Origin of the sequence: Peribacillus sp. NPDC097224 (assembly GCF_044761985.1) — a bacterium.
Taxonomy (GTDB): domain Bacteria; phylum Bacillota; class Bacilli; order Bacillales; family DSM-1321; genus Peribacillus.
The window spans coordinates 1-57,671 of record NZ_JBIWDK010000014.1 but is presented as its reverse complement, the minus strand read 5'-3'; the positions used below and the strand labels follow the sequence as shown (position 1 = coordinate 57,671).

Below are 57,671 nucleotides of genomic sequence, written 5' to 3'. Positions count from 1 at the left end.
TTTGGTTGTCGATGCCCTCGTTATATTACGTTGGACAAAATCTCGCAGTTTTTCTATTTCCCCTTGCTGTTTCTCGAATTGCTTCATTTCCCGTTCATAGTCTTCCGCTCTTCTTTCTAAGTAGGAGCTGTAATTTCCATAGTACTTTTTCATGTTATTCCGTGAAATTTCATAGACCTGATTGACAACTTTATCGAGAAAATAGCGATCATGGGATACAATAAGTACTGCACCCTGATAGCTTTGCAAATATTGTTCAAGCCAAGAGAGTGTCTCGATATCCAGATGGTTTGTAGGCTCATCCAGTATTAAAATATCAGGTTTCTTTAAAAGTAATTTCCCCAAGGCAAGGCGTGTCTTTTGACCACCGCTCAATGTGGAAATTAAAGTGGAATGATCAAAATCTCCAAATTGGAGACCATGTAAGACAGAGCGGATATCCGCTTCATATTGATACCCGCCCTGTTCTTTGAATGTAACCTGGAGGGCATCATATTCACTTAACACCTTTTGGTAACGTATTTCATCTTCAAATGTTGCGGGGTCGGCCATGGTAGCCTCGAGTCGCCGTAGTTCTTTTTCTTGTCCAATCAGTTTTTCGAATACAGTCAGCATTTCGTCCCAAATGGATAGTTCGGATTCCAATCCAGTATCCTGGGCCATATAACCGATTGTAATGTCTTTTGGCTTGATGATTTCGCCACCATCATGAGAAATTTGACCGGCTATAATTTTTAGCAAGGTCGACTTTCCTGCTCCATTTCGACCGACTAGGGCAATCCGGTCTTTATTTTGAACTTCAAGCTTCATATTTGATAAGATTAGCTCAGCACCATAATATTTCGATAGTTGATTGATTTGTAATAGAATCATGGATTTCACCTCAATTGATTATTGTTAGTGTAACGTATTATAGTATTTAACGGCAACAGCTTTGGTTTTAAAGGTGAAAAACAAGCTGTTACATAATGTAGGATAATAGTGTATGATTTAGGAGGGGTAATTTTATGAGCGATTTAACGCATTTTAATGAACAAGGCAGAGCCAAAATGGTTGATGTGAGCACGAAGCCAGAGACAATCCGGACGGCAACAGCTCAATCCAGCATCTTATTGAACGAAGAAATATATGAAAAAATCACGAATCAACAAATGAAAAAAGGTGATGTATTGGCGGTAGCACAGGTTGCAGGCATCATGGCCAGCAAAAATACATCCAATATCATTCCGATGTGTCACCCCATTTCCCTACAAGGGGTCAATATAGCTTTTGATTGGGAAAAAGAAGAAAAAGGGTACCGGCTTAAAATTGAAACACAGGTTAAGACAAAGGGTAGTACAGGTGTTGAAATGGAAGCGTTAACAGCAGCATCTGCAACCGCATTAACGGTTTACGACATGTGTAAGGCACTGGATAAAGGAATGATTATCGGGCCTACATTTTTAGTGGAGAAAACAGGTGGCGTGTCCAGCAGTGATTACAAAAGGCAGCTAAATCAAATGTAATCGTTTTAAAAGCATGTATAAAGGCGGGGAAGAACAATGAACCATGACCCAAAGATACCGCAAGCAACGGCTAAAAGGTTGCCCTTGTATTATCGATTTTTAAAAAACTTACATTCCTCAGGTAAACAAAGAGTTTCCTCTGCTGAGCTGAGTGAAGCTGTAAAGGTAGATTCAGCAACGATCCGCCGCGATTTTTCCTACTTTGGAGCACTTGGAAAGAAGGGCTACGGCTATAATGTCAATTATTTATTGTCTTTCTTCAGAAAAACATTGGATCAAGATGAACTGACAAAAGTAGCCTTAATTGGAGTGGGGAATTTAGGGACTGCCTTTTTAAATTACAATTTCATGAAAAACAATAATACAAAAATTGAAATGGCATTTGAAGTTTCTGAAGACAAGGTCGGAAAGACCATCGCTGATGTGCCGATCTATCATATGAACGAAATAGACACACTTTTGCAGGAAAACAATATTACGGTAGCGATTTTGACGGTCCCTGCCCAAGAGGCCCAGACGATAACCGATCGTTTGGTTCAGGCTGATATAAAAGGGATACTGAATTTTACTCCAGCCAGGCTGACTGTACCCCCATCCATAAGGGTTCATCATATTGATCTGGCGGTTGAGCTTCAATCGCTGATCTACTTTTTAAAGCACTATCCTGTAGTAGAAGAAGCTGTTCTAGAAGAATAAAAACACGCTGCGATTATGCAGCGTGTTTTTTATTTTTTGTTATTCTTTTGTATGGACTTAATTTTAAAGTGGATGAGAATCATACGGATCCCAGATCCCAAGTCAAGAGTCGCAATCAATACAAGGATATAGGCGAAAAATCCCCATCCGGAAGAATTGACTGTCTGGACGGCAATCGTTGTAAAGAGAATGCCCAAGCCTGCGTATACGATTCCGATGAATAAAGGTGACTGACGTTTCATAATAAACCTCCGATAAAGGCTTGTGCAGTATCTGACATTTTCTCGATATCTTCTCTATATACCACCTGAATAATGACAACAAGGGTATTCATAGCGACATGTGCGGCTATGGATACGAGAATACGGCCCGTTTTGGCATATAGGAAGGCAAAAGTGAAGCCCATTGCTGCATATAAAAGAAGATGTTCGAGTTCACCGTGTGCCAAGCCGAAAATAACCGAGCTGAGTAAAGCCGAAATGAAGAAATTAAAGCGTTTATAAAGCGATCCGAAAATAATTTTCCTGAAAATGATTTCTTCCAAAATAGGACCGATCACAGAGGTAACGAATATGACCATCGGAACTTTATAAATGAGTGAAACCAGATTTTGAGTATTTTCAGATTCAGTCTCCACCCCAAGCATTTGTTCGATGTTCCCAGCTATATTTTGAGCGAAAAAGGCTAGGAAGACACCCGCTATTGCCCATAGGAAGGACACGGGAACCGAAGTCTGTGTAAGCTCAGTATTTTCCTTCATATCTTTTCGCAACAAGAATAGAATCACTATTAGTGCTGCAAGAAAACTGAAGACGATCCAGTAAGCGGCCGATTTAACTTCGAGCTCATCACTTGGTATGCCCATTGCAGAACCAATCACCGTGAAAATCGGCATTCCGACAATACCCGATAATTGCATGGCAATGTAAGTAATGATGACGAACCAATATTCTTTTTTCAAAAATGAAAACTCCTTTAATTAAGTCCGCCATTTTTTTAGAGTCCTGACATGGGGACAATCTATAAACGTATATAAAAAGGGTATCAAAAAACAGCCCATAACACCACTTATAGGTATATAAAAAGAGAACATTTCCAAAAAACATTTTAGGAATCATTATCCTAGAGTAGTATACCCGAAATTTATCAGAAATTAATAAAAAAAATTCAACAAGATACTTGCAAAAAGGGCTCGATTTATTTAATATTATAAATGTGTTAGCACTCGGTGTTGATGAGTGCTAATAAATCAGGCAATTGATTTAAGAGAAAATGAGGAGGTTGTTTCACTTGTTAAAACCATTAGGTGATCGCGTTATTATTGAATTAGTTCAATCTGAAGAAAAAACGGCAAGCGGTATTGTTCTTCCTGATACTGCAAAAGAAAAGCCACAAGAAGGTAAAGTCGTAGCGGTTGGTACAGGCCGTGTCCTTGAAAATGGCGAACGTGTTGCTTTAGAGGTTGCCCAAGGCGATCTAATTATCTTCTCAAAATATGCTGGTACTGAAGTTAAATACGAAAATAATGAATACTTAATCTTACGTGAAAGCGATATCTTAGCTATCATTGGCTAATTATACATCATACTTAACTGAACGAAAATTTTTCTTAAAATGATTAGGGAGGTACTTATACATGGCTAAAGAAATTAAATTTAGTGAAGAAGCTCGCCGTTCAATGCTTCGTGGCGTTGACGCTCTTGCAGATGCAGTAAAAGTAACGCTTGGACCAAAAGGACGTAACGTGGTTCTGGAGAAAAAATTCGGTTCACCGCTTATTACCAATGACGGTGTAACAATCGCTAAAGAAATCGAATTAGAAGATGCTTTCGAAAACATGGGTGCGAAATTGGTTGCTGAAGTAGCAAGCAAAACAAATGACGTAGCTGGTGACGGAACGACTACTGCAACGGTTCTTGCGCAAGCAATGATCCGTGAAGGTCTTAAGAACGTAACAGCTGGTGCTAACCCAATGGGTATCCGTAAAGGGATGGAAAAAGCGGTTAATACTGCGATTGCAGAATTAAAAGCCATTTCTCAACCTGTTGAAAACAAAGAATCGATTGCACAAGTTGCTGCTATCTCTTCAGCTGATGAAGAAGTAGGACAATTGATTGCAGAAGCTATGGAACGTGTAGGTAACGACGGCGTTATCACAATCGAAGAATCAAAAGGCTTCACAACTGAATTGGACGTAGTAGAAGGTATGCAATTCGATCGCGGATATGCATCTCCATACATGGTAACTGATTCAGATAAAATGGAAGCGATTCTTGAAAATCCATATATCTTAATCACTGATAAAAAAATCACGAACCTTCAAGAAATCCTTCCTGTACTTGAGCAAGTTGTACAACAAGGAAAACCACTATTATTGATTTCTGAAGACGTGGAAGGCGAAGCACTTGCAACTCTTGTTGTGAACAAACTTCGTGGAACATTCAATGCAGTGGCAGTTAAAGCTCCTGGATTCGGTGACCGTCGTAAAGCTATGCTTGAAGACATCGCAGCTCTAACAGGCGGCGAATTGATCACGGAAGAAATCGGCCTTGACCTTAAATCTGCAACAATCGATTCTTTAGGACGTGCTTCTAAAGTCGTTGTTACAAAAGAGAACACAACAATCGTTGAAGGTGCTGGAGACACAGCTCAAATTCAAGCTCGTGTAAACCAAATCCGTGTTCAATTAGAAGAAACAACTTCTGAATTCGACCGCGAAAAACTACAAGAACGCCTTGCTAAATTAGCTGGTGGAGTAGCAGTAATCAAAGTCGGAGCAGCTACTGAAACAGAACTTAAAGAACGTAAACTTCGTATTGAAGATGCATTGAACTCTACTCGTGCTGCTGTTGAAGAAGGAATCGTAGCCGGTGGTGGTACAGCTCTTCTAAACGTATACAATAAAGTGGCAGAAATCGAAGCAGAAGGCGACGTAGCAACAGGCGTGAAAATCGTTCTTCGTGCAATCGAAGAGCCGATTCGCCAAATCGCTCACAATGCTGGACTTGAAGGATCTGTAATCGTAGAACGCCTTAAAGGCGAAGCAATCGGTACTGGCTTCAATGCCGCTACTGGAGAATGGGTGAACATGATCGAAGCGGGTATCGTCGATCCTACTAAAGTAACTCGTTCAGCTCTACAAAACGCTGGATCCGTGGCTGCTATGTTCTTAACAACAGAAGCAGTTGTTGCTGATAAACCAGAACCTGCTGGCGCTGGCGGCGGAATGGGAATGCCTGACATGGGCGGAATGGGCGGCATGATGTAATAACTCCGCTTGAAATTCAGTGAAAATAGTAATGTTTTCCTGAATAAGATCTGAAAAAGAGGTTTTCCATGAGTTCTTTGAACTTTTTGGGAAGCCTCTTTTTTCACATGAAGATAAACATGTCTTCATTCTTGTGCCAGAATCGTTTCATTATTTGTGAAAGACTTACCCCTGCCTCAGCTAAGAGAGGGCATCAAGCCGTATATGCGAAAACAATATTGAAACAACGTATTTCGTCTTTATCTTTATTTTTCCTCTTTTGTATTTCCTCTGTCACGACAAAAGCAAGATCATCATTTCCGAATAAGGATTATACCCCCATAATGGTTTCATCCGATACTTCACCGGCTTCATCTTTTGTTACGGTTAATTCGATGGCTCAATGCCAGGTTCGAGATCATGATTGATGCACCACTGCGAAAAGACGAGGATCATCATCTTTTCTTGACCTTGGCAGTTTTCGATGATTTTTTCTTCCAATTATTTCTGATTCATATAAATACTCCTTTGAAGGATTTAACAAGATTAGTATACACCCATCCCTTTTTTTCAAATTTATCCCATACGACTATTCCATTTTCTATGTTATAGTTCAATATTGAACTATAAAAATCAGATGAACGATTTTATAATTATTTCCTAAAACTAAACGAAACAAAATAAAATTTAAATGAGGTTAAATATATGAGTGTATTAACGGTTACAGACCTAAACCATGGTTTTGGCGATCGTACGATTTTTGATAATGTTTCCTTCCGCTTGTTAAAAGGTGAACATATAGCTTTAATTGGGGCAAATGGCGAAGGTAAATCGACGTTTATGAATATCATTACAGGGAAACTTCAGCCTGACGATGGAAAAATAGAGTGGTCAAAGCACCAACGAGTCGGTTATCTTGATCAACATACGGTTTTACAAAAGGGAATATCAATCCGTGACGTATTAAAAACGGCTTTTCAATATCTCTTTGACGTTGAAACGAATATTAATACCATTTATGAAAAGATTTCAGATGTTACACCTGAAGAAATGGAAAAGTTGTTAGAGGAAGTTGGGACATTACAGGACATATTAACAAATAATGATTTCTATATTATTGATTCTAAGGTAGACGAAGTGGCACGTGGCCTTGGACTTGATGGTATAGGATTAGAAAAAGATGTTAATGATTTAAGCGGTGGGCAACGAACGAAGGTTTTATTAGCTAAGCTTTTACTTGAGAAACCAGATATTCTTCTTTTAGATGAGCCTACAAACTATTTAGACGAACAACACATTGAGTGGTTAAGACGTTACCTGCAAGAATACGATAACGCTTTTTTATTAATTTCTCATGATATTCCATTTCTTAATAGCGTTGCAAATGTGATCTACCATTTAGAAAATCAGAAATTAAATCGCTACGTGGGTGATTACAACCATTTCCTTATTGCCTATGAAGCTAAAAAAATACAAGTTGAAGCTGCCTTTAAGAGACAACAATCAGAAATTGCTAGTTTAAAAGATTTTGTAGCTCGTAATAAGGCAAGGGCATCTACCAGCAGCCTTGCCATGTCGAGACAGAAAAAACTCGATAAAATGGATGTTATTGAAATAGCACAGGAACGACCAAAACCTGATTTCAACTTTAAAGAAGCAAGGACCTCAGGTAAATTAATTGTTGAGACGAAAGAATTTGTCATTGGATACGATGAGCCACTTTCAAAGCCGTTAAATCTTTATATAGAGCGTGGACAAAAAGTAGCTTTAGTTGGAGCAAATGGGATTGGTAAGACTACACTCCTTCGTAGCATGCTCGGAGAAATAAGATCTCTTTCTGGTTCACTTGAACGCGGTGAACATCAGTATATTGGATATTTTGAACAAGAAGTGAAAACGAAAAATCAAAACACGTGCATCGAAGAAATATCGAATACGTTTCCTCAGTTAAGCCAAGGACAGGTACGCGCTGCTCTTGCGAGATGTGGGTTAACTAGAAAACATATTGAAAGTAAAATATCCGTATTAAGTGGTGGAGAGCAATCGAAAGTCCGGTTATGCAAACTCCTTAACCAAGAAAGCAATATCCTTGTTTTTGATGAGCCAACCAACCATTTGGATAAAGATGCAAAAGCTGAGCTAAAACGAGCTTTGAAATCGTATAAGGGAAGCGTAGTCCTTATCTCTCATGAACCTGATTTTTACCAAGACGTAGTAACAGATATTTGGGACGTAGAATCATGGACAACGAAAACCATCTAAACTTGAACGATCCGAGTAGGAGTCGCCATTTTAAAAAGGAAGGCCTCCCATCAGTTTACTGAACTGATGGGAGGCCTTCCTTTTTTTATTTATTATTTTTGGTAAAAGAAAGGGATTAACTTTATTATGTCAAATACTACCATTTGCATGTGAGTTAACAAGATAAACTAGAAATAACAGTAGAGGAGATGAAGCTAGTCCGTTAATTTAATGTAGAACCTGTCATGGAACTGTCTATCATGCAGAGCAAAATAGGGGACCACAAAGAGGCAAAGGACATGTCATGTCATGTATCGACTATTTGGCTACTTGGGGTAATGGAGAATAAAAAAAGAGAAATTTAAATTATGAAAGGAATGATTTTTTGAAGAGAAAAGCTAGAAAGCTTCTGACGTATTTTTTAACGCTGGCTTTTACCATAATTTTTTTTATCGATACCGCAATGCAGGTAAACCATGCTTCAGCGGCTGAGGTTAAGGATGCTTCAAAGGCAGAGGTCGTGTCACTGAAAGATGTCTACAAAGACTATTTCCTTATTGGGAATACTGTAAGTCCGGGCGACTTAACCGATTCAGCGAAGTATGATTTTATGAAATTCCACTATAATGCGCTGACGCCTGAAAATGCTACGAAACCGGACTCCATTTGGCCCAATGCAACTAGCGAACCTTCATTCACAACAGCCGACAAATTGTTAACCCAAGTTAATGCTGACGGTTTCTATACGATTGGACACGCGTTGGCGTGGCATAATCAGTCGGCTGGCTGGCCGCCTGCTGGTCTGAATTATACCGAGGCCCGGGCGAGCTTACAAAAGTATATATCGACAATCGCCGGGCACTATAGTCAGGGCTCTTATAAGCTCGACACCTGGGACGTTGTTAACGAAGCAATGAGGGATAATCCAGAAAACCCGACCGACTGGCGGAAGGCGCTTCGCTCTGACATTAATCCAATAGAACGTCCATCAAGATGGTTTGATGCTTACGCTAACGGCGGAAATGGTTGGGATTATATCTATGATTCCTTCTTGTTCGCGCGTGAGGCTGATCCGGACGCCATTCTCTACTACAATGATTTTAACGACGAAGAAATCCCCAACAAAGCAATCGCTATTGCCTCAATGGCCAAGGAACTCAACCAAAAATATGCGAATGAACACCCTGAGGCAAATGGCAGGAAACTGATTGAGGGCATCGGGATACAAGGGCATTACAACCTCAGACTCAATGTGGATAATTTAGAGGAAGTATTAAAGATATATAGTGAAACCGGGTTGGAGATTAGTATAACTGAACTCGACGTACAATTTAACGGTACTTCATCCGAGGTTCCGCCTACCAAAGAGCAATTGAAGGAGCAAGCGGTATTGTACGCCAAGCTGTTCATGTTATATAAGAAGTATTCCGATAATATAGAACGTGTTACATTCTGGGGTGTGGCCGATAATAACAGCTGGCGCAGCACGGGTTACCCGTTGCCATTCGACTCCAAGCGTGCCCCTAAAGAAGCGTATTGGGCCATAATAAATCCGGAGGCCTATCTAGGACTTGATGAGTTGCCGCCAAAGCTCACCTCATTTAAATTCGGGGATGATGTTTTCAATGTCGAGGGTAAAACCAAATTGGATGTTAACGTACCAAAGAGCGTATCAAACATTGACTTCTCCGCTTCCAATGTCGCACATCAATACGACAACGATGAAGTTGACGTCAAAGTTAAGCTCGACCCTGCAAGTGGAGCGGTGAGCAACGGGAAGCCAGCCGTGGCGACGGTAGAGATAGCCAGGAAGGAAAACCCGAATAGATCAACGAAGTATATAATACACTTCGGGCATATGACCGCTGAATGGGAGAAGGACCAAAACTATACGGATACGGGCTTCCGCTCCTCCGTCAATATCCGCTTTAGTGATGGTAAAAGTAAACTCAAATTATTTCAGGCGTTCTATAATAAGGACAACGGTAAGCAAGCCATGCTCAACAGTAAGGAATTTAAGCCCTTACCAAAACATACAGGTGGCACGCTCACTATTCAAACAGATAAAAGTATAGACGCTGATGATTTGAAAACAATGACCTTGAAGAAATCTCTTTGGGATCAAAACTGGGTTCCCATTATTCCAGCGCGTGTTACAGACTTCAATGTTCCGGAAAATTTTTGGAGATTGGCCAAAACGATTGAATCCGGTAAGACATATATCGTTGTCTCATCCAACTCAAGCTTGGCCCTGACCAATAGGAATGTACCATCTATCCCGGCCACTGGCGGTGTGACCACCCCCAAACGAGGTATTGCGGGTACTCCTGTCACGATAGAGGACGACATTATTAAAGAGCCGAAGCAGATTCAGGATAATATGAGATTTATCTTTAAAGAGAGTGCCAGCCCCGACCCGGGACCATACACAAAAGCGAAGGGATACAAGGGATACACAATGTTGAGTCTAGTTCACGGCGGACTTGTCGCCCCCACTATTTTGTGGCGGGATTTGAGCAATGACGATACGGCTCCTTTACGGACAGACACAACTATTGGTGATCGTGCACTAGATCGGGCGGTATGGTTTAATACCAGCATAGATCCCGATACAGGTGAGACGACACTATTTTCCCATACGGGTTCCAACCATTACACCTATGCACTGCATGGTAATGAAAACGGTTTCATTGGCCAAGGAGGAACGGAGCCATTGGAAAATTATGCAGACAATAGTCGTGTGAAGCTGTATGAGTACGTGTCCAACTATTTATACGAAGACTCAACCAATCTGGGCGTGGAAATTAGCCTAGCACCGGTGGAGCGTATCGTGAGAGATCGTGACACCAAAATCCCCGTCACAGCGGATGTCCCTGACGGTTCCAAAGCAGTATTGGTAAAGGACGGTGTTTCAGTAGCTACCGCGAAATTCGCAAAAGGCAAAGCGACAATCAGCGTTAAAGGCAGCGATGTTGACCCCGGCGCGAATTATGCAGTCGTTATCTATGATGGCACCAAAATACTTGGTGCGGCAATGCTGCCGGTAGTCACTGTCGACAAGGCGACGCCGTTGGCTACGGTAGGGAAACTGAATGGTAAGCAGAACAGGCTGACAATCAGCGTTAAAGAGTCATATTCCGATGGTTCGACGGAGAACTTCACTGAGGAGATACTAATCAAGAACAATGCCACAGACGTATATCAAGTGGGACCTTATAAGGTTTACGTGGAGACTAAAGGCAACGACAAGATTCGAAAATGTTATATTGTGAAGGATTAATCAGCAATCAGGGAAAATTGTATTTCTTGATAAAGCAATGGGTAATGAGAAATGATGCTTACCCAAATAGCTTTTTAAGTGGAAGGTCTCCTATCAGTTTAATGAACTGATAGGAGGTTTCTTTGTATATGAACGTAAATATTCATCATTTTATTTATAATGGAATGTCCTAAACTTTTTGGAGTCTCGCTATCTCCCTTAATATCATTTGCGCGCCCTTTTGCGTGTTAATAAAAGAGAAAGATCTCTCTGATTGACGATGGCCTTTTTTGTTATGGGGGCTAGAATCTGCTAACCTGTACTTTAATAGTGAGGCCCATCTATAAGGAATGCGTATAAAGAATAAAATAGTCGGAGGAGAATAAATGCGTTCAGAAAAAGAAATGATGGAATTGATATTACGAGTTGCTGAGAGAGATGAGAGAGTAAGAGCTGTTGCCATGAATGGTTCTCGGACAAATTCTAATGTACCGAAAGATACTTTAAGAGATTATGATATGGTCTATCTTGTATCTGACGTACAATCGTTTCTTTTTAATCCTGATTGGGTAAATGTGTTTGGGAAAAGAATTATCATGCAAACACCAGAGGATATGGTGATGTTTCCACCTGAATTGGATGGGAGATTCACCTACTTAATGTTATTCGAGGATGGTAATCGACTTGATTTAATGCTGGTTCCGATTGAGGAAAAAGAGAAATATTGTTTAGAAGAAGGATTAACCGTTATTTTATTAGATAAAGATGGGAATATGCCTAAGCTCTCTGAACCAACGGATAAAGAGTACTGGGTAAAAAAGCCTTCGGCTGAATTTTTTGCAGATTGTTGTAATGAATTTTGGTGGGTTTCCACTTATGTAGCAAAAGGGTTATGGAGACAAGAGATACTCTACGCTTATGACCACTTAAACGGTGTAAGAGAAATGTTACTAACCATGCTTGAGTGGAAAGTTGGTATAGAAACAAATTTTTCTTTGAGTGTAGGGGAAAATAGTAAGTATTTGAAGCGTTATCTTAATAATGAGATGTGGAAAAGATTGATGAAAACCTATCCTACCGGAGATTATGAACAGGTGTGGCATGCATTGTTTGAAACCATTGCCTTGTTTGAGCAAGTAGCGATTGAAGTAGCTAGTAATCTTGAATATCAATATCCTTATAAAGATGCGAATAAGGTAAAACAATACCTTACTAAAAACTAAACTAAGGTATCTACTAACAGGTGGGATATTTTCGTCATATATGCACGATTGAAAAGCAAACAGGTAAGGAAAATGCTCGAACTAAATAAGCGCAACATGAATAGATAAGAATCCATTTTGATCAACCTTTGCTCAAAATGGATTCTTTTTTATTTATCGTAAAAAGTTAGTCTCTGTGAAAAAGGACATAGGTGCCGTTAAAACAGGTAGGTCTTTCTAGGTGTTTATCATAGTTTAAAAGGAAAAATGAGGGATTAATAGAATATACTAACTAATAAATAATATTCAGAATAGGGGAATGGAAGTGAAAAAGAAGTTTATAAAGGTTCTAAGTTCAACAATAGTAGCTGCAGCATTACTTGGCCCGAATGTCGGCTTCGCTGAACGAGGACCAAATCCGACCGGTGGAACGAATCTTTCTATCGAAGCATTCCTTAATTATGATGAGCTTGTAAAAAAGTTAAATAAGCTTGAGCAAGTGAGTAAGGGGAAAGTGAAAGTGGAAGTGGCTGGACAAACAAATCAAGGTCGTTCCATTCACAAAGTGACGGTAGGGCATGGTAAAAAAGTTGTTCTTATCCAAAGTGAAATTCATGGAAATGAAAAAACAGGAACGGTTGCGTTATTAAACATTCTTGAAAACCTAGGTAAAAGTAATTCACCTGATGTGAAAAAAATGCTTGATGAACTAACAATCGTTGCTATACCAATGATGAACGTAGATGGATCAGAGCTTGATCGTCGTGGAAATGAGATGACATGGTCAGAGGTGGTAGGGAAATTCCCACAACTCTCGAATGCTAAACCAACTTGGAATTATTACACGACTCCAAGATCCGGAGACGACTATGCTAGCAAACCGGGATTTGATGTGAATCGTGACTTTAATCCAAACTTAAACTATGTGCCACAGCCTCAAGACTTCCCAGGGGCATCTGAAAAGCCAGGCTGGTTCATTACACCTGAATCACAAACGGTACGTGACATATATAAAGGGTTAAAATCGAAATTCGGTAAAGTGGATGTTTTTATCGATCTTCATCACCAAGGGTTCCCGTATATCGAAGGAACGGATGACCGCGTGACGATGTCTATATCAGGAAAATTCGTCAACGATCCTAGCACACCTGCAGGGGCTAAGTATAAAGAGTATGCAGATAACTTTAAATATGATTTCTCCCGTCAGTTAACTCTTACTGCCTATAATGCATTACAAACAAAAGGAAATTCTGTGTTTACGAATATTTCACTGTACGATCAAACCGTTGATCTGCCAGGTACTGCTTTAGGAGCGTTTGCGTTAAATGGAAGTGGTACGGTTCTATTTGAAGTGAGTGGACAAACACAAAACTTTGGGCAAAAACAGAAAGGTCAGTTAGTGAAAACGGTTGAAACAGGCCTTATGGGAATAATCTCTGGTGTGACAGATGGATCGGTTCATACTCTTAATCCAACAGACTATGAAAAAATCCCTAAAAGTTCGTCTAAACCGGGAATCTAATTATATGGAAGACGGCCCTATCGTTCAGGAACAAGTAGTTCCGTCATAAGCAATCCGTTTAAGAAGTGAGAGGCAGAAATGTTGTTATAACGACATTTCTGCCTCTTTATTTTTTCTTCGGTCCAGTTTAGACACCATATTTACTCTAGAGCCAGCGTTTAACCGACCCCGACTGAATGGAAGAAGCCATTCTACCTTGAATAAAATAAGCCTCCATTTTGCAAAATAAAAATATGCATACATATAGGAGGGGACAATCATGAGGGTATGTACTCGAACAGCCACTATAGGTTTTCTTACACTGATACTCTGCATGTTTAGCATTCAGGCACATGCAGAGGTAGGTTTAGAGGAAAAAGCGTATTACGATAATTATCAACGGATCCTGCAAGTCATGAAAAAAGGAATGGAGCAAGCACCTAAGACAGGTGACCCTAGTCTTGATTTTCTATATGAAATGATTCCCCATCACGAAGCAGCGATATCGATGGCTGAAAATGTCTTGAAATATGGCCATGATGAACAGGTCAAGCTGATAGCTGCAAACATCATACGAGATCAGCTTGCCGGTATAGGGAAAATGGAAGCTCTTAGAAATAAAATAAAAACGAATCCGCAAGTAAACCAGAAGGCAGAAGCCGCCTACTTAAAAGCTTATCAAACGATTTATAAAACGATGATTGCCTCAATGGAAGAGGCCAAACCAACGGGGAATATCGATCAAGACTTCCTGGAAGAAATGATTCCGCATCATGAAGGTGCCATCAAAATGTCCCAGAGTATCTTGAAGTATACACAAAATGCCGAACTGAAAACCATTCTCCAAAACATCATCACGACTCAACAAAAACAACTTTTAGAAATGAAAGATCTAGTAAAGACGATTCACTAAAAGTACAAGAAGCTGACCTTTTATGGTCAGCTTCTCTTTTATGCTTCATCACCGGTCCATAGGGAAAATGGAAGGGGATAAGATGAAATTGGAAAACATTTTTATATGTTTTTAAAACTTAAAGAACTAATAGATAAGGAGATTCAATATATTTAATCAAAATTGTTAAGAATTCTGCGGCGCTTGCACCGTCTAGAATTTGATGGTCAAAGGTTATACTGAATGGAATTTTCTTAACCGATTTGACTGTGCCATTTTCTGTTAGGGTCAGTTCATCCTGAAAAGCTCCTACCCCTAGAATGCCTGTTTCTGGCGAATTCAAAATTGGTGTAAAGTATTCGATTCCACTGGCTCCTAAGTTGGTAATGGTGAATGTAGAGCCGGAAAGCAAGTCTCCGCCCGCTTCTCCATTTTTGGCTTTTTCCGATAATTCCTTTATTTCTTTCGCTAGGCTGCCGATTGTTTTTTGATGGGCATCCTTAATAACAGGGACTAACAAGCCATCTTTTAGCGAAGTGGCGATTCCTAGGTGAACCTCATCGAACTCTGTCAATTGACCATCATGATAGAGAGAGTTCATTTTCTTCAACTCTTGTAAAGCAAGTACAGTTGCTCTTGCAATTAACACGGTTAAAGTGAGTTTGACATCTAATTCACTTGACTCAATTTCTTTCCTCAACACTTTCTGGAAATCGATCAAGTGATCTGCATTGGCTTTACGATGTAAAGTCAATTGTGCCGTCTGTGCCAAACTTCTCCGCATATTCCGAGCAATTGCTTTTCGCATTGGAGGAAGTCCTTCCCCTACATTTTCCGCAATTGCCGGTGTAGGTGAAGGTGGGGCAGGGGGAGTATCGTCCACTCGGCTTGCTAATGCATGCTGAATATCCCGTTTGGTAATTCTACCATTGCCACCGGTACCTTTAATTAAATCAATATCCAAATTCTCAGCGTTGGCCATCTTTTTAGCTAGTGGAGTAATGAAAGTCCGGTCGCCTTTACTTGTCTTTTCTTCGTTTTTCACTAATACGGCTGTATTACCACTAGCCTCCGAACTTTCAGGGGTAGCAGGGGAATCCGATTGAACGGCCTGTAAATCATCCGTTACAATCGTTTCTCCCTCGTCTCCGATCACGGCGATCGTGGCACCGACTTCCAGTTCATCTTCCACTTCACCATTCTTAGTTAACAAAACGCCCGTTATCGGGGCTTCAACGTCTTGGTTTAATTTTTCCGAACTGATCATTAAAATGGGTTCGCCTTTATTAACTGAGTCTCCCACTTCTTTATACCATTCCACAATTGTGCCTTCTGTCATGGTCATTCCTAATTTAGGCATTACGATCGCTTCACTCATAGTAGGTTCACCTCCTAGTTCGTTACGTATTTTTTCAAATCAGCTATTAATTCTTCGGCAACTGTTAACACTTTTTTTGCATCTGGAATGTAGGCTTTCTCTAGGTTAGAAGCAAATGGAACTGGTGTATTTGGTGCACAAACGGTTTTGATTGGGCCATCAAGATAATCGAAAGCTTTATCTGCAACTACCGAGGCAATATCCGTAGCCGTGTTGTTATGTGGATTGGATTCATCAATGACAATGAGCCGTCCCGTTTTTTTGACAGACTTCAAAACGGTCTCCTGATCCCATGGTGCCACCGTTCTTAAATCAATTACTTCAACTGAGATTCTGTCTTTATTTAATGTTTCTGCAACTTCAAGAGCTACCTGAACCATTTTGCCGATGGCTACAATGGTAAGGTCCGTTCCTTCTCTAGTCACATTCGCTTTACCAATTTCAATCGTGTAGTATTCTTCAGGCACATCGCCTTTCATGCCATATAGCAATTTATCTTCTGAGAAAATGACTAAATTATCTTCTTCAATTGCTGCTAACATCAAACCCTTGGCATCATAGGGATTGGAAGGAACGACCACTTTAACGCCTGGAATAGAACCGAACATTCCATATAATGTTTGGGAGTGTTGAGCCGCAGCACCTGCTCCCGCACCGTGTACGGTCCGGACAGTAAGCGGGATTTTTGCCTTTCCGCCAAACATATACCGCATCTTGGCCCCCTGGTTTAAAATGGGATCCAAAGCAAACCCGATAAAGTCGTTAAACATCAATTCAGAAATAGGGCGCAAACCTGTAGCGGCAGCACCGACCGCTGCACTAAAATAACCATGTTCCGCAATAGGCGTGTCAATGATACGTCCACGGCCGAACTCTGAAACCAGTCCTTTAGATAAACCGAAAACACCGCCAAATGCATCATCATGACGACCATCATCTTGAACTAAGTGGTCTACTTTAGCACCCCCGGCAACGTCAGTACCGATTAATATAACCGTTTCATCTTTTCGCATCGCTTGTGCCATCGCTTCTGTAATAGCGGACATAAAAGTAATTTGTCTATTCGTCATTATAATTCCTCCTATTCTTATGCAAATATATCCGTATATAGAGTGGATTCATCCGGTAATGGACTCGCTTCCGCAAAAGCAGCTGCCTCTTTGATTGTTTTTTCTGCCGCTGCTTCAATGGAATCCGCTTCTTCTGCAGTCATCCAACCATTTTTAATCGCTTTTTCACGGAATTCAGGAATGGGATCACGGTCTTTATTGGGATCTTCATCCGTCTTGTATTTTTGTTCGTCCCCTTCAAAGTGACCATATTGCCGGTATGTGTCGCATTCAATTAATGTAGGACCTTTACCGGATTTGGCCCGTTCAATCGCTTCTTTTGTTGCGTTGTATACGGCTTCGACATCCATGCCATCCACACGTACACCTGGCATATTATAAGCTGGAGCCCTTTCGACCACTGTTTTAGAGGCACTTGCATATCTAAAAGGCGTGCCTTCGCCGAATTGGTTATTTTCACACACAAAGATAACAGGTAGATCTAAGATGGAAGCAAGATTTAGCCCTTCGTGGAACGTACCCTCATTTGAAGCACCATCGCCGAAGAAGCAAACAGCTACATTGTCCCGACCTAACGTCTTAATGCTAAGAGCTGCACCGGCAGCTAGTCCAAACCCACCACCAACAATCCCGTTGGCACCTAGCATTCCTTTATCAACGTCGGCAACATGCATGGAGCCGCCTTTTCCTCCACCCAGGCCATCTTTTTTTCCCATGATTTCAGCCATCATGCCATTGATATCGCAACCTTTTGCAATGGCATGTCCATGTCCACGGTGAGTACTTGTAATATAATCCTCGTCATCCAATAAACTCATCACTCCAGTTGCAACGGCTTCTTCACCCGCGTATAAATGGACAAATCCTGGTATTAAACCTTTTCCAAAGGTGCGGTGTACATCATCTTCAAAAAATCTAATTTCATTCATCTTTTGATAAATCCAAAGTGCTTCATTCTTTTCCATTCGTAATTCCTCCTTGTTTGGTGTTTACATATGAATCGCTTGTTTGAATAATGCATTTGCGCTTTCTCCAATTGCTTCAGCCACTGCAGGATGTGCATGTATAAGGCTTGCAAGCTCATTCATCGTTCCTTCTGAGTGTTTCACAGCCAAAATTTCCCCGATTAACTCGGTTGCGTGGGCACCGACAATAACCGCCCCCAAAATTTCCTGATATGTACGATCGGAGATGATTTTAATAAAACCTTCTGTTTCTCCCATGGCAATGGCTTTTCCATTTCCAGAAAGGGGAGAGGTGGTGACGCTTACATCAAAATTGGCATTCTTGGCTTGCTCTTCACTTAGCCCAAATGAAGCAATTTCGGGATGAGTATATACGCATCTAGGGATTTCAGTCTGATCTATGGGTTGGGGAGCTTCGCCATTCATTGCATGTACTGCAACTAGACCTTCTGCACTCGCCGCATGAGCCAACTGATAGCCTCCGATTAAATCTCCTACTGCATAAACATGTTTCTTACTAGTTTTATAGTATTCATTGACTGCCACAAACTTGTTGGTATCATCCATTTTTATTTTTAGGTCTTGTACCAACTCAATATTAGGGGTTCTACCGGTTGCGACTAGCAGGGTATCATAGGAGATTTCTTGGTCTGCTAATATAACCTGATCTTTTTTCACTTCCCGGATATCGGCCTTAACGATGGTTTGGATGTTTTTCCTTTTCAATTCCTTTTTGATGATTTTTCGTGCGTCCACATCTTCGGTTAATAGAATGTCAGGAGCAACTTCGACAATTGTCACTTTCGTTCCCAATGGCGCCATGGCAAAAGCCAGTTCTACCGAAATGACTCCACCACCAATGATCACCATGGCTTTCGGCAATTCCTTCAGGTCAAAAAATGAATCGGTAGTAAGGTAATCCACTTGATCCAGCCCTTTGATTGGAGGGATGAAGGGCTTGCTTCCGGTTGCCAATAAAATATCTTGGCCTTTTATTTTGTCATCACCGATTGAAACGATTAAGTTCTCCGTTATGGATGCTTCTCCTTGAAATAAAGTGATTTTATTTGTCTTTAACAAATGTTCCACACCACTCGTCAATGATTGCACTACTTGATCTTTACGCTTCATCAGTTTTGAGAAATTAATGGATAATTCACCCGTTTCAATTCCCCAGCTATTTGCCTTTTTTATTTCTTCAATCATTTCTCCATGCTTTAATAGTGTCTTGGAAGGGATACAGCCAACATTAAGACAGGCCCCGCCAATTTTCTTTTTCTCGACGATGGCGACTTTTTTTCCTAACTGTGCAGCCCGAATGGCAGAAACATATCCTCCAGGACCTGCGCCAATTATAATCACGTCAAATTCCTTCATCTTTACATCACCTGACTTTCATCTTGAAGTGGAATTTTTCCTACACTAATACATTATGCAAGTGGCGTGCCAACATAGAGCAGGGGGGTGGAATTTCGTTCATCTCCATGAATATCAATGGTTATCACCCATTATTTTGATCATCATCTCCTATATAGAACTGTTCCAATGAAACAAGTAAGTGTATCAATGTCTCACAGAAAAAGCCCAAACTGTATCACTCTATCAGTGAGTGGATAAGTTTGGGCTTTTGTCGTTGCATGTTATTTAATTATCCAAGCCAATCTTCTGGTTTCAGTTGATACTGCTTGATTTTTCGATAGATGGTAGAGCGGGAAATGCAAAGGGTCTTTGCAACGTTGGTAATGTTTCCGTTTTCTCTGATCATGGCTTCAATAAGCGCCTCTTTCTCGTTTTCCCCTATATTTTCAACCAATTCAGGAGGAAGGTCGAAGGGGAATACTATATTTCCTTCCGTATTGAATAGGGCTTGCTGGATAACATTTTTTAATTCTCTTATGTTTCCTGGCCATGTGTATTGTGTCAGGCAGTCCATGGTATCGGGGTGTACCCGAATGTCTTGTTTTCCGAATTGACCACCCATGATCTCCATGAATTGGGTGACTAACTCAGGAACATCGTGGATTCTTTCCCGCAAAGAAGGAATTCTCATTTGGATTACGCAAAGTCGATAATATAAATCCTCGCGGAACTCTCCCTTTTTGACCGCTTCCGCTAAATTTTTATGAGTAGCAGCGATGACACGAACATCGAGAGGTATTGGTTTATCTCCGCCAATTCTTGTGACGACTCTCTCTTCGAGTATTCGAAGTAAATGAACTTGTAAATCAAGCGGCATATCTCCAATTTCATCAAGAAAGATTGTCCCTTTTTGGGCCAGCTCGAACTTCCCGGGATTGCCTTTCGCCTTAGCTCCGGTAAAGGCCCCTGATTCATAACCGAATAGTTCACTTTCAAATAATCCATGAGGGATGGCGCCACAGTTAATCGCTACGAAAGGCTGATCTCGGCGGTTGCTTGCCTGATGGATTGCCTGCGCAAAAACTTCTTTTCCCGTCCCGGTTTCTCCTGTTAAGAAAAGTGTGGCATCGATTAACGATGCCTTTCGCGCCTTTTTCACGACATCTACAAAATCGTTGGAGGAACCGACCATATCATCAAAGCTATAGCGTGTAGATTTAGTATGTAAGGAACGGCCTGATGAAGGCGTATGTCCGATGGAAGATGGATAGGCTGAATTCTCTCTTAGAAATATGACTGCACCTAGCCGTTCGTCTTGGAAAGTAACGGGATAGATGGAGCAAATGAATTTTTGCTTGTTTTCATCATGACTTACTTTTTCTTCTCTTATTCTCAGTCCGTAGAGTAAGACAGAATCAACAAGTCTATCTAATTCAGGGAGATGCATGATTGATTGAACATCTTTTAGGATGGAATGCGATTTGGCCACTCTATTTTTTTCTATAATGCTTTTTCCGGTATTCACTACAAATACGGCATCCTCCACACCTTCTAGTGCTGTATTCAAAAATAAATTATTACGCAGAATATACTCATGATATTGCCGATCAATAGATTTCGATATATTGTTCACTTCTGAAATGACGAGCCCAATCGTGTGTTGATGCACTTGATTAGAGCAACCTGCAATATTGATGATTCCTATTAGCTCGTTTGTAAAAGGATCCAAAATGGGGGAGGCGACACAATACCAATCATGATTTTTTTCACAGAAGTGTTCAGAAAACAAAACTCGAGAAGGTTGTTTCGTCTTCAACACCATTCCTACCGCGTTTGTTCCTGCAGATGTTTCACTCCAGGTGCCCCCCGTGAAAATACTAATCCGCTCAGCATTTTCCAAGACACCCTTTTCACCGGAGGAATGCAGAATAGTACCATGTTTATCCGTAATGGAAAGCATCGTTTTAGAGTCATGTAGGATATCTGACAAACTGTTTATTTTCGGGGTAGCGAATGAAAGCAATTGCTCGTTTTTATCGAGCCGAGTCTTCAAAGTGTTTGGGCTAATGATCTCATTAATTTTATTCTGGAATGGGCTGATGCCTAGTTTCTTGGAATTTTCCCATGAATCGAAAATCTCAGCCCGGATGCTTTTATCAGGATACTGTCCTTTTTCTTGGTAAAGGTTCCAAGCGCTTTTCGTGGAAAGGTTGTATTCTTGGGATTCAACAATAGCTCTTCTAAGTGTCTGATTCATTGAATGTCCTCCATCATATAGTTACTTAGGTGTATCTCGTTAATTTAAAACAACTTGTTCCAGCCATTTAAATTAACGATAGCTAGAAGATATTATCAAAAAGGACCAAACTAAAGCGGGTTTAGATCTATAGAAGATGAAGAATTGGTATTGAATGAAGTAGACAAGCGTTTAGCTTCTTTTGGTCCATCGTAAACTTGGTGAAGTGTTCAATAACGAAGAAGTTAAGCAATTACATATAGATAAAACAGGAAGGAATGAATAAAGATCATGTTGCTGGATAGTCATTAGACTATCCAGTTCATCTATCCGAACATTCTTTAACGGATTTTCATCTCATTTAGCTTGGACTAATATTTTTATTTGGTTTCTTTCTTTTAATAGACCTTCGAAGCCATCTTCGATTACATTATCAAGCGTGATACGCTTAGTTACTAGTTTGTCGGCAGGGAAGTATCCTTGTGCCATTAAGCTTATGACAGCTGGAAATACATCACGATAGCCAATGATACCCGTTACTGTACGTTCTTTCAGAACGATATTTTGCGGATGAATGGGGGCCTCTTTTTCAAAAATACTTACAATCATCGTCTCACCATTGAATGTAGTGGAGTTGATGGCTTGTGTTAAGACTGGTGGGATTCCTGTGACTTCATAAGAAACATCCACTCCACCATTTGAAAGGTTTTGAATTTGTTCTACAACATCTCCGTTATTTGGGTCAATTACGATGGCTCCAAGTTCTTCTGCTTTCTGTCTACGTTGTTCCGATAACTCGACCGCATAGATTTCCGCCGCTCCGGCTGCTTTAAGGGCTTCAATAACCAATAAACCGATTGGGCCAGTTCCAAAGACGGCAGCTTTATCGCCAACTTGTAGTTTGCTTTGTTTTACAGCATGAAGAGCCACAGCTGAGGGCTCGACAAGTGCTCCTTGCTCATATGAAACAGTTTCAGGAAGTTTATGTAACATATGTTCTGGAACAGAAGTGTATTCGGAAAATCCGCCTCCGCCTCCAGCAAGTCCGTAGAACCCCATTTTGTTGCAAAGGTTGTATTTCCCTTGTTTGCATGCATCACATTCACCGCATGAATAGATGGGTTCCACAACAACGCGATCCCCGGCCTTTACTTTAGTGACGCCTTCACCAATTTCAATGACTTTTCCAGAGAACTCATGCCCCATAACAATCGGAGCTTTATCCCCGCTTAAAGGATGTGGTTCTTCCGCTGGGATGAATATGGGTCCTGCCGTATACTCATGCAAGTCACTCCCACAAATTCCACACCACTCGACTTTAAGTTTAACTTCGCCTTTTTTTGCATGTGGCTCTTCGATATTGTCTAATCTTAAATCTTTAGTATTATGCCATCTGAGCGCTTTCATATTGACACTTCCTTTTGTAGTATGGATTTTATTACCACTGAATCTCAAAATCAGTATACTATTATCGTAATTTTCTTTCAATTCTCAGTAGAGTCTAGTAAACGAGAAGTTTTGGATGATAGGGTAGTAGTCTTAAGCACTTCGAAAGTGATCTTACGAGAGTTATTGAACGGGTTCAATCAAATTGCTGGATAGGGGTATGTTGAGAAAAAATATGGGAGAGGCGTTTTCGAATTAGATACATGGAGAGGGGAGAGGCTTTTGAGGCCTTTCCCTTTTTCACTGAGACATTGCGGTCCTTATTTATTCCGTAACCGATAACGTAACGGAGCCGATTCCTTCGAATTGACCAGTATACATCCCGATTTCTAGTGTTTTTGGTAGGATGAATGTGCCAGATGATACGAACATGCCTGGTTCGAGTGTTAAATTATGTTGCCCGAGTTTTTCAAGTAGCCACATGATGGCCTTGAGCGGATGCCCCATTACAACCGAAGATGTACCTTCATCAATGGTTTGTCCATTGAAGAGCAACTTGCCATTGATATTGTCTATATCAGTGTAGGTGTAGTCTTTTGCTTCCCCGATGGTTACTTTTCCGCCAACTGCCCCATCTGCGCAAACCTGTTCTTTTGGCATTTTAGGAAACCAATCCTCAAAGCGGGAATCAGGAACTTCTAATCCTGGAGCAATTTGTGTTTTGTTGATTATTTCTTCTTCAGTAGAAGCGGCAGTCAAGGGCTCTTTGACAATAAAGACTAACTCCAGTTCGATCAGCGGACTTAGCATTTGCTTACTTAAAGAAATCTTATTGGTTATTTGTTTATCGGTTAACTGTCCATACAACGGTTCCTTGGCGTTAAACAAGGCTTGTGTTTCGGGACTAGTCATACTGATTTTATACCCTTTCAGGCATTCATCATTTGCTCTTTTTGCGGCAGTGAAAGCATGTTGAATTCGATAGGCTTCTTCCAAACTGATATGTGATGAAAAAACGTCCTTTTTCAATGCCTTTACGTGTATGTAGGAGTCAGACAATTTGTTCAAAAAGACTTCCTTAATCATTCTATCCCATCCCTTCTAATTGAATATTAATACTATTCTAACATTTTTTAAAAGGAAGAGTTTATTCTTTCTGCCAGAAAACCAGTGAAATAGAAATCATGGAATGCCTTAAACGTTTTTGTTTGAAAAACCTGGTTAGATGGGTTGTAGAATCCATCTAATCGCCTACTAATTTTATCCAAATCAACCCGTAGGATTTACCCAAAAATGTGAAACAATTTCATTTTTTTAAAAAAACTTTTTACGTCTTCGGTACGGAACCAATTACGCGGTTTTTCGGTAAGGGCTTACACCGTTGGTACGTCAAAGTTAACCGAGGGTAATCGAAGCAAATTATCCGCGTGAGAATAGTGGGATCTTATCATGCAATTAAGCCAGGTATCATCACGGTTTACACTACGCTTCATTTGAATCTTATTTCAATCTTTGTTAAGGTTATTAAGTACTTTAGGGATAAACGTTTAGTCCTAGGGATGGGACGAACAAAAAAATCCAAGTAAAAAACCATTTAAATGTCAGTCGGTATACACCGTTTCTGCAACTATCCTCAGTTGTGATTACTCCTTTTTTTTCTACTTGAAATGCTCAAATAATCACACGTAAATGATCAAGCGATGAATCATGGTCATTGTAAACGTGTTTTTCTTAATGTGTTGTGGTTTAGGACAACCACCGCTTAATTTGGCCACTTCTGTCTTTATTAGGGACACATACTTGATTGTGGTCTAAGGAAAACTCTAAATGATAACCATGTATTCTACTATCGCACCTCTTTTTTCTACTAAAAAAACTCAATTATTTTACACATATGACCAGGACTAATTATGTGAATGTTAAGTATTTTTCAGTGCGTTCGTTTTGGTATACAGTGTAACGTTTTACCCATTATGTTACGTCATTCCCCCTTTTGACGTTCGTGTGAAAGTGCAGGTTGGACTAGCTTAAGAGAGTAGAATTATACAATCATGATGACTCATCACAAGATGAGGAAAACAGCAGAACTGAACATCATATGGTCAACAAACTAACGAGGTGACTGAATGAAGCCATATGTAGAGGTCAGAAATGTTTCGAAAATTTTTGGGAAATCCCCAAAAGCAGCTACGGATTTATTGAAGCAAGGCAAGTCAAAGAAGGAAATTTTGAAAGAAACGGGTCAAACGGTTGGTGTGAATAACGTCAATTTTGAAATTTATCCCGGTGAAATTTTCGTGATCATGGGGTTATCCGGAAGTGGAAAATCGACTTTGATCCGTATGTTCAATCGATTGATTGATCCAACTTTAGGCGAAATCCTAATCGAAAATGAAGATATTGTAAAGATGAATGCGGCCCGCTTAAGAAAAGTTAGGCAACAGAAAATTAGCATGGTTTTTCAAAACTTTGCTTTATTCCCTCATAAAACGATACTGGAAAATGCCGAGTACGGGCTGGAAATTCAAAAGGTGGATGTGAAAATCCGACGTGAAAAAGCCATGAGTGCGCTAGAAGCGGTTGGGTTAAAGGGATATGAAGAACAGATGCCTTCACAACTTAGCGGCGGGATGCAACAAAGGGTCGGTCTTGCACGTGCGCTTGCAAGCGATACTGATGTCTTGTTGATGGATGAGGCCTTTAGTGCGCTTGATCCGTTGATCCGTAAAGACATGCAGGATGAATTGCTAGAAATTCAAGAGCAATACAAAAAGACGATCATTTTCATTACCCATGATCTTGATGAGGCATTAAGAATCGGGGATAGGATTGCGCTTATGAAAGACGGAAGCGTCATCCAACTGGGAACACCAGAACAAATCATGATGAACCCGGCTAATGAGTTTGTCGAGAAGTTTGTTGAAGATGTGGACTTATCCAAGGTGCTTACCGCATCTCACGTGATGAAGCGGCCTGAGAAAATCGCAGTGGACCGTGGTCCAAGGGTTGCCCTTGAGATCATGCGCAAACAAGGTTATTCCAGCATATTCGTCGTAGATCGTAAGCAAGTCTTATTAGGGGCTTTGTCGGCAGAGCAAGCACGCCAGGCATTGAGAAATGACCAATCTATTTCTGAGGTGATGTCAACGGATATCCCGACGGTTCCTGAGGAAGAATTACTTGTAAACCTTATGGACGTGATGGCAACTTCCAGTCTGCCGATTTCAGTCATTGATGATAAGAGAAGAATAAAAGGAATCATTGTCCGTGGTGCCGTCATTGGGGCATTGGCAGGTAATAAAGATTCATTGAATGAACTGATAGAAATGGAGAGTGAAGTTCAATGAATATACCCAAAATCCCATTAGGCGCTTGGGTCGACTCTTTAGTGGACTGGATAACGATTGCATTTGCCGGATTATTTACTCTTATAACGAATGCGATCGAAGGGTTATTGAACCTCTTAGTAGATGTGATGAGTGTTGGACCTTCCATCGTATTGATTATTGTTTTAACTCTTTTAGTTGCCTATACAAGCAAATGGCCGTTAGGAATATTTACGTTCGTTAGCTTATTATTAATTGATAATCTAGGATATTGGGACTCAAGCATACAAACGATTGCTATCGTTTTATTATCAGGGTTCCTCACCATTCTGATAGGGATCCCAGTCGGTATCTGGAGTGCACAGAGTAAGACGGTAAGAAGAATCGTGACACCCGTTCTGGATTTCATGCAAACGATGCCTGCATTCGTTTACTTGATTCCGGCCATCCTGTTTTTTGGAATAGGGGTCGTGCCAGGGATCATCGCGTCGTTCATTTTTGCCATCGCACCAACGATTCGAATGACGAGTCTTGGCATTCAGGAAGTGCCCAATGATTTGATTGAAGCAACGGATGCTTTCGGTTCAACGAGTAGCCAAAAGCTATTCAAGGTACAATTGCCATTGGCGATGCCAACAATTATGGCGGGAGTTAACCAAAGCATCATGCTTGCCCTTTCTATGGTCGTTACGGCTTCCTTGGTCGGTGCACCTGGCCTTGGGGCAGATGTTTACCGGGCAGTAAGCCAAATTAACGTCGGACAAGGCTTTGAAGCGGGCTTGTCGATTGTTATCATTGCCATCATTCTCGATCGCATCACGCAAAACCTGCGTAAACCAGCGTATGGCAAGCTTCTTAGCAAGAAAGTATTTTTCTCAGTTCTTGCGATCCTTGTGGTCGGTACGGCGTTATTTACAATCTTGAAAAAAGAAGAAGTCATGCAAGGCGGTACAAATAACTTTGGTGAACAGACCAATTATGAAATCATCGGTATCGAGCCGGGAGCCGGTTTGATGAAATTAACCAAAACGGCTATCGAAGATTACGATTTGGACAACTGGAATCTTGTCGAAGGTTCTTCAGCCGCGATGGTTGCGGAATTGAAGAAAGCGATTGATAAGAAAGAACCGATTATCGTTACGGGTTGGTCACCGCATTGGATGTTCTCAACATACGATTTGAAGTATCTTGACGATCCGAATAAATCCTTTGGCGGTGCTGAAAACATTAATACCATTGCTCGACAAGGACTCGAAAAGGATGCGCCTGGGGCGTATAAAATCCTAGATCAATTCTTCTGGGAAACGGGTGATATGGAAGATGTGATGGTCGAAGTTGCTGGGGGCAAGTCTCCATCTGAAGCAGCGGAAAAATGGATCAGTGCAAATCCTGATAAAGTGTCTGAATGGACAAAAGGTACAAAAGCAGGAAATGGTGAAAGTATCAATCTTGTGTATGTGGCCTGGGATACGGAAATAGCCAGTACAAATGTGATTGGCAAGGTTCTCGAAAAGAATGGCTATGATGTAACACTAAGCCAAGTTGAAGTGGGACCAATGTTTGCTGGCGTTGCAAATGGAAGTGCGGATGCATTTGTTGCGGCATGGCTTCCAGGAACGCATCTTGAATATTACAATAAATATAAAGAAGATATCATCGATTTAGGACCAAACCTTAAAGGAACGAAGAATGGTTTGGTTGTGCCAGATTACGTCGATATTGATTCTGTTGAAGACTTGAAATAAAGGAAAGGGGCTGTCTAATAAGTCCTTATTCCATTGAATTTCGCAAAAACAAAGAGGCAGAAATGTTGTTAAATCAACGTTTCTGCCTTTTACTATTTATTCAATTACGGGGTAATTACACCTTTTGGGACAGCCCCTTTTTTTTGTTTTATAAACTAGTGAGGCTTCCCTTTAATGGAAACAAATTTATTCTTCAACTCATCGTCCGTTACTTCAATTTTGCCCCTCAAGTCTTCGGATAGCAATACATAGCTTTTGACACCGATAAACTCCGAGTCAGAAACGACGAAGAATCTTGCTCCTTTTTTATAAAGTGAGGAAAAGTCTTCCGTTAACTTATACATTTTCATCTTTTTTCCACCTTGGCTGTTGTTGAATGGTCATTATTAGGATGGAGAACAGGATGCTTTCATTATAAAGAGATTTCCTTCTTTAAAATAGGGGGAAATGCAAAACGTGGATAAAACTCGAATGAGGAGTAAGCAATCCCAACGGTTGAATGATAGAGTAGTAGAGGCAGTGGGATTGTATCCTTGTCAATCTCATGGATTATAGTGTTCCCCGATTGACTTGTTCTTTTAAGAGCTGGATGTTTCCTAATACGTTCTTCGATATTTCCAAGGTGGCTTCAATTGCCATTGCTTTTTGACCTGATAGTTGAAAGGTAATATCCTCGAATAAAACTTCCATGTCATCCAGAACGGCTAGAGCAGAAACATTGTATAGACGAACATCACTAAATTTTCCAGGTTCGAAAATCGCTGTATCGATATATGGTTTAAAATTACTAAGCATTTCAGGAAGATTGATGATCATACGGTCCATTCCTAGACGAATGCCTTCTATGGATGTTTCCATTTCTATGATAGGCTCCAATACTTCTTGGACGGCGTTCTTTATTTTCTGTTCATAATCCGTAAATAAACTTATAAGCAAGCTCACAGGATTACCGTAAATTCCTACTGTCAAAACGGCATTAACAGCTAGAATGATGGCGTCTAATGCTGCCTCGATCAGTGTCAGTACTGTTTTTACGCTTATGAGGATCGGCATTAATACCGTCATCCCTAAAGTGTTGATTTGATTATGTGCCATTTGGACTTGAATCTCTTTGATTTTCATGCCGACCTTTAGGTAGGGGGAGGGCTCTAAAGTGATAAGAGCTGTTTTCTGGACAGGGCCTATTCCATCTGTCGGGGATGCGCTGGTTTGTATGGCTCCTGCTATACTGGCGTCCTTATCGTGAAACGTATCGGCAATGTCCTGAACTTGGCGCTCGTAATCCTGTAATTGTTTATAGACGCTTTCCTTATTTCTTTCGAGTATGTCATAGTGCGCGTCAAGTTCTCCTACAACTGCATCTACAAAAAGGTCTTTTCCGCCTTTAAATAACTCCGGGATTTCATTCGAAATAATAGTCCCTGCACTTGCCACTAAGTCATCGATATCCGCTTTCAATTGCTCCAAGTACTCTTTTGGAGCATCGAAAAGAATCTCGACGCTTAGATTCACGGATGTGATATATTCGACTATCTCAACAGGCTTAGAGTTCAGGACATTATTTAGAATCCTGCATTTGTCTTCTGCCTTATCCAAGAGCCTGATTAGTTCGTCTATGCATGCCTTCATGACAAAACCCGTTGTGGTGATACCCATAAAGACAGGTTCCCCGGCAGTTTCCTCGAACTTTTGTTGAAAGGCATCCTGAAGTCCTATTACCCGTTGATTGAATTTTTCATTTTCGGTATGGACGATACGGACTGAGTTACCGACATATTCCCTGACCTTGCCAAGACGGCCTTTCACATTATCACGTATTCCATGGGACAGTAGCATCATGTTTTCTTGGTTCATTTCGATTCGCTCACTCTGGCCCCCATACAAAGGGGCGCCTGTCCAGAGACTTGTGACGATATGATCGTCAGCTCCAATATGGACAAAGCCGTGACCTGGTTCTCCTTCTATTCCTATCTCTAATGTAAATTCTCCATTTGCATCTTGCTTGATATATCCAGTATGGTTGGAGCCAAGCATGGAAAAGGAGGGGACGCCGTTATTTATTCCGTACTTCTTACCAGGAATCCGGTCGCCCATCTTAATGGTCTCTTCCGTCCCCGTCAGAAAGTCAAACTTACTATAGTAATTTGTAATATTAGCATATTCTTTATCCGGATCAACCATACCAGCAGGAAGGATCGCTGGATTTAGGGTAACGGCTTTTACTCCTGGATTATCGATTCCGACCGCATTGGTTAAAGCACCAGCAAGGGAATTTCCAGAGACGGAAGATACCTCACCCACTTCATCATTTATATGCTCAAAATAGGCTACGGCTTCTCGGACCTGGGCAGGGGGGGCATCGCTAAGCAGTTTTGTATTCGTTCCAATCCAATCCGTATCCATTTGCTCACTGCCAACGAATACCACGGTCAGCTCTCTTGTTTTAACATTTTGAACAGTAAGTGCATCAAGACCGGTATCCGTGTTATAGATGGTATCTATCACCCTGAATTTCTTTTCATTCACCTTGAACACTTCATCTATATCATAGTGAACATAAGAATGGTATCCGGCAAGCTCGACTAAATCATTATCATCGGTGGCGTGGCTTGATAGGGTATTAACAACAGCCATAGAAGATCCTCCCTAATCTTTCATGATTTCATTTGGTGCTGTTCTTTTTAACGAGTTTTCCTTCGTCCCAATTGCTCGTCTTCGATCGATTAAGTTATCATTCAATATGATGGAATATGAACCACGTGGGATGCCTTCCATCTTTTCGATGTCAGAGACGATTTTATTGAAAATGGCTTCATCAGGGGCCTTATCTTTGTCTTTCATGTATAAATAAATGGTGAAAATGATATCCTCTGGTCCAAATGCCTCTTTCTGAAGAAAATCCCTCAATTCATCCTTACTGATATCCGGGTTTTTTAGATACATTTTATAGAGGGAATCAAATGAATCTCCTACTGGATTTACATAGTAGTGAGAGGTTGCGTATCCTTTAGCGCCTACTTTTTCAATGGCCTTTATTGGTGTTCCCACTATAGGGTAACTGGCTGTGGTTTCTTTTAAGTAGCGATCTAAGTTTGTGAAATCCTCATCAAAAGCCATGGCGTATAGTGCACCAGAAAGGGCGTTTTCCACTTGTCCCTCTTGAGACCAAACTTCATCTGTTTTTACTTTTTTCCTATCGAGATCAATGGGGACGATGGCAAAGGTATAAAAATGAGGTTCGCCGATTGACTCAACAAAAACAGATGCCCCATCAACCGCACCGATTATGTTATGGACCATAACTTCCGTCTTATATGTATCGAGGAAGAATGCCTTTACTGCCTTTTGAATCTCTTCCCGGTGACTTGCAGCGAGGTGACGGATTTCCTTTCCACTATTGCGTAGGGTGTACCCAGCCCCATGATAGTCTTGAATTCTTACAAAGTGATCTTTTTCATAAGCATTTCTTTCACCACTCGTGGCGACTATTTCCTTTTCTACTTCTTTATCTTTTGAAAGATTCATATTTAAGCATCCTCCCAGCAATACGGTTACACCTATTCCTAGCGCCATGACTTTTTTGCCCTTCATTTAAATATCCCCCCTTCAAAGATGCTGTACGATTTGAATATCCAATCATCTATTTTGCCTTCCACTTATACCGTTTTTTACACATTACCCAACTAATGTAAATAATTCTATCATAATGGGAAATGTTACTTCTGAAATCATCAAATGTTTTCAAAAAATAGGCAGAAGGGAATGGGATATTCGTAAGCTTGAAGTCCTTTGGCCTATTTGTGAGCAGAAGCTTACAACCATGATCATGATATCCGGGTTGTTTATAGTGAACATCGTTCAAAGAAGTATATTACATTTCCTCCCAAGTTAGTGTTGGCCGGACCTAAAGTCTTTAATCAAACGATTGATTAAAACAATGATAGGGGTGCAAAGGTCACCTTTTATAATGGAAAGGACGAATTAATCCTATTATAGGAAAAAAATAGTAGGTATATAGAGCTATTAGTTTGAATATATGGAAAAAAATGATATATATTTCGCCCAAAGTGGTTTAGAAATGTATAGAAACAGGTACTTAGACTTCTATGATGGTAGATTTAGGATTATTTGTATAATCATAATTTACCATTTTATGACCCGTTTGTTAATTTTTATGGCAGAATTTGTATAGTTCTATTAAAATGTAACTAAACACATTAAAGGAGGAATTGTTATGTCACAAATTCGCGTAACCCCATCGGAACTTAAGGATGTAGCTAGACAATATGATAATGAAAGCCAGCAGGTCGTTGATATTATTGGCCGTTTGGATAAAATGAGGGATCACTTAACAGGGATTTGGGAAGGTTCTTCTAGTCAAGCCTTCGTTGGACAATATGAAGAATTAAAACCTTCATTTAATGATATGGCTCGTTTATTAAATGAAGTATCTCAACAATTGACGAAATCTGCTCAAATTCTTGAAGATACAGATAATCAAATTGCTAGCCAAATTCGCGGATAATTAGATAAAAACGAGATAGAAGCTTTAGGGAAAAGCGCCGTGAATCTGATTGTAGATCGTGGCGTTTTTTTCTTTTAATGAGGTGATTGGCATTTATATTCAATTAACCATTGATTTAAAAAGATATACGGGCGAGGTCTTTGATCTCCAAGTGTCCAATTACCGCTCCGTCAAAAAGGTTGTGGAAATTGTCTGGGAGGTAAAGGGCATTGCACAAGTGCCACGGGAAGGGTATTGGGTGCGGGTTCAAAATAAGGAGTTTGTTTGTGCCGGTTATGACACATTAGTGGATAGTGGCATCACGACGGGGGATCGGCTCGAGATTCTTTAATGGAAGAGGCATGTCCTACATATAGGAAAAAAGTCTAAAGCCCTTTAGCAGGGGTAAAGGAGTACATAGAATGGGTGAGAAAAAATCATCATATTTGGAAAAGCAAATGGAAGCGGTAATGAAGAAGAATGATGATGGATATATATTCGTTTTCCAACGTGCTAAATTGCTGATGCAGAATCCCTTGGAATTACAGCTGATTCAGGAAGTGGATTCGGTTCTTCATAAAACTATAGAGGTTTCAGAGGATGAGGTGCAGATCAGCATTGTACCGCCCACCTCTTTTTTTGCTTTTAACAAGGCACGCAATAAAAGTTCTTTGAATCGATGGATGGCTTCCCATCAAATGATTAACAAGATCAGGAGACATGAGTTAACTCGGTTACGGGTAATCGTCTGCCCGGAGAATCTGGTTTTCGATCGAAGTTTTACTCCCTATTTTCTTCATTATGGCGTAAAAGAAAGCCTGCCGCCGTATGAGGAGAACGCCAACCAGCTGTTTCAGGAAACCAAGGCGACGATTGCAGCTCTTGTTGATAGTCAGTATACATTTGATCAGTACCTTCTTTACCATAAAACTCTTAAACTATCGAAAGAAACCCAAAGTATCTTAGCGGAAGAGACTTGGGAAGGGCTGATCTTGTATGTCCAGAATCAAATAGAGTTTCTGGAAAAAGAACATAAAACATTTGTGCATATTCCAGAAAAAAAGTGGAAAATGGAGCGTTACACATTATGGGGAATAGGCATAATCTTAGTCCCTCTCTTATTCTTTACGATTTATACACTATTCTTTTCCCAACCAAGGCAAGAGGCTTATGTGGAAAGCGGGGAGAATTTCCTGAAACAGGAATATAGCCAAGTCATTGATCGATTGGAACATTTCAATCCTGAGAAAATGCCATATGTTGTTCAGTATGAGCTTTCTAAATCTTATGTCACTACCCATGGGTCATTGATGGACTTTCAGAAGGAAAATATCTTAAAGGCCATTACGCTACAGACCGATAGTCAGTATCTTCTCTATTGGATATACATTGGCCGAGGCATAAGCGAGGATGCAATCAACTTAGCGAGAATCATGGAAGATCGAGAATTGATTATGTATGGACTTTTGACACAAAAGGAACAAATTAAATCTAATGAGGATTTGTCCGGTGAAGAAAAGGAGACACAAGTGAAAGAAGTGGATACGGAGCTTAAGGAGTATAAAAAGGAAATGGATGAATATCAAAAACAGCTTGAAGAGGCCACGCAATTGGAAGAACAGGAGCAGCCTACTACAGAGCCAAATAGAGAAAGCGTAGTGGAACCGGAAGCCAAACCAGCTGTAAAAGAAGAGGAAAAGAAAAAGGAACCTGCTTCTAAAGAAGAACCTGATAGCAAGGAAGCCTCGGGAAAATCAGCTGAAGAAAAAGAGAAAGAGAATAGCAAAGATTGAGTACGTATGTGCCCTTTGCGGAGGTGAAAAAGAATGAGTTCACTATGGATTTTCTGTAAGAAGACATACCAATCTTATACGATTAGGGAGAAGCAACTGGACCCAATTACGATTGGATCATCACAAAAGGATACAATCACGATTTATTCGCTTCCCTTTAACGAGGGACACATTGAGTTGAGGAAAGATGAAGAGCTTGATGAATATATGGTATTCAGGGGCGAAGAGAAGATTGGGGAGGTAAAGCCTTTCCAGTCCTATATTTTTCACGAAAATCAGGAAGCTGTGGAAGTCTTTTATGCTCCCGGAGAACTGAATGAAAGCCTTTATTATATAGATAGTTTGAAAGAAATATCGATATCCGCCCAATCAGGAGCGACGATATGCAAGCAGGAACCAAGTGGAAATGGCTTTTCCCTTGTTCGTCGTCAGGGACAATGGTTGCTCGAACCTACAGCGGACCGGCTTTTTTTAAATGGTGAAAAGGTGGAAGAAATGACGGCACTGGAAAATGGCGATTTGATCTGTTGCCCATATATGGTACTGAGGTTACTAGAAGGCGACATATTAATGGTCAAAAGTGCGGATCATTATGAAACGTCCTTATCCGAAATCATGCAGCCTATATCCGAAATGAAAAAAAGCTATCCCGAGTACCGCAGGACTCCACGGATGATCTATGAATTGCCGGATGAGAAAGTGACCATCTCATTCCCAAGTCAGGAATCGGAAGACCAGAATCGTGGGCTATGGCTGATCCTAATGCCCCCATTAATGATGTTGATCGTCATGGGAGTCGTCATGATTGTTCAGCCGCGTGGAATATTCATCCTCATATCGATTGTGATGTTCACCACCACCATGGTGACTTCCACGGTTCAATACTTTAAAGATAAAAAGAAACAGAAGCTAAGAGCTGAAAGACGGTTACGCGTCTATACAAGGTATCTAGAACAAAAGCGAGAAGAGTTGGGCGAGTTATCGGCACAGCAAAAGAAAGTATTACTCTACCATTACCCTTCTTTTGAGAAAATGAAGCAACTGACGAATCAGATTAGCGATCGAATATGGGAGCGCACAATGGAAAGTGAAGATTTTCTCCACTTCAGGGTCGGTACGGCGTCCATTCCTTCCAGTTATGAGGTCAAGGTAAACAGCAGTGATATGTCCAATCGGGATATTGATGATCTACTTGAACAGTCCCAGGAACTTGTCGATGTTTACAAAAGCCTTGACGATCTACCCTTAACGATTGATTTGTCTAGCGGCTCCATGGGCCTAGTCGGAAAGGAAACAGTCGTCAAACGCGAGCTGCAGCAGATGATTGGCCAGTTGTCTTTCTTCCATAGCTATCATGATGTCCGGTTTGTGGCGATTTTCCCAGAAAAGGATTATGAGGAATGGGAATGGATGAAATGGTTGCCTCATTTCCAGCTGCCACATGCATACGCGAAAGGCTTCATCTATAATGAACAATCTCGCGATCAACTATTATCTTCCATTTACCAGTTACTCAGAGAAAGGGACCTTGACGAGAATAAAGGAAAAGTGAGATTCACCCCTCATTTCGTATTTATTGTCACCGACCGTACATTGATTGCGGAACATGTCATTCTTGAGTATTTGGAAGGGAAGACCGAAGAGCTGGGCATATCAACCATCTTTGCAGCCGATGCCAAGGAGAGCTTATCTGAAAATGTCCATACATTAGTGAAGTATATCAATGATCACGAGGGAGAAATCTTGATTCAGCAAACAAAAGCCGTTCATACGCCTTTCCGGCTAGATGAGCACGGTAAGGAAGGAAATGAGCGGTACGCCCGGTTATTACGGTCGCTTGACCATCAAAAAGGGATGAATAATTCCATCCCTGAAACCGTTTCGTTCCTGGAACTTTTAAAAGCCCGTGAAGTGGAGGAGCTGCCAATCAGCCAGAATTGGCTGACGAATCAGTCTTCCAAGTCGTTAGCGGTGCCGATTGGATTGAAAGGAAAGACAGATAGGGTGGAGCTGAACTTACATGAAAAGGCACATGGTCCCCACGGTCTGGTTGCCGGTACGACGGGTTCAGGGAAGAGTGAATTGTTGCAGACCTATATTCTTTCATTGGCTGTTCACTATCATCCCCATGAAGTTGCCTTTCTGCTCATTGACTATAAAGGGGGAGGAATGGCACAGCCTTTCAAGCAGATTCCCCATTTACTTGGAGTCATTACGAATATTGAGGGAAGCAAGAACTTCAGTGCCCGGGCACTTGCCTCGATCAATAGCGAGCTGAAGAAACGCCAGCGCCTGTTTGATCGCTATGAGGTCAATCATATCAATGATTACACGGATTTATATAAAGAAGGAAAAGCCGACAAGCCATTGCCACACTTATTCCTGATTTCGGATGAGTTTGCCGAGCTTAAGAATGAAGAACCTGATTTCATTCGGGAATTGGTCAGTACGGCACGGATCGGCCGGAGCTTGGGTGTTCACTTGATTCTGGCCACGCAAAAGCCAGGTGGTGTGATTGATAACCAGATTTGGAGTAATGCCCGTTTTAAGATTTCCTTAAAGGTGCAGGATGCCAATGATAGTAAGGAGATCTTGAAAAATAGCGATGCTGCGAACATTACCGTCACCGGGCGTGGTTATTTACAAGTAGGCAATAATGAGGTGTACGAACTGTTTCAGTCGGCATGGAGCGGCGCCCCTTATATGGAGGATACAGTGGGATCCGAGGATGAAGTAGCACTCGTCACGGATCTAGGGCTTGTCCAGATATCCAATGTAACGGAGCAAGTCTCTCGCACACGTAAAGAGAAAATCAGTGAAATTGAAGCTGTGGCAGATCATATTGTAGCGACGCAGAAAGAAATGAAAATTCCCAAACTGGCTAGTCCTTGGCTGCCTCCTCTTTCAAATCGACTATCACGAATTGATCAAAGAAGCCAAACGGAAAACCAGTTCTATCTAGGAATGAAAGACGAGCCCGAATTGCAGAGCCAGACGGATTATGTTTACAACTGGATAGAAGATGGAAACATCGGGATTTTCGGATCTTCCGGCTATGGCAAGTCAACGACGGTATTAACGCTTCTATTCAATTTCATCGATCAATTTTCACCTGAAGAACTGCATTATTACATTTTTGATTTTGGAAATAGTGCACTGCTGCCACTTCGACAGCTGCCACACACAGGAGATTATTTCAGATTGGATGAGATGAGGAAAATCGAGAAATTCATGTTGTTCATGAGGACGGAGATGGAAAGGCGGAAACAGCTTTTCTCTGAACGGGAACTTAGCAATATCAAGCTCTATAACGCCCTAGTAGAAGATAAGTTGCCGATTATTTACATCGTCATTGACAACTTTGACTTGGTGAAGGATGAAATGCCAGACCAGGAAGCGCAATTCATCCAGTTTGCCCGTGATGGACAATCACTTGGAATCTTTATGATCTTGACCGCTACAAGAATCAATGCCATCCGTCAGCCATTGATGAATAGTTTAAAAACGAAGGTCGTTCATTACCTAATGGACAGTTCGGAACAATATTCCGTTTTAGGCAGGACGCCTTATGAAAATGAACCAGTACCTGGGCGGGCATTGGTGAAGACAGACCAGACCTATCTGATGCAGGTGTATCTGCCAGCAGATGGAGAAGACGATGTAGCCGTTTTGGAAGAAATGAAACAGGTCGTGGCTGAAAACAAGACTCGATACAAGGATTTGGCTAAGCCGCCAGCCATTCCAATGTTGCCAAATCGCCTAGACTTGGCGTCATTCAAGACGTACTATTCACCATCTACCAAGAAAGGGCTCATACCAATCGGCCTTTCAGAAGAGAGCGTATCTCCTGTATGGGTAGATTTGCATGCCAACCCATTCTTACTTATTGTCGGTCAGTCACGTAAAGGGAAAACGAACATGCTTAAAGTGGTCTTAGAAACGCTTCTTACCCAGACGGTCGGGGAAGTTGGCGTATTTGATGGAGTGGATCGCGGTCTATCACCTTATGCAAGCAGGGAGACAGTACGTTACGTAGAAACGAAAGACCAAATTACAGAATGGCTCGATCACATCACGGAAATATTTGAGGCTCGTGAACGCCAGTATTTAGAGGCATTGGAACAGAAGCCAATGAAACAGATTGATTTTTCATCCGTCATCTTTGCTATCGACAGCATTTCAAGATTCCAGCAAGCGATTGATGGAAGAATTCAGGACAAGATAAGCGGTTTAATGAAACAATACAGCCACTTAGGTTTTTCCATGCTCGTGGCTGGAAATGCGAATGACTTCACGAAGGGGTATGATTCCCTGACAACGGAATTGAAACAGATCAGGCAGGCAATCTTGCTTCTGAAAAAATCGGATCAGAGTTTATATACGCTCTCGTATTCAAGAAAAGAAGAAGAAATTCAGCCAGGGTACGGTTATTTTGTTCTAAATGGCAGGGAAAGTAAAATCCAGATTCCACTAAGTGAATAAGAAGGAGGGAGAAAGACGTTGAATAAGACAATAAAGCCGTTGTTATTAATTGGGAAGATACTTGTGATCATTGCTCTGCCCATCTTGTTTTTTTCTTATATCGGTCAAAACCCAATGAAGAAAACAGAAACGGCTTCTCGTGAGATTGCTATTGTCAATGAAGATAATGGGGCGGAATATGATAAGAACCAGATTCAAGTCGGATCAGAACTTGTCACGACTTTGGACAAGGATTCTGAATATGATTGGGTCGTCGTCAACAGAAGTGCCGCGGAAAGTGGATTGGCTAATAAAAAGTATGATGCGATCATTTATTTCCCATCGGACTTTTCCAAGAACATTTATACCTTTAATGAAGAACAACCAGTCAAAGCGGGGGTTAAATACAAGGTCCAGACAAGCTTAAATGCGGAAAATATGGAAAAGGTCCAAAAAGAGTTAGAGAAGACCAAGAATAAAATGAATAAGCATATTTCCACGCAATACTGGAGCTATGTATCTCAATCGGTAGAAGATATCCGCAAAAAATTCGATAAAGTTTTGACGAAGGAAATCGCTTTCCAAAACACGATGTATGAATTTTATACCCCAAGCTCAGAAAGCCTGGCTGGGGAAATCAAGCAACATAAGGATATGCTCAAAGGGGTTTTCGCTTCCACGAAGAGTGCAGGGGAAACCACCAATGAAACATTAGGTGAAATGGGAAAAACAAAAGCACAAATGGCCTCTTTCGTGGAGGAAGTTGTGACGTTTGAGGAATACCAGAAAGCGCAAAGTGCTCTTTTTGCTTTGACATCCACCCAAAATCAACAGCTGATCATGGATAGCATCCAAGCGTATGATGGGGTGCTGAATGAGGGAGTCCAGACGATACCGAATATCCAAAAGGATACTAAACCGGGATTTAGTCTGAATGAACAAGGCATGAATGAGAACGTGGTGATGATGCAAGAAAAAATCGAGAGCAGCACTAGTAACCTGGAGGATTTCTCCAGCAACATGAAAGAAAAACAGGTGGAACAAATCTCGAAAATAAAGGATGAACAACAAAGTTCGATTGATCAATTTAAACAATCGGAAGAGGACGGACTAAACAAGCTTCAGACAACTTTATTGGAGCAACGTGGAAGTTTGGCCAACAGCTCGGGGGATAAAGATGAAATCGGTGGAGGCGATACACCGATAGAAGATGTTGATACAGGAGGAAAAGGGGATTCAGAGGCAGCGCCTTCAAAAAAGGAAGCAATCGATGATATCTCACTTCAAGTGTTACTGGATAAAATTAATGGTATGAATACGACCCTTGAAAGTTTGGTGCCGGCAGAAGGCAGTGAAGGGGCAAAAGATCAAATTAGCTCTCTTGCAGGCAGTCTGCAAGAGGAAATCAATGGTCTGAGCGGGACCTTGAATAAAAGAACGGAAAACTATAATCAAGTTGTCGTGCAATTCAATGCATTGATAGATTCATATAATACGTTACTAACAAATTATAAGAAACTACAAACTGATTATGAAAAGCTGGGAAAAGATTATAAGGACTTGGGTAATCAATGGGAGCAATCACAGGAGGATATTCAAAAATTACAGGATATCCAAAGTATGACCATCAATGAGACCCTTACGGAAATCAAGAAAACAGAAGACGAGCTACTTAAAAAAGTGGGAGGAGAAAGACGGGCGGCATTAGTGGATGTCTTTAATCGATCCATCCTGAGCCGTGACTCAAATGCCCTTCTAGCTTATTATGGTTCGCTTTCTTCCTACGGGGAACTTGTTCAACGAGTCAATGAAACGAAAGAAAGTTTGGACGAAGTGTTTACCGCCAATATGAACGAATTAGAAAATATGAAAAATGGCGTTTCTGGTATCGTCGATGAAGAGGCGAAACTTGTCCAATCAAGCCTTTTGGGAGTGGAAGAAGACTTTGGGGCTTTATCTAGCTCGATGCTCGACTTTATATCAGAATATGACGAAAATGTTGAAGTGGAACATGCAGCCACGCTGGAGGAATTAGCAGCGATATCAGCGAGGGCTCAAGAAGTAACGGCAAATCTGACCGGTAATATGGAGACTCCCGAGATGGAGGAGGCCCCTGTTGGAAGTCTTAACGGAGAAATGTTTGTATCTCTTCAGGATTCCACGGCAACCACTGTCGGTTATATTTCGGAGCTAGTCCATTCTGTCGCAGAGCGTCAAGATACCGTTACGAAAGATACATCAGACCTTCAAGCAAAAGTGGGATCCGTTCAGGAAAGAGCCGATCAGCTTAATGAAAATTGGGCACAAAACGTGGATTCCACGAAGAAAATCAAAACCGATGTCTACAGTGTTTTGAATAATACGTTAGTGGATGATCAGTCGAACGGGTATGTGTACGAGTATTTGGCGAATCCCGTTCAAATCAGCGGGGAAGTATTGCAACAAGAAAAGGTTAATATCCCACCAATCGTGATGTTAGTGATCATCCTTATCTCAGGATTATTGATTGGTTTCTTCCTGCACCATTATGCATCCGTTCCGATGCTGGTGCATGCAGCCTTATTCGCATTACTGAACTTGATCGTCGGCTTGATCATTAGCATGTATGGGCTGAAGATTTATCCGCTTGGCGATATGCAGGCGATTAAATGGACCGTTTTCACTGTCCTGCTTCTATTCTTCTGCTCAGCTTTCACACAGCTTGCCTTTGCGATAGGACCATTTGTCGGGGCGATTCTGGTCATTGGTTTAATCAGTTTCTTTACGATTCCATTATTAGACCTGATCATGCCTAACTTCAATGTCGACCACCCGGTAGCCAATGTCTATATGTCCATTCAATTCGGGAATCAGTTGGCCTTTATCCCGGCTACTACCATTTTGATTATACTCACGCTGGTTGCTGCGGTCCTTCCTTATGTTATGAAGCGTCTTGCAGGTAAAAGAGAGATGGCCCATGAAGCGGAGTAAACAGGTAATTCTCGTGTTCTTCTTCATCCTCTTCAGCCAGCCTATTGATGGGCAAGCTGAGGAGGAACCCATCGTGGAGCCGAATGTGTATCAGGAAAAGGATATCAATATCCAAACTGAATATTTTCATGATGAGGTGTTATTAAAACAGAAGGAGAAAATTCCGGAAGAAGTAAAAGGACTTACTTTTGAAAGAGGAAAGTATGATGTCATAGATTCGATAGAAGAATCCCTTTTTCTTTCTCCTATGACGGAGGATAATAATATCATTGCTTCCAAAGCGGAAGAAATGGGGTTGTTTTCTTCAGAAGTCCCCATTCGAAAGAGAGATAGGGAAGAAGAGAACTCTTTTCTGAACTTTGATCTATCATTGTTACTGGCGATTGTTTTAGGAGTTGCCGTAGTGTGTCTGTTTGTTATCCTTATCCCAAGAATGGGTAAGTTGAATCAAGAAGGAAATAAGAAATGAAGAAGCCCGACTCCAGATTTAGGAGTCGGGTTTTTCTTTTTCCTTATTTTGAAAGGGTGATTAGGAGACCTAAAAGAAGGGCGATGGTAAAGACCCATATAAAGAATTTTTTATACATATTCATTACCTCGAATCGTCAAAATGTGATAATTCATTTTAGCATATGTATGGGGAAAGAACCGAAGTTGGATAGAAGCAAAAGATTTTTAGTGTTAAAAGAGAATGGGTTTTTTAATGAAAAAATAGGGTAATGGATGTTGTGGATAAAAATGTAAAATTGGAGGTGCGATGGTGGAGAAAAAACAGTGGAAGCTAGGGATGATATGTCTGGCCACTCTCTTCGTTTTGCTTGCTCTTTCTGGTTGTAATACGAAAGATGAAAAGATGAACGGAGAAGAAAAGGAAGAAGTACGTGGTGAGAATACCGAAAAAAAAGGGCGTTCAGAAGAAGATGAAGAGCTGGAAGAAGATTTCGAGATTGCTACCACCGTTGAAGAAATGACTAAAGAAAACCCTGGGAAGTACACAGGGAATAAATACAATAAAGCCATTATACATAGAGCATTAGACAATCAGGACTTTCAGGAAAAGGATAGCTTCGAAGTTTATCAGAGCTTATTAAAACTAATGGGCGAAGGTGCAAACTACAAAGAAAAGTATCAGTTTTTCGAAGCATTCGACCCTTCCATTGAAACGGCGGTAACAGAGATGCCAGGTGGAATCACCATCGACGGCAGTGGTGAATTGGGAATCGACGTGAATATTGCAATTTTGCTTGACGCAAGTGGGAGCATGAACCAAAAAGTAGGCGGGAAAACAAAAATGGAGCTGGCGAAAAAAGCGATTAATGAATTTGTAGCTTCCCTTCCGGAAGAGGCAAATGTCATGCTCCGTGTCTATGGGCATAAAGGAAGCAACGATGATAAAGATAAGAAGATATCCTGTGATAGTACGGAAGTGGTTTATGATTTGGCCCCATATAATAAAGGGGACTTCAGGAAAGCTTTAGATAAATTTAAACCGACAGGATGGACACCGATTGCCAAGACCATTTCGGAAACAAAGAAAGATTTTGAAAAAGCGGGTTCAGAAGGTCAAAATATCATTTATGTCGTCAGCGATGGAATCGAAACCTGCGACGGTGATCCAGTGAAAGCAGCTAAAGACTTGCATGATTCCAATATTGAACCAGTGATTAACATCATAGGGTTCGATATGGATAGTGAGGGGCAAAAACAATTACGTGAAGTTGCTGAAGCTGGCGGAGGGAAATTCGAAATGGTCAATAATGCCGATGATTTCAATAAGATGTGGGATGAAGAGCGTAGAGATCTGTGGAACCAATGGTGGAATTGGGGCAATGAAAATTGGAGTACCGTTCGGGATGAACAAAATAAGAAGACATCGTCTTTACTTGATGAAAAAAACAGTTTTTCTAGGCTTTCCTCTGATGAAAGCAATCGCATGTATGAGGCTACGAGTTATTTAAAGGATAAGAAACAAATAAATTATGAGACTTGGGAGGAAGCTCGCAGTTTAGTCAAACAACGCCGTGAAATAATAAAAGAGTATTATGACGAAAAATATGAAGAATTGAACACGACAGTGAAAAATGAAGGGGAGGGTTTAAAAGAATCAATTAAAAAGAAAGAAGAAGAAATGAAAGAGAAATATAAAGATTAATAATCAAAGGGGCTGTCTAATAGCCCTCTTTCAAGAGGATTCATGCACAAAATAAAAGGCAGAAATGTTGTTATATCAACGTTTCCGCCTTTTATTATATATACGATTTCGGCGTAATTACCCCTTTTGAGTGTGTCTTTATTTGAATAATTGCGGATATATGGTCTTTGCAGTTAGTTCTACGGCTTCTCCGATACGCGGTCCGGGACGTGACATGACGTCTTCGCTAAGCTGATATACTTGGTCTTCCTTCACGGCGCTGACATCTTTCCAACCTTTACGGGATTTGATTTCATCCACAGCATTGTCCACATAGCCTACGGTTGTGATGATGGCATCCGGGTTGCGCTTGACGACTTCTTCATCTGCTATTTTCGCCCAGCCCTTTTGGTCGGCAAAGATATTTTCGATACCGGCAGACGCCAAGATCTCTTGCTGGAAGGTTTCAGCTCCCGCTGTATAGATTTCCGGAGAAGGGCTGATTTCGAAATATGTTTTTTCTTTAGAATCGACACTCGCCACTTTTTCTTCAACATCTTTGATTTGTTTTTTTATGTTTTTGACTAGGTCATCCCCTTGGTCCGTTACGCCCATGACTTTGGCAATTTGATCAATATCGCTATATACATCATCAAAGGTCACGGCTGATTTAATAATGAAAATGGGAATTCCCGCATCTTCAAGCGGCTTTAATGCTGCTTCATCGCCAATTGTGTAGGCAATGATGGCATCCGGTTTCAAAGAGATGATTTTTTCGGAATTGATCGTCATCGAATCAGAGACACGCTCGACATCTTTAGCTTCCTCAGGATAGTTATCGAAATCTGTCGCTCCAATCACCTTATTCCCTACACCAAGGGCATATAAAATCTCCGTATTACTGGGTTGAAGTGAAACGACCGTTTCCGGAACCTTATCAAATGTGATTTCTTTTCCACTATCATCGGTGACGGTATAGGATTTGACTTCTTCAGTTGTTGCAGGATCTTTTTTCTCTATCGATTTCTGATCATCATTCAAGGCACATCCTGTAAGGAAAAGGGCGACCATCAGAAGGGCAATCCAACTGGATCTTACTGTTCTTATCATGTTTTATTCCTCCGTTTTCTTTTTCATTGTTTTGGTTGGATAGGATTTGCTGATAAAGGGAATCTCTTCGACACCCAGTTGTTTATTGACATAGACAGCCATCACGAATAGAACATTGGCAAGCAAATGAGCATAATCAAAAAGAATCGCGGGCACATCTTTTTCCGTACTGACTTTATGCAAGGCACGGACGGATTTCTTGGCTTCACTACGGCAAGTATGCAAAATACAGGCTGCCGTCGATCCTTGGGGTAGCACAAATGTTTCGATGCGTTCTTTCACTTCAGCGACATAATAGTCATAGATTTCACTTAGGCGGTTTAGACCGTCTTCGGTTATGGCCAATTTCCCCCGGGCAGAACCATTTAAATGATAAGCCATCGGCAACAGTTCCATTAAATCCCTGTAGACTTCAGGAATCTCTTTCGTGAACGACGCTGCCAGTCCCATTTGAGTCGTCAATGAATCGGTGCGAATTTCATAATCAACGGTTGAAACTGATTCGCGCATGAATGGGTAGCATAAAAAGCGGGCATCCTTCTTTTCCATAATTTTTCCTCCTTTTTAATAATGTGAATGACCTTCGTATTGCTTTTCGGCGCAAAAGAAAAAGCCGACCAAAGGTATTGGTCGGCAAACAAACATCTATGTATCTCGAACGAAAAAAAAGATGGAAGATTGCCGTACAATCCTCCTAACTTCCGAAGAGCAAAATACGATAAAAAAAAGGCAGGTCTCCTGGCTCGTGCATCATTTTACTCTAAGAACCTTCCCATTTGGATTGAATGAATGGTATCGTGCGTGCGGATTCATTCACAAACAGTGGCATATTTCTTATTTCATTAGCACTTACAGTTGCGGAAACAGCTTCGGTTTTACACCGAATTCCCTATTAAGCTGACAAGTCAGCACCTATTTTCTGCAAGGTTTATATTCACTTAGTACCAGTCTATCATAATTAATTACTTAAATAGTGAAAAGATTTCAAGAAATCTCTTTTATAGGGGTATTATTCTAGTAAACTCACTTTGTAAGGATAAATTGGAGGTTAATGTAAAATGGATGTCGAATAAATAAGGGTTAAGCATGAGTGATTTACATAATCATGGGAGGTAGAGAATGGTTTATAAACAAGTGAATCAGAAACTGGATATGATTTTGGAAAACATTGAAAAGGTCATTATTGGAAAAAGAGATATAGCAGAACTAAGTCTTGTGGCGCTCCTTTCTGGTGGACATGTCTTATTGGAAGATGTCCCGGGCGTGGGGAAGACCGTCTTGGTCAGGGCGCTAGCGAAATCCATCGGGGCGGATTTCAAACGGATTCAATTCACGCCTGACTTGCTACCGTCCGATGTAACGGGGGTATCGATTTTCAATCCGAAGGAACAAGAGTTCATCTTTAGACCGGGGCCAATCATGGGCCATATCATTTTGGCCGATGAAATCAATCGGACATCACCGAAAACGCAATCCGCCCTACTTGAAGGAATGGAAGAGGCAAGCGTGACGGTGGATGGTGTGACAAGGAAACTGGAACAACCGTTTTTCGTCATGGCCACTCAAAATCCAATTGATTACGAAGGCACATACCCACTTCCAGAAGCACAGCTAGATCGTTTTTTATTGAAAATGAAGATGGGGTATCCGGAAGTGGCAGAAGAGATAGAAGTGTTGCATCGGGCCCAATATACGGCTCCGATTGAAGAATTGGAATCCGTGATTTCGTTAGAGGAACTGATAGATTTGCAGATAGAGGCAAAGGCCGTGATCGTGGATGATACGATAAAGACGTATATCGTCGAGTTAGCTAATCAATCACGTAAGCATGAAAGTGTATATCTTGGGGTGAGCCCACGTGGATCGATTGCCCTAATGAAGGCAGCCCAAGCCTATGCGCTCCTAAAGGGAAGGGATTACGTTTTACCTGATGATGTGCAGCATTTGGTACCGTTCGTTTTTACCCATCGGCTAATCCTTAATCCGGAAGCGAATTACTCGGGGGTGAATGCTGACATGGTGATACATGAGGTAGTGGCTACGACGCAGGTACCCGTGAAGAGGGCCGTGACCTAATGCGGAATGTGCTTACCATACTGAAGAAAAACAGGAATGTCTGTGGGATCATAGTGCTCATGCTCATTTCCTTTTGTTTTGCGATGTTTCAAGGCGGGTTTATCAGTTGGTTCATTTTCTATACCTTTTTGCCGTTCGGTGCGTACTCTATGATTCTGCTGTTTTATCCACTTCAGGCTTTTGAAGTGGAGAGAAGAATTAGTAAACACGAATGCCAGGCCGGAGAGTCGGTAGATATGACATTGGTATTCTCCCGGAAAAACAGACTGCCTCTTTTATATATGGTGGTAGAAGAGGATTTGCCGATGGAACTGGAAAAGAAAACATTGGTTTTTCCAGGATTTAAACAATCCTTCCAATTGACATATACCCTGGAGAATCTGCCAAGAGGAGAACATGTCATCCAATCGGTTCGCTTCAAAATAGGGGACTTCTTTGGACTCTATGAAAAAGAAGCGACAGTGCATGCCCCTTTGAAACTCACCGTTTTCCCGGCTTATCAGGAGTTGAATTATAAACAGTTGGAGCATGTCTTCGATCAAGGACAAGTTGGTACGACGAAAAAAATACAGCGGGAACATTCGGTCGTGTCCGGAATCAGGGAGTATCAGCCGGGTGATCAATTATCCTGGATAAATTGGAAGGCAACGGCCCGAACAAGTGAAATCATGACGAAGGAATTTGAAGTGCAGAAAAACCGTGATGTATTTATTATGCTTGATGAGTACGCCTCTCCCTTCTTCGAAGAAGCTATCGTACTTGCGGCCTCTTTGGTGCATGCCTTGATAAAGAAGGGTATGGATGTTGGGTTAACCAGTACGGGATCAATGGAGGCCGTACCGGCTAAAGGAGGCAGTAAACAGAGGAGAAGACTCTTTTACCGTCTTGCAAAATCAAGGGCCACACATACAAACGTCTGGAATGGAAAGAAGAACAAGGGAGTTGTACCATCAAACGCTTCTGTAATATTCATTGTGTCCGAATTAACGATGGAAAAGATAGAAGGTTGGAATGCATTTACCGGGAATAAAGCGATGACGGTATTTTGCGTGAAAAGTCAGGGAGACTTCACGGGTGAGGAAATACGTGCGAAGTCGGTGGCGTTGGCTCGTGGAATAAAGTTGGTCTTCTTTGAACAGGGTCACCTTCAAAATGAACGAACCGAGGTGAAGGCAAATGAACGCTGATTCTACCAAATCGGAAAGGTGGATGCATGTTTTCTTATATATATTTGGTCTTCTATTGATTACCGAATGGTTACGACCCGTAGAGAAGCTTACGGATACAGGAAATATCTTGATTTTCATTATCTTTGTGTTATTTTCCTTGCTCCTACACTATTTTGGTATCCACTGGTTTGTGCGTTTCATCCTCGTAAGTGCCTTTATATTAATTGCGGTCCATTTCTTGTATTCGTCAGATCCTTTCCTGACCTTCAAATGGCTTACTGGTGATTTGCTGGATATAACGGCTAACGTTTCGAATATGTATGAGGGGAAGTGGGAGCTGCTTTCCAACCCCTTTAGAACGCTGTTGTTTTTCGTGCTTCTTTGGCTTGTGACATACTTGATTCATTACTGGGTGACGGTGAGACGAAACATATTTTTACTTTATATATTAACGATCATTTTCCTATCGATTCTCGATACATTCACACCATATGATGGGGATATGGCCATGATCAGGATCATCATCATCGGGTTTTCGATGCTTGGTGTGTTGGCCATGCTACGCTTGTCCATACAAGAGAGATTGGTGTTTTCAGGAGGTTCATTCAGTAAATGGGCCATCATGCTAGCGGGGATGCTGTTAGTAAGCGTCCTCGTTGGTTTCACTGCTCCGAAGTTCGCGTCACAATGGCCGGACCCTGTACCGTTCATTGTTTCTTATTCCGATAAGGTGACAGGAAGTGATGAAAGCTCCGTTGAAAAACGGGTGGGGTATGACGAAGATGATTCATCACTTGGTGGGTCGATAGAGCCGGACAATACGGTCATTTTTTATAATACGACCAATACCGGACACTATTGGAAAGTCGAGAACAAAGATATCTATACCGGAAAAGGGTGGGTTTCCGTTGAGGGAATGGAAGACTATATCAGTTTCTCTAATGGTCAGGATTTGAAGGATATAAAAGAATTTGAGATTCCTGAAGTGTTGAAAACGGAAGACATGAATACAAGGGTAACCATGATGGAAAGTTACTCTCACCTTCTTCATCCCCAATCAGGGTACCTGAAGAAGGTAGAGGCTGAGAATGGAGATTGGTTTAAATATTATACAAATATGGACAAGTACATTTCGGTAGACGAAGGCAGTAAGCCTCTTACCACGAAAGAATATGAACTGGTTTATGAAATGCCTAGCTATGATCTGGCTGACTTACGGAAAGTTACGGAACAGGATGAAACGATGGATGTCCTCATGGAAAGCAATACACAGCTTCCGGAGGGATTGCCAACCCGTATCTATGAACTGGCCAACGAACTTACGGTGAATGAGGATAATTGGTACGATAAGGCAAAGGCGATAGAAAATCACTTCGACGGTCCTGAATTCAGCTATTCTAAAGAAGACATTCCGTATCCAGGCGATAATCAGGATTATGTGGATCAATTCTTGTTCGAGACCCAAATTGGGTATTGCGATAATTATTCAACGGCGATGGTCATTTTATTACGTGCCGCCAACATTCCGGCAAGATGGGTAAAGGGATATACGGAAGGGGAGAAATCAATTTATAAAGGTGAATCCGCCTATAAAGTGACGAATAATAATGCCCATTCATGGGTGGAGGTTTATTTTTCAGGATTGGGATGGGTACCATTTGAGCCTACGAAGGGATTCAATGGGCAAATGGATTTTTACAATTCGGATTTGAATTCGGAAAATACGGAGGAAACCGAGCAGGAAGACAAAAAACTAGTGGAGCAAGATGAGACACAGACTAGAGAGCGCCCGGATACACCCGAAAATGAACCTGGATCAACTAAGAAAAGTGTCCTTTTAAGCCAAAATACTTTAATAATGTGGAGTGCCGGTATTATTTTATGCATAGCTTTACTTCTTGTCGTAGGGTATTTGTATAGAAGGAAATGGCTCCCTTTTGTACAAATCCTGCGGTTAAAAAAGAAAACCGGTCCATACTTTGTACAGGCGTACCAATTATTATTGAAACAGTTGGTCCGGGCAGGGTTAGAGCGGCCTGAAGGACAAACCTTGCGGGAATATGCAGCCTATGTAGATGCGGTTTATGAGACGAATTTAATGCAGGAAATGACAGCTCGATATGAAGTAATGACTTACCGTGGTGATCCAGAAGAAGAGGAGTGGGAGCGCTTTCGCAGTGACTGGGAAACGCTTATGAAAAAAACTAGCTCTTGACCATGTTTTTATTATATTGATACAATAACTTAAACTAATACTGTCCTTCATATATCCTCGATAATATGGATCGAAAGTTTCTACCGAATCACCGTAAATGATTTGACTATGAAGGCAGATTTACAGGAAAGCTGAAAATCTGCCTTCGTATATACTTTTTCCGTATATCGTTGTGGGTGGATTTTTAGTTTTCCTTTTTTTATGATACTATTTTTTTATATGAAAAATCACTCGTTTTTGGGTGAATTACATTGATAGAGGTGACGTTTGTGCCGGGGAAAACAGAATTGCAGAAAAACCAAGAAATGATTGTAGTACTTGATTTCGGAAGCCAATATAATCAATTGATTACGCGACGTATTCGTGAATTCGGTGTGTACAGTGAGCTTCATCCTCATACCATTACAGTGGAGGAACTACAGGAAATGAATCCTACAGGGATCATTTTTTCAGGTGGCCCTAACAGTGTATATGATGCAAGTGCATTTGGCTGCGATGAACGTATTTTCGATTTAGGTCTTCCAATTTTCGGAATTTGTTATGGCATGCAGCTGATGACGAAACATTTTGGCGGAAAAGTGGAACGCGCCAAAAACCGTGAATATGGAAAAGCGACTCTTACGATTCAAAATGAATCTAAATTATTCAGTGATCTTCCAAAAGAACAAATCGTCTGGATGAGCCACGGTGACTTGGTCGTCGAAACACCTGAAGGTTTCACGGTCGATGGAACGAATCCGTCTTGTCCGATTTCGGCAATGAGTGATGAGTCACGTAAATTATATGCCGTTCAATTCCATCCAGAAGTACGTCACTCCGTACACGGCAATGAAATCTTGAAGAACTTCGTATTCGGAGTTTGTGGATGTAAAGGTGACTGGTCCATGGAAAATTTCGTTGAAATTGAAATGGAAAAAATCCGTCAAACAGTCGGGGATAAAAAAGTACTTTGCGCATTGAGCGGTGGAGTGGATTCATCCGTAGTGGCTGTGTTGATCCATAAAGCGATTGGCGATCAGCTGACATGTATCTTCGTTGATCATGGCTTACTTCGTAAAGGTGAAGCGGAAAGTGTTATGAAAACTTTCAGTGATGGCTTTAATATGAACGTCATTAAAGTGGATGCAAAAGAACGTTTCTTATCGAAACTTGCTGGCGTTTCCGATCCTGAACAGAAACGTAAAATCATCGGTAACGAGTTCATCTACGTGTTCGATGATGAAGCAACGAAACTAGAAGGCATCGATTTCCTTGCACAAGGTACGCTTTACACAGATATCATTGAAAGCGGTACAGCAACGGCACAAACGATTAAATCACATCATAATGTCGGCGGTCTACCGGAAGATATGCAATTCAAATTGATTGAACCATTGAATACTTTGTTCAAGGACGAAGTACGGGCATTAGGAAGCGAAATGGGCATTCCTGATGAAATCGTTTGGCGTCAGCCGTTCCCAGGTCCTGGTTTGGGAATTCGTGTATTAGGAGAAATTTCAGATGAAAAGCTTGAAATCGTCCGTGAGTCTGATTATATCTTACGCGAGGAAATCAGGAAGAATGGTTTAGAACGTGAAATTTGGCAATACTTCACAGTCCTTCCTAACATTCGTAGTGTAGGGGTAATGGGAGATGCCCGTACGTATGATTACACAATCGGTATCCGTGCTGTCACATCAATTGATGGAATGACTTCCGACTGGGCTCGAATTCCTTGGGAAGTACTTGAAATCATCTCCACAAGAATCGTCAATGAAGTGGACCATGTTAACCGCGTTGTGTATGACATAACGTCCAAGCCACCTGCAACGATTGAGTGGGAATAGTATATACATCGAACCAGTGAGGGTTTTACCTTCGCTGGTTTTTTTTGGTATTTATCTTTTTGGGTTTATTTGTGGATGATAGAGGGTGGATATTCTTCGTGAAATGGAAATGATAACTAAAAGGCGAACGTTCTATATTTTTTAATTAAAATTATTCGCTTTTTATATTGACGGCTGTTTTACGCACTGGTACACTATACCTATAATAATAAATTAAACATAATCGTCGTATAATATCGGGAATATGGCCCGAAAGTTTCTACCAAGCTGCCGTTAACAGCTTGACTACGATGTGAATGAATGGGTGGGGTAGGTCACGCGCGCATTCTTTACATATTAGTAGTTGAGCCCCCGTTCGGAAGCGAATGGGGTATTTTCATTTTGTGTTATACGAACTTATGATAGGGGAGACTCATTATGAAAAATTACTTTCGTTTTAATGAACTGGGTACTAGCTATCGTCGGGAAATACTCGGCGGTTTAACTACATTCCTCTCAATGGCTTATATACTGGTTGTGAATCCAGTGATGTTAACGTTACAGGGCATAGAGGATTACCCTGATGAATTGAGAATGGATTATGGAGCAGTGTTTGCCGCAACGGCATTGGCTGCCGCAATTGGTTCCATATTGATGGGTCTCATAGCCAGGTATCCAATCTCGCTTGCACCAGGAATGGGATTGAATGCATTTTTTGCCTTTACGGTTGTACTCGGTTTCGGAATCCCGTGGCAAACGGCTTTAACCGGTGTTTTAATTTCAGGGCTCATATTTGTCCTTCTATCCTTATCTGGTATTCGGGAAAAAATCATTAATGCCATTCCAGTCGAATTGAAATATGCGGTCGGAGCTGGTATTGGACTATTTATAACATTTGTAGGGTTTCAAAATGCAGGGATCATCACGAATGATGATAGTGTACTGGTCGGACTTGGTGATTTAACGAACGGAAGTACATTGCTCGCGGTATTCGGGATAATCGTCACCGTCATTCTAATGACCAAAGGCGTGAAAAGCGGTGTATTCATCGGAATGGTGATCACTGCCATAGCTGGCATGATTTTTGGGCAAGTGCCAGTGCCGGAGAAAATCGTTGGAGCGATTCCAAGTATCGCACCAACATTCGGAGTTGCGTTCGATGCTTTCGGAAATCCTGGTGAGCTCTTTACAGGTCAAATGCTGATCGTGATTTTGACCTTCTTGTTCGTAGCGTTTTTCGATACAGCCGGTACGTTGGTGGCTGTCGCTCAACAAGCAGGTTTAATGAAGGATAATGTTCTTCCGAGAGTTGGAAAAGGGTTGCTTGCTGACTCTCTATCCATTGTCTCAGGTGCCATCCTTGGTACATCGACGACGACATCTTATGTGGAGTCGACAGCGGGTGTCGCTGCCGGTGCTCGTAGCGGTTTTGCCGCAGTGGTTACAGGTTTACTGTTCGTCCTATCTCTTTTCTTTTTCCCGCTACTTTCCGTCGTGACGTCAGCGGTAACTGCACCAGCTTTAGTCATTGTAGGTGTACTAATGGCCTCATCGCTTAAAAACATTGACTGGCATAAATTTGAAGTAGCGGTGCCTGCCTTCTTCACAGTTATCATGATGCCCATGACATATTCGATTGCAACAGGGATTGCCTGTGGATTTATCTTTTATCCCATTACGATGACAATGAAAGGGAGAGCGAAAGAAGTTCACCCAATCATGTGGGGACTTGGAGTGGTCTTCCTTCTATACTTCATATTTTTAAAGTGAAACAACACGAGAAAAGAGGCCTATTATAGGCCTCTTTTCTCGTGTTGTAAGAAGAAGGACTTTACGTGTATAGTATAGATATAAATGTTTTGTAATGGATGGGATAATTCTTTCAAAAAAGAGGGAAAAAAATGAGCGGTTTTATCGTTGAAAAGGTATTGAACAATAATGTTGTAATTGCTAATCACCCATCATATGGTGAGGTCGTTTCTATTGGAAAGGGCCTGGGATTTAATCGAAAAAAAGGCGATGAACTAAGTCCGGAACTCGCAGAGAAAACGTTTGTTTTGAAAAGCGAGAAGGAACAGGAGAATTACAAGAAGTTATTGCCGAAAATCGATCAAAATCTTCAAGCGGCCATAATTGAATCCATTCATTTGATAAACAAAAGGGTCCCTGGAAAACTTAATGAGCATATACATGTGGGCTTAACTGATCATTTACTATTCGCCCTTCAACGGGTTTCCCAAGGGATGACCATAAAAAACCCATTTTTAAAAGAGACGATCACCCTCTATCCTTTTGAGCATAATATCGCAGTCGAGGTTGTTGACCTCATTCAAGATAAGACCGGGATAGGACTGCCTCATGGAGAGATTGGCTTCATCACGCTTCATATCCATAGTGCCATAGCAAATAAGGATTTATCTGACGTCAATCAGTATTCCCAGGTGATTTTTCAACTGATTTCCATTATAGAAGAGCAGTTGAACGTTGAGATAAATAAAGAAAGCATCGATTATTCGCGGCTGATTCGTCATTTAAGGTTTATGATCGATCGCGTATTGGCAGGGGAAACGGTGGATGAACCTGAAAAAATCACTTTGCTATTGAAAGAAGAATATCCTGTATGCTACAATTTGTCTTGGAAACTAATAAAAATTATGCAACAGAAATTAGGCAAACCGGTTTGTGATGCGGAAGCTGTCTACTTAACGATGCATATTCAACGATTGCAAAATAAAATTAAATAAAACATTAACCTACGTGTTACTGATTCGATCAGGCATAAGTAAGGAGAATGATTGAGAGTGGAACAGGGTAATCTATACCCACATGTTCTTTTTCGGTCCTACCTTTACTTATGCCTTTTTTGCATACAAAACAGCTTAGAAGTGTATTAGCAGTTTAATGAAATGTAACCGTTTTATTAGTGTGAAAACAAAATGAGGAGGAAACCTAATGTTTAAGAAGTTGTTTGGTATCTTGCAAAAAATTGGGAAATCTTTAATGCTTCCTGTAGCGATCTTGCCTGCTGCCGGTATTTTACTTGCACTCGGTAATGCTTTACAAAACCCTGCCCTTTTGGAAATCGCTCCTTTTCTAGAAAATGGCGGAGTGGAAATGGTAGCGTCCGTCATGGAAAATGCTGGGAATATCATTTTTGGAAACCTTCCGCTATTATTTGCGGTTGGTGTAGCGATTGGACTGGCAGGTGGAGATGGAGTTGCCGGTTTGGCAGCAATCATCGGGTTCCTGATCATGAATGTAACGATGGGAACGGTCTTAGGAATTGATTTGAATGATATCAAGAATAATAGTGCCGTTTACAGCAATGTTCTTGGAATACCTACGTTAGGTACGGGAGTATTTGGCGGAATCATCGTCGGGGTCATGGCTGCCCTTTTGTATAATAAGTTCTATGAAATTGAAATGCCTTCGTATTTAGGGTTCTTTGCGGGAAAACGTTTCGTGCCTATTATTACAGCGGTAAGCGCGGTTGTTTTGGGACTGGTCATGATTGTAATTTGGCCGACCGTTCAATCTGGATTAAATTCCTTCTCAGAAAACATGCTTGGAGCTAATTTGACGCTTAGTGCATTTGTCTTTGGGGTAGTGGAACGGGCGTTAATTCCGTTCGGCTTGCATCATATCTTCTATTCACCATTCTGGTTTGAATTTGGTAGCTACATCGATTCGTCGGGTGAACCTATCAGAGGTGACCAAGCAATCTTCATGGCGCAAATTAAAGATGGAGTGGAGAATTTAACGGCTGGTACGTTCATGACAGGAAAATACCCATTCATGATGTTCGGGTTACCGGCTGCAGCATTGGCCATCTATCACGAAGCTCGTCCAGAACGCAAGAAAATTGTCGGTGGTTTAATGGCATCGGCAGCTCTTACAGCTTTCTTGACAGGTATAACAGAGCCAATTGAATTCTCATTCTTATTTGTAGCGCCGATTCTTTTTGCTATTCACTGTGTGTTTGCAGGTCTATCATTCATGACGATGCATTTGCTTGATGTGAAAATTGGGATGACCTTCTCCGGCGGGTTAATCGACTATACATTATTCGGTTTAATCAATCCGCAAACAAATGCTTGGATCGTAATTCCGGTTGGTTTAGTATTTGCGCTTATCTATTATTTCGGATTCCGATTTGCAATCAGGAAATTCAACTTGAAAACTCCTGGTCGCGAGGTAGAAGAAGATGATGATGAAGAAGTTGGTGTGTCTTCCAAGAAATCAGGTAACCTTCCTGGAGATATTTTGGAAGCGATGGGCGGAAAAGAAAACATCGCGCATTTGGACGCTTGTATCACGCGCCTTCGTGTGTCAGTTAATGATATTAAAGAAGTTGATAAAAATAGATTGAAGAAACTCGGTGCGGCAGGAGTGCTTGAAGTCGGTAACAATATCCAAGCCATCTTTGGCCCGCGTTCCGAAACGATTAAAGGGCAAATGAAAGAAATTATGGATGGGAAAAGACCTAGTAGGGTTGAAGCCTCACCAGAAAAAGGCGTAGAAAATCAAATAGAAGATGTGATTCCGAAACCATTACGGACGGAAGGGTCTTCTGACTCTGAAAAATTCGTTTCTCCTATTAAAGGAGAAATCAAGCCGATTACTGAAGTGCCTGATCCAGTATTTGCTGAAAAAATGATGGGCGATGGCTTTGCTATTGTGCCGGATGATGGTCTGGTAGTTTCTCCGGTTGACGGGACGATTGTCAATCTCTTTCCAACTAAACACGCCATTGGTATCGTTTCGGAAACAGGGCGAGAAGTCCTGATTCACGTCGGAATCGATACAGTTAAATTAGAAGGTAAAGGGTTTGAAGCGCTCGTCGCTCAAGATGACAAGGTGAAAATCGGCCAACCACTACTTAAAGTAGATATTGACTATGTTAAAAATAATGCGACTTCTATTATTACTCCGATTGTCTTTACGAACCTCGCTGAAGGGGAAAGCGTTAAGATAGAAAAGAGTGGAAAAGTCGATATTAAAGAAGCAAATATTATTTCTTTTAATAAATAAGCGTTATAGAAGCAGGGGGTGACTATTGAAGTTGCCCCCTGCTTCTATTTATAGATTTATGTTAACGACATGTCTTTGAAGCAGAAAGGATAAAGTGGGTATACTAGTGGAAGTTGTACTCTATAGATAGGATTTAAAAAAACAAAGAAATATCACAATTTTAATTGACTTGTATTTCTACTGGTGATATCATATTAACTACACCGAAACACGACATCATAACGAGAAAAGAAACATTCGAAACTTGTTGACAAGTTGGTTGAGAGGTGTTAAGATAATAAAGTCGCTAAGATAGCCGCAAACAAATTGCTCTTTGAAAACTGAACAAAACAAAGCGCCAACGTAAATTTTGAGTGAGCACACACTATAAAAAAGCAAAATGAGCAAGTCAAACATTT

40 protein-coding genes, 1 pseudogene and 3 riboswitches (1 of these 44 running past the window's edge) are annotated in these 57,671 nt (G+C 41.1%); of the genes and pseudogenes, 25 read left to right on the top strand and 16 right to left on the bottom strand.

Annotation, left to right across the window (positions count from 1 at the left end):
- Positions 1–873: the 5' end (the start) of an ABC-F family ATP-binding cassette domain-containing protein gene (locus ACIQXR_RS19095; protein WP_402875443.1), read on the bottom strand. 1,047 nt of this gene lie to the left of the window's left edge; only the first 873 of its 1,920 coding nucleotides appear in the window; its start codon is at positions 871–873; its stop codon lies beyond the left edge, outside the window.
- A gap of 134 nt (positions 874–1,007) precedes the next feature.
- Between ACIQXR_RS19095 and moaC the strand changes: the two genes are divergently transcribed.
- A complete protein-coding gene (gene moaC, locus ACIQXR_RS19090; RefSeq protein WP_402875444.1) occupies positions 1,008–1,505 on the top strand; it encodes a cyclic pyranopterin monophosphate synthase MoaC in 498 nt (165 codons plus the stop codon).
- Positions 1,506–1,541: 36 nt separating this feature from the next.
- On the top strand, positions 1,542–2,201 hold the full coding sequence (locus tag ACIQXR_RS19085) for a redox-sensing transcriptional repressor Rex (protein ID WP_402875445.1): 660 nt from the start codon (positions 1,542–1,544) through the stop codon (positions 2,199–2,201).
- A 29-nt stretch (positions 2,202–2,230) separates the two neighbouring features.
- On the opposite strand, the gene ACIQXR_RS19080 is transcribed toward ACIQXR_RS19085, so the two are convergent.
- Complete coding sequence (locus tag ACIQXR_RS19080; protein WP_402875447.1) at positions 2,231–2,443, bottom strand: YdiK family protein; 213 nt, start codon at positions 2,441–2,443, stop codon at positions 2,231–2,233.
- Positions 2,440–3,162: a CPBP family intramembrane glutamic endopeptidase gene (locus ACIQXR_RS19075; protein WP_402875449.1), complete on the bottom strand. Its 723-nt coding sequence runs from the start codon at positions 3,160–3,162 to the stop codon at positions 2,440–2,442. Before ACIQXR_RS19075 ends, ACIQXR_RS19080 begins: the two co-directional genes overlap by 4 nt.
- Before the next feature lie 329 nt (positions 3,163–3,491).
- Here ACIQXR_RS19075 and groES point away from each other — a divergent pair, with 329 nt between their 5' ends.
- Both groES and groL read left to right on the top strand, forming a co-directional pair.
- A complete protein-coding gene (groES, locus tag ACIQXR_RS19070; protein ID WP_402875451.1) occupies positions 3,492–3,776 on the top strand; it encodes a co-chaperone GroES in 285 nt (94 codons plus the stop codon).
- A 61-nt stretch (positions 3,777–3,837) separates the two neighbouring features.
- Entirely contained in the window at positions 3,838–5,469 is a 1,632-nt protein-coding gene (groL, locus tag ACIQXR_RS19065) for a chaperonin GroEL (protein ID WP_402959449.1), read from the top strand.
- A 193-nt stretch (positions 5,470–5,662) separates the two neighbouring features.
- Here the strand turns inward: groL and ACIQXR_RS19060 are convergent.
- A pseudogene (locus ACIQXR_RS19060) lies at positions 5,663–5,907 on the bottom strand (hypothetical protein).
- A 246-nt stretch (positions 5,908–6,153) separates the two neighbouring features.
- On the opposite strand from ACIQXR_RS19060, the gene ACIQXR_RS19055 reads away from it, so the two are divergent.
- The 5 genes from ACIQXR_RS19055 to ACIQXR_RS19035 all read left to right on the top strand — a co-directional run bounded on the left by ACIQXR_RS19055 (position 6,154) and on the right by ACIQXR_RS19035 (position 14,564).
- Entirely contained in the window at positions 6,154–7,710 is a 1,557-nt protein-coding gene (locus ACIQXR_RS19055) for an ABC-F family ATP-binding cassette domain-containing protein (RefSeq protein WP_402875489.1), read from the top strand.
- A gap of 364 nt (positions 7,711–8,074) precedes the next feature.
- The gene (locus ACIQXR_RS19050; RefSeq protein WP_403080573.1) at positions 8,075–10,969 is read left to right on the top strand and encodes an endo-1,4-beta-xylanase; all 2,895 of its coding nucleotides are present in this window, start codon (positions 8,075–8,077) and stop codon (positions 10,967–10,969) included.
- Between the two features lie 365 nt (positions 10,970–11,334).
- A complete protein-coding gene (locus ACIQXR_RS19045; protein WP_402875493.1) occupies positions 11,335–12,171 on the top strand; it encodes an aminoglycoside 6-adenylyltransferase in 837 nt (278 codons plus the stop codon).
- A 304-nt stretch (positions 12,172–12,475) separates the two neighbouring features.
- Positions 12,476–13,672 (top strand): M14 family zinc carboxypeptidase, encoded by a 1,197-nt coding sequence (locus tag ACIQXR_RS19040; RefSeq protein ID WP_403080571.1) that lies wholly within the window; start codon positions 12,476–12,478, stop codon positions 13,670–13,672.
- 259 nt (positions 13,673–13,931) lie between these two features.
- On the top strand, positions 13,932–14,564 hold the full coding sequence (locus tag ACIQXR_RS19035) for a DUF305 domain-containing protein (RefSeq protein WP_402959457.1): 633 nt from the start codon (positions 13,932–13,934) through the stop codon (positions 14,562–14,564).
- Positions 14,565–14,682: 118 nt separating this feature from the next.
- On the opposite strand, the gene ACIQXR_RS19030 is transcribed toward ACIQXR_RS19035, so the two are convergent.
- From ACIQXR_RS19030 to ACIQXR_RS19000, 7 genes are all read right to left on the bottom strand, one after another.
- Positions 14,683–15,921, bottom strand: a complete 1,239-nt coding sequence (locus ACIQXR_RS19030) for a dihydrolipoamide acetyltransferase family protein (protein WP_402875501.1) — start codon at positions 15,919–15,921, stop codon at positions 14,683–14,685.
- 14 nt (positions 15,922–15,935) lie between these two features.
- Positions 15,936–16,991, bottom strand: coding sequence for an alpha-ketoacid dehydrogenase subunit beta (locus ACIQXR_RS19025; RefSeq protein WP_402875503.1), 1,056 nt, complete (start codon positions 16,989–16,991; stop codon positions 15,936–15,938).
- A gap of 17 nt (positions 16,992–17,008) precedes the next feature.
- Positions 17,009–17,956: a thiamine pyrophosphate-dependent dehydrogenase E1 component subunit alpha gene (locus ACIQXR_RS19020; RefSeq protein WP_402875505.1), complete on the bottom strand. Its 948-nt coding sequence runs from the start codon at positions 17,954–17,956 to the stop codon at positions 17,009–17,011.
- Positions 17,957–17,980: 24 nt separating this feature from the next.
- Positions 17,981–19,333 carry a dihydrolipoyl dehydrogenase gene (gene lpdA, locus ACIQXR_RS19015; RefSeq protein WP_403080569.1) on the bottom strand — a complete coding sequence of 451 codons (1,353 nt, stop codon included), beginning with the start codon at positions 19,331–19,333 and terminating at the stop codon, positions 17,981–17,983.
- A 271-nt stretch (positions 19,334–19,604) separates the two neighbouring features.
- On the bottom strand, positions 19,605–21,572 hold the full coding sequence (locus ACIQXR_RS19010; RefSeq protein ID WP_403080567.1) for a sigma-54-dependent Fis family transcriptional regulator: 1,968 nt from the start codon (positions 21,570–21,572) through the stop codon (positions 19,605–19,607).
- A gap of 336 nt (positions 21,573–21,908) precedes the next feature.
- Positions 21,909–22,958: a 2,3-butanediol dehydrogenase gene (locus tag ACIQXR_RS19005; RefSeq protein WP_402959463.1), complete on the bottom strand. Its 1,050-nt coding sequence runs from the start codon at positions 22,956–22,958 to the stop codon at positions 21,909–21,911.
- A 303-nt stretch (positions 22,959–23,261) separates the two neighbouring features.
- Positions 23,262–24,023 (bottom strand): 2-keto-4-pentenoate hydratase, encoded by a 762-nt coding sequence (locus tag ACIQXR_RS19000; RefSeq protein ID WP_402959466.1) that lies wholly within the window; start codon positions 24,021–24,023, stop codon positions 23,262–23,264.
- Between the two features lie 1,040 nt (positions 24,024–25,063).
- Between ACIQXR_RS19000 and ACIQXR_RS18995 the strand changes: the two genes are divergently transcribed.
- Both ACIQXR_RS18995 and ACIQXR_RS18990 read left to right on the top strand, forming a co-directional pair.
- A complete protein-coding gene (locus ACIQXR_RS18995) occupies positions 25,064–26,284 on the top strand; it encodes a quaternary amine ABC transporter ATP-binding protein (protein WP_402875515.1) in 1,221 nt (406 codons plus the stop codon).
- Positions 26,281–28,008, top strand: coding sequence for a glycine betaine ABC transporter substrate-binding protein (locus ACIQXR_RS18990; RefSeq protein WP_402959468.1), 1,728 nt, complete (start codon positions 26,281–26,283; stop codon positions 28,006–28,008). The genes ACIQXR_RS18995 and ACIQXR_RS18990 overlap by 4 nt, the downstream gene beginning before the upstream one ends.
- A gap of 155 nt (positions 28,009–28,163) precedes the next feature.
- On the opposite strand, the gene ACIQXR_RS18985 is transcribed toward ACIQXR_RS18990, so the two are convergent.
- From ACIQXR_RS18985 to ACIQXR_RS18975, 3 genes are all read right to left on the bottom strand, one after another.
- Entirely contained in the window at positions 28,164–28,358 is a 195-nt protein-coding gene (locus tag ACIQXR_RS18985) for a hypothetical protein (RefSeq protein ID WP_402875518.1), read from the bottom strand.
- 199 nt (positions 28,359–28,557) lie between these two features.
- Complete coding sequence (locus ACIQXR_RS18980) at positions 28,558–30,642, bottom strand: SA1320 family protein (protein WP_403080566.1); 2,085 nt, start codon at positions 30,640–30,642, stop codon at positions 28,558–28,560.
- Between the two features lie 12 nt (positions 30,643–30,654).
- Positions 30,655–31,599, bottom strand: a complete 945-nt coding sequence (locus ACIQXR_RS18975) for a DUF1672 family protein (protein WP_402875522.1) — start codon at positions 31,597–31,599, stop codon at positions 30,655–30,657.
- A gap of 643 nt (positions 31,600–32,242) precedes the next feature.
- On the opposite strand from ACIQXR_RS18975, the gene ACIQXR_RS18970 reads away from it, so the two are divergent.
- The 7 genes from ACIQXR_RS18970 (at position 32,243) to ACIQXR_RS18940 (ending at position 43,888) form a co-directional block, all read left to right on the top strand.
- Positions 32,243–32,533 (top strand): WXG100 family type VII secretion target, encoded by a 291-nt coding sequence (locus ACIQXR_RS18970; protein ID WP_402875524.1) that lies wholly within the window; start codon positions 32,243–32,245, stop codon positions 32,531–32,533.
- A 91-nt stretch (positions 32,534–32,624) separates the two neighbouring features.
- Positions 32,625–32,864: an ESX secretion system protein YukD gene (gene yukD, locus ACIQXR_RS18965; RefSeq protein WP_403080575.1), complete on the top strand. Its 240-nt coding sequence runs from the start codon at positions 32,625–32,627 to the stop codon at positions 32,862–32,864.
- Between the two features lie 70 nt (positions 32,865–32,934).
- Complete coding sequence (essB, locus tag ACIQXR_RS18960; protein ID WP_402991621.1) at positions 32,935–34,305, top strand: type VII secretion protein EssB; 1,371 nt, start codon at positions 32,935–32,937, stop codon at positions 34,303–34,305.
- A 33-nt stretch (positions 34,306–34,338) separates the two neighbouring features.
- Entirely contained in the window at positions 34,339–38,787 is a 4,449-nt protein-coding gene (gene essC, locus ACIQXR_RS18955) for a type VII secretion protein EssC (protein WP_403080564.1), read from the top strand.
- Between the two features lie 18 nt (positions 38,788–38,805).
- Entirely contained in the window at positions 38,806–41,736 is a 2,931-nt protein-coding gene (gene esaA / locus ACIQXR_RS18950) for a type VII secretion protein EsaA (RefSeq protein WP_402875529.1), read from the top strand.
- Entirely contained in the window at positions 41,723–42,205 is a 483-nt protein-coding gene (essA, locus tag ACIQXR_RS18945; RefSeq protein WP_402875530.1) for a type VII secretion protein EssA, read from the top strand. The genes esaA and essA overlap by 14 nt, the downstream gene beginning before the upstream one ends.
- A 288-nt stretch (positions 42,206–42,493) precedes the next feature.
- Complete coding sequence (locus ACIQXR_RS18940) at positions 42,494–43,888, top strand: VWA domain-containing protein (protein ID WP_402875532.1); 1,395 nt, start codon at positions 42,494–42,496, stop codon at positions 43,886–43,888.
- A gap of 138 nt (positions 43,889–44,026) precedes the next feature.
- Here ACIQXR_RS18940 and ACIQXR_RS18935 read toward each other — a convergent pair whose 3' ends face one another.
- The gene (locus ACIQXR_RS18935) at positions 44,027–44,977 is read right to left on the bottom strand and encodes an ABC transporter substrate-binding protein (RefSeq protein WP_402875534.1); all 951 of its coding nucleotides are present in this window, start codon (positions 44,975–44,977) and stop codon (positions 44,027–44,029) included.
- A 3-nt stretch (positions 44,978–44,980) separates the two neighbouring features.
- Entirely contained in the window at positions 44,981–45,526 is a 546-nt protein-coding gene (locus tag ACIQXR_RS18930) for a hypothetical protein (RefSeq protein ID WP_402875536.1), read from the bottom strand.
- A gap of 162 nt (positions 45,527–45,688) precedes the next feature.
- Positions 45,689–45,908: riboswitch (cobalamin riboswitch) on the bottom strand.
- Between the two features lie 188 nt (positions 45,909–46,096).
- Here ACIQXR_RS18930 and ACIQXR_RS18925 point away from each other — a divergent pair.
- The 7 genes from ACIQXR_RS18925 to ptsG all read left to right on the top strand — a co-directional run bounded on the left by ACIQXR_RS18925 (position 46,097) and on the right by ptsG (position 57,273).
- Entirely contained in the window at positions 46,097–47,053 is a 957-nt protein-coding gene (locus ACIQXR_RS18925) for an AAA family ATPase (RefSeq protein ID WP_402875538.1), read from the top strand.
- Positions 47,053–48,240, top strand: coding sequence for a DUF58 domain-containing protein (locus ACIQXR_RS18920; RefSeq protein ID WP_402875540.1), 1,188 nt, complete (start codon positions 47,053–47,055; stop codon positions 48,238–48,240). Before ACIQXR_RS18925 ends, ACIQXR_RS18920 begins: the two co-directional genes overlap by 1 nt.
- Entirely contained in the window at positions 48,230–50,437 is a 2,208-nt protein-coding gene (locus tag ACIQXR_RS18915; RefSeq protein WP_402875542.1) for a transglutaminaseTgpA domain-containing protein, read from the top strand. Before ACIQXR_RS18920 ends, ACIQXR_RS18915 begins: the two co-directional genes overlap by 11 nt.
- A 27-nt stretch (positions 50,438–50,464) precedes the next feature.
- Positions 50,465–50,566: riboswitch (purine riboswitch) on the top strand.
- Between the two features lie 140 nt (positions 50,567–50,706).
- Positions 50,707–52,263, top strand: a complete 1,557-nt coding sequence (guaA, locus tag ACIQXR_RS18910; protein ID WP_402875551.1) for a glutamine-hydrolyzing GMP synthase — start codon at positions 50,707–50,709, stop codon at positions 52,261–52,263.
- Between the two features lie 206 nt (positions 52,264–52,469).
- Positions 52,470–52,571: riboswitch (purine riboswitch) on the top strand.
- Positions 52,572–52,680: 109 nt separating this feature from the next.
- Positions 52,681–54,012: an NCS2 family permease gene (locus ACIQXR_RS18905; protein ID WP_402875544.1), complete on the top strand. Its 1,332-nt coding sequence runs from the start codon at positions 52,681–52,683 to the stop codon at positions 54,010–54,012.
- A 131-nt stretch (positions 54,013–54,143) separates the two neighbouring features.
- Complete coding sequence (glcT, locus tag ACIQXR_RS18900; RefSeq protein ID WP_402875546.1) at positions 54,144–54,986, top strand: glucose PTS transporter transcription antiterminator GlcT; 843 nt, start codon at positions 54,144–54,146, stop codon at positions 54,984–54,986.
- Between the two features lie 208 nt (positions 54,987–55,194).
- On the top strand, positions 55,195–57,273 hold the full coding sequence (ptsG, locus tag ACIQXR_RS18895; protein WP_402875548.1) for a glucose-specific PTS transporter subunit IIBC: 2,079 nt from the start codon (positions 55,195–55,197) through the stop codon (positions 57,271–57,273).
- Positions 57,274–57,671: the final 398 nt, after the last annotated feature.

Excerpts from the sequence above, each read along its gene's own strand:
- ACIQXR_RS18915 (WP_402875542.1), top strand. The coding sequence starts at position 48,230 with ATGAACGCTGATTCTACCAAATCGGAAAGGTGGATGCATGTTTTCTTA.
- ACIQXR_RS19025 (WP_402875503.1), bottom strand. The coding sequence starts at position 16,991 with ATGACGAATAGACAAATTACTTTTATGTCCGCTATTACAGAAGCGATG.
- ACIQXR_RS18935 (WP_402875534.1), bottom strand. The coding sequence starts at position 44,977 with ATGATAAGAACAGTAAGATCCAGTTGGATTGCCCTTCTGATGGTCGCC.
- ACIQXR_RS18970 (WP_402875524.1), top strand. The coding sequence starts at position 32,243 with ATGTCACAAATTCGCGTAACCCCATCGGAACTTAAGGATGTAGCTAGA.
- ACIQXR_RS18925 (WP_402875538.1), top strand. The coding sequence starts at position 46,097 with ATGGTTTATAAACAAGTGAATCAGAAACTGGATATGATTTTGGAAAAC.
- ACIQXR_RS18905 (WP_402875544.1), top strand. The coding sequence starts at position 52,681 with ATGAAAAATTACTTTCGTTTTAATGAACTGGGTACTAGCTATCGTCGG.
- essC (WP_403080564.1), top strand. The coding sequence starts at position 34,339 with ATGAGTTCACTATGGATTTTCTGTAAGAAGACATACCAATCTTATACG.
- ACIQXR_RS19020 (WP_402875505.1), bottom strand. The coding sequence starts at position 17,956 with ATGGAAAAGAATGAAGCACTTTGGATTTATCAAAAGATGAATGAAATT.
- ACIQXR_RS19035 (WP_402959457.1), top strand. The coding sequence starts at position 13,932 with ATGAGGGTATGTACTCGAACAGCCACTATAGGTTTTCTTACACTGATA.
- moaC (WP_402875444.1), top strand. The coding sequence starts at position 1,008 with ATGAGCGATTTAACGCATTTTAATGAACAAGGCAGAGCCAAAATGGTT.
- ACIQXR_RS18995 (WP_402875515.1), top strand. The coding sequence starts at position 25,064 with ATGAAGCCATATGTAGAGGTCAGAAATGTTTCGAAAATTTTTGGGAAA.
- ACIQXR_RS18920 (WP_402875540.1), top strand. The coding sequence starts at position 47,053 with ATGCGGAATGTGCTTACCATACTGAAGAAAAACAGGAATGTCTGTGGG.
- essB (WP_402991621.1), top strand. The coding sequence starts at position 32,935 with ATGGGTGAGAAAAAATCATCATATTTGGAAAAGCAAATGGAAGCGGTA.
- ACIQXR_RS19055 (WP_402875489.1), top strand. The coding sequence starts at position 6,154 with ATGAGTGTATTAACGGTTACAGACCTAAACCATGGTTTTGGCGATCGT.
- ACIQXR_RS19085 (WP_402875445.1), top strand. The coding sequence starts at position 1,542 with ATGAACCATGACCCAAAGATACCGCAAGCAACGGCTAAAAGGTTGCCC.
- essA (WP_402875530.1), top strand. The coding sequence starts at position 41,723 with ATGAAGCGGAGTAAACAGGTAATTCTCGTGTTCTTCTTCATCCTCTTC.
- ACIQXR_RS18975 (WP_402875522.1), bottom strand. The coding sequence starts at position 31,599 with ATGAAGGGCAAAAAAGTCATGGCGCTAGGAATAGGTGTAACCGTATTG.
- glcT (WP_402875546.1), top strand. The coding sequence starts at position 54,144 with ATGAGCGGTTTTATCGTTGAAAAGGTATTGAACAATAATGTTGTAATT.
- ACIQXR_RS18990 (WP_402959468.1), top strand. The coding sequence starts at position 26,281 with ATGAATATACCCAAAATCCCATTAGGCGCTTGGGTCGACTCTTTAGTG.
- ptsG (WP_402875548.1), top strand. The coding sequence starts at position 55,195 with ATGTTTAAGAAGTTGTTTGGTATCTTGCAAAAAATTGGGAAATCTTTA.
- ACIQXR_RS19010 (WP_403080567.1), bottom strand. The coding sequence starts at position 21,572 with ATGAATCAGACACTTAGAAGAGCTATTGTTGAATCCCAAGAATACAAC.
- ACIQXR_RS19045 (WP_402875493.1), top strand. The coding sequence starts at position 11,335 with ATGCGTTCAGAAAAAGAAATGATGGAATTGATATTACGAGTTGCTGAG.
- ACIQXR_RS18930 (WP_402875536.1), bottom strand. The coding sequence starts at position 45,526 with ATGGAAAAGAAGGATGCCCGCTTTTTATGCTACCCATTCATGCGCGAA.
- ACIQXR_RS19030 (WP_402875501.1), bottom strand. The coding sequence starts at position 15,921 with ATGAGTGAAGCGATCGTAATGCCTAAATTAGGAATGACCATGACAGAA.
- ACIQXR_RS19000 (WP_402959466.1), bottom strand. The coding sequence starts at position 24,023 with ATGATTAAGGAAGTCTTTTTGAACAAATTGTCTGACTCCTACATACAC.
- ACIQXR_RS18985 (WP_402875518.1), bottom strand. The coding sequence starts at position 28,358 with ATGAAAATGTATAAGTTAACGGAAGACTTTTCCTCACTTTATAAAAAA.
- groL (WP_402959449.1), top strand. The coding sequence starts at position 3,838 with ATGGCTAAAGAAATTAAATTTAGTGAAGAAGCTCGCCGTTCAATGCTT.
- ACIQXR_RS18980 (WP_403080566.1), bottom strand. The coding sequence starts at position 30,642 with ATGGCTGTTGTTAATACCCTATCAAGCCACGCCACCGATGATAATGAT.
- ACIQXR_RS19005 (WP_402959463.1), bottom strand. The coding sequence starts at position 22,958 with ATGAAAGCGCTCAGATGGCATAATACTAAAGATTTAAGATTAGACAAT.
- lpdA (WP_403080569.1), bottom strand. The coding sequence starts at position 19,333 with ATGAAGGAATTTGACGTGATTATAATTGGCGCAGGTCCTGGAGGATAT.
- ACIQXR_RS19080 (WP_402875447.1), bottom strand. The coding sequence starts at position 2,443 with ATGAAACGTCAGTCACCTTTATTCATCGGAATCGTATACGCAGGCTTG.
- ACIQXR_RS18940 (WP_402875532.1), top strand. The coding sequence starts at position 42,494 with ATGGTGGAGAAAAAACAGTGGAAGCTAGGGATGATATGTCTGGCCACT.